The sequence below is a fragment of the Capnocytophaga cynodegmi genome (assembly GCF_002302475.1).
GTDB lineage: Bacteria > Bacteroidota > Bacteroidia > Flavobacteriales > Flavobacteriaceae > Capnocytophaga > Capnocytophaga cynodegmi.
The window spans coordinates 1,834,517-1,892,187 of sequence record NZ_CP022378.1; the positions used below are offsets into that span (position 1 = coordinate 1,834,517).

Annotated in this window: 52 protein-coding genes and 2 tRNA genes (1 of these 54 cut by a window edge); 32 read left to right on the forward strand and 22 right to left on the reverse strand. The window is 34.2% G+C overall.

Translation table 11 applies throughout. The features are described 5' to 3' along the window. The 5 genes in view from CGC48_RS08175 to CGC48_RS08195 are tightly spaced (at most 55 nt apart) and all read right to left on the reverse strand, a layout consistent with a single transcriptional unit that may run on beyond the window. Positions 1-589 carry the 5' portion of a 5'-methylthioadenosine/adenosylhomocysteine nucleosidase gene (locus CGC48_RS08175; protein ID WP_098029185.1) on the reverse strand. The gene continues 104 nt to the left of window position 1, outside the view, so the window shows 589 of its 693 coding nt (coding positions 1-589); it begins with the start codon at positions 587-589; its stop codon lies off the left edge, out of view. A gap of 23 nt (positions 590-612) precedes the next feature. Then, entirely contained in the window at positions 613-1,590 is a 978-nt protein-coding gene (locus CGC48_RS08180) for an FAD:protein FMN transferase (protein ID WP_394336572.1), read from the reverse strand. A 55-nt stretch (positions 1,591-1,645) separates the two neighbouring features. Then, positions 1,646-2,017 (reverse strand): Na(+)-translocating NADH-quinone reductase subunit F, encoded by a 372-nt coding sequence (locus CGC48_RS08185; RefSeq protein WP_098029187.1) that lies wholly within the window; start codon positions 2,015-2,017, stop codon positions 1,646-1,648. A gap of 3 nt (positions 2,018-2,020) precedes the next feature. After that, positions 2,021-2,896, reverse strand: a complete 876-nt coding sequence (locus CGC48_RS08190; protein ID WP_098029188.1) for a nucleoside phosphorylase — start codon at positions 2,894-2,896, stop codon at positions 2,021-2,023. A 29-nt stretch (positions 2,897-2,925) separates the two neighbouring features. Continuing rightward, complete coding sequence (locus CGC48_RS08195; protein ID WP_098029189.1) at positions 2,926-3,825, reverse strand: DUF1835 domain-containing protein; 900 nt, start codon at positions 3,823-3,825, stop codon at positions 2,926-2,928. A 314-nt stretch (positions 3,826-4,139) separates the two neighbouring features. On the opposite strand from CGC48_RS08195, the gene CGC48_RS08200 reads away from it, so the two are divergent. From CGC48_RS08200 to CGC48_RS08225, 6 genes are all read left to right on the forward strand, one after another. Beyond that, complete coding sequence (locus CGC48_RS08200; RefSeq protein WP_018279237.1) at positions 4,140-4,436, forward strand: thioredoxin family protein; 297 nt, start codon at positions 4,140-4,142, stop codon at positions 4,434-4,436. Positions 4,437-4,593: 157 nt separating this feature from the next. Beyond that, positions 4,594-5,547, forward strand: a complete 954-nt coding sequence (locus tag CGC48_RS08205) for a phosphoribosylaminoimidazolesuccinocarboxamide synthase (protein WP_098029190.1) — start codon at positions 4,594-4,596, stop codon at positions 5,545-5,547. 74 nt (positions 5,548-5,621) lie between these two features. Further along, the gene (locus CGC48_RS08210; protein WP_098029191.1) at positions 5,622-6,578 is read left to right on the forward strand and encodes an NAD(P)H-dependent flavin oxidoreductase; all 957 of its coding nucleotides are present in this window, start codon (positions 5,622-5,624) and stop codon (positions 6,576-6,578) included. Positions 6,579-6,683: 105 nt separating this feature from the next. Next, positions 6,684-8,360, forward strand: coding sequence for a formate--tetrahydrofolate ligase (locus CGC48_RS08215; RefSeq protein ID WP_098029192.1), 1,677 nt, complete (start codon positions 6,684-6,686; stop codon positions 8,358-8,360). 261 nt (positions 8,361-8,621) lie between these two features. Next, the gene (locus tag CGC48_RS08220) at positions 8,622-9,251 is read left to right on the forward strand and encodes a hypothetical protein (RefSeq protein ID WP_098029193.1); all 630 of its coding nucleotides are present in this window, start codon (positions 8,622-8,624) and stop codon (positions 9,249-9,251) included. A gap of 260 nt (positions 9,252-9,511) precedes the next feature. Continuing rightward, positions 9,512-9,820, forward strand: a complete 309-nt coding sequence (locus CGC48_RS08225; protein WP_018279230.1) for a coiled-coil domain-containing protein — start codon at positions 9,512-9,514, stop codon at positions 9,818-9,820. Between the two features lie 126 nt (positions 9,821-9,946). Here CGC48_RS08225 and CGC48_RS08230 read toward each other — a convergent pair whose 3' ends face one another. From CGC48_RS08230 to CGC48_RS08245, 4 genes are all read right to left on the reverse strand, one after another. Continuing rightward, positions 9,947-11,605, reverse strand: coding sequence for an MBOAT family O-acyltransferase (locus CGC48_RS08230; RefSeq protein ID WP_098029195.1), 1,659 nt, complete (start codon positions 11,603-11,605; stop codon positions 9,947-9,949). A gap of 2 nt (positions 11,606-11,607) precedes the next feature. Next, entirely contained in the window at positions 11,608-13,065 is a 1,458-nt protein-coding gene (locus tag CGC48_RS08235) for an SGNH/GDSL hydrolase family protein (RefSeq protein WP_098029196.1), read from the reverse strand. Between the two features lie 127 nt (positions 13,066-13,192). Further along, positions 13,193-15,079 carry an ABC-F family ATP-binding cassette domain-containing protein gene (locus CGC48_RS08240; RefSeq protein ID WP_098029197.1) on the reverse strand — a complete coding sequence of 629 codons (1,887 nt, stop codon included), beginning with the start codon at positions 15,077-15,079 and terminating at the stop codon, positions 13,193-13,195. Between the two features lie 91 nt (positions 15,080-15,170). Then, the gene (locus CGC48_RS08245) at positions 15,171-18,398 is read right to left on the reverse strand and encodes a UvrD-helicase domain-containing protein (RefSeq protein ID WP_098029198.1); all 3,228 of its coding nucleotides are present in this window, start codon (positions 18,396-18,398) and stop codon (positions 15,171-15,173) included. Positions 18,399-18,972: 574 nt separating this feature from the next. Here CGC48_RS08245 and CGC48_RS08250 point away from each other — a divergent pair. Beyond that, positions 18,973-19,701 (forward strand): DUF6261 family protein, encoded by a 729-nt coding sequence (locus CGC48_RS08250; protein ID WP_098029199.1) that lies wholly within the window; start codon positions 18,973-18,975, stop codon positions 19,699-19,701. 170 nt (positions 19,702-19,871) lie between these two features. On the opposite strand, the gene CGC48_RS08255 is transcribed toward CGC48_RS08250, so the two are convergent. The 5 genes from CGC48_RS08255 to CGC48_RS08275 form a co-directional block, all read right to left on the reverse strand. Further along, positions 19,872-21,269 carry a TlpA family protein disulfide reductase gene (locus CGC48_RS08255; protein WP_098029200.1) on the reverse strand — a complete coding sequence of 466 codons (1,398 nt, stop codon included), beginning with the start codon at positions 21,267-21,269 and terminating at the stop codon, positions 19,872-19,874. A gap of 522 nt (positions 21,270-21,791) precedes the next feature. Continuing rightward, positions 21,792-22,541: a uroporphyrinogen-III synthase gene (locus CGC48_RS08260; RefSeq protein WP_018279223.1), complete on the reverse strand. Its 750-nt coding sequence runs from the start codon at positions 22,539-22,541 to the stop codon at positions 21,792-21,794. A gap of 69 nt (positions 22,542-22,610) precedes the next feature. Further along, positions 22,611-23,270 carry a DUF4271 domain-containing protein gene (locus tag CGC48_RS08265; protein WP_098029201.1) on the reverse strand — a complete coding sequence of 220 codons (660 nt, stop codon included), beginning with the start codon at positions 23,268-23,270 and terminating at the stop codon, positions 22,611-22,613. A gap of 8 nt (positions 23,271-23,278) precedes the next feature. Next, positions 23,279-23,695, reverse strand: coding sequence for a DUF4296 domain-containing protein (locus CGC48_RS08270; protein WP_232780483.1), 417 nt, complete (start codon positions 23,693-23,695; stop codon positions 23,279-23,281). A gap of 5 nt (positions 23,696-23,700) precedes the next feature. Then, a complete protein-coding gene (locus CGC48_RS08275) occupies positions 23,701-25,038 on the reverse strand; it encodes a dihydroorotase (RefSeq protein ID WP_098029203.1) in 1,338 nt (445 codons plus the stop codon). A 281-nt stretch (positions 25,039-25,319) separates the two neighbouring features. Here CGC48_RS08275 and CGC48_RS08280 point away from each other — a divergent pair, with 281 nt between their 5' ends. Further along, a complete protein-coding gene (locus CGC48_RS08280; protein WP_098029204.1) occupies positions 25,320-25,865 on the forward strand; it encodes a hypothetical protein in 546 nt (181 codons plus the stop codon). 40 nt (positions 25,866-25,905) lie between these two features. On the opposite strand, the gene CGC48_RS08285 is transcribed toward CGC48_RS08280, so the two are convergent. Next, the gene (locus CGC48_RS08285; RefSeq protein WP_098029805.1) at positions 25,906-26,571 is read right to left on the reverse strand and encodes a uracil-DNA glycosylase; all 666 of its coding nucleotides are present in this window, start codon (positions 26,569-26,571) and stop codon (positions 25,906-25,908) included. Positions 26,572-26,657: 86 nt separating this feature from the next. Between CGC48_RS08285 and CGC48_RS08290 the strand changes: the two genes are divergently transcribed. The 3 genes from CGC48_RS08290 (at position 26,658) to CGC48_RS08300 (ending at position 29,946) form a co-directional block, all read left to right on the forward strand. Then, complete coding sequence (locus CGC48_RS08290) at positions 26,658-28,832, forward strand: endonuclease MutS2 (RefSeq protein ID WP_449384838.1); 2,175 nt, start codon at positions 26,658-26,660, stop codon at positions 28,830-28,832. Between the two features lie 441 nt (positions 28,833-29,273). Beyond that, a complete protein-coding gene (locus CGC48_RS08295; RefSeq protein ID WP_157909893.1) occupies positions 29,274-29,468 on the forward strand; it encodes a hypothetical protein in 195 nt (64 codons plus the stop codon). Positions 29,469-29,637: 169 nt separating this feature from the next. Beyond that, positions 29,638-29,946, forward strand: a complete 309-nt coding sequence (locus tag CGC48_RS08300; protein ID WP_157909894.1) for a hypothetical protein — start codon at positions 29,638-29,640, stop codon at positions 29,944-29,946. A 99-nt stretch (positions 29,947-30,045) separates the two neighbouring features. Here CGC48_RS08300 and CGC48_RS08305 read toward each other — a convergent pair whose 3' ends face one another. Both CGC48_RS08305 and CGC48_RS08310 read right to left on the reverse strand, forming a co-directional pair. After that, a complete protein-coding gene (locus tag CGC48_RS08305; RefSeq protein ID WP_098029207.1) occupies positions 30,046-32,268 on the reverse strand; it encodes an NADP-dependent isocitrate dehydrogenase in 2,223 nt (740 codons plus the stop codon). A gap of 82 nt (positions 32,269-32,350) precedes the next feature. Next, entirely contained in the window at positions 32,351-32,992 is a 642-nt protein-coding gene (locus tag CGC48_RS08310; protein ID WP_098029807.1) for an O-methyltransferase, read from the reverse strand. A 145-nt stretch (positions 32,993-33,137) separates the two neighbouring features. Here CGC48_RS08310 and CGC48_RS08315 point away from each other — a divergent pair, with 145 nt between their 5' ends. Then, a complete protein-coding gene (locus CGC48_RS08315) occupies positions 33,138-34,073 on the forward strand; it encodes a peptidylprolyl isomerase (protein ID WP_098029208.1) in 936 nt (311 codons plus the stop codon). A 93-nt stretch (positions 34,074-34,166) separates the two neighbouring features. Here the strand turns inward: CGC48_RS08315 and CGC48_RS08320 are convergent, their stop codons facing one another. From CGC48_RS08320 to CGC48_RS08330, 3 genes are all read right to left on the reverse strand, one after another. Beyond that, positions 34,167-35,264: a hypothetical protein gene (locus tag CGC48_RS08320; RefSeq protein ID WP_098029209.1), complete on the reverse strand. Its 1,098-nt coding sequence runs from the start codon at positions 35,262-35,264 to the stop codon at positions 34,167-34,169. Between the two features lie 131 nt (positions 35,265-35,395). Further along, a complete protein-coding gene (rsgA, locus tag CGC48_RS08325; protein WP_098029210.1) occupies positions 35,396-36,334 on the reverse strand; it encodes a ribosome small subunit-dependent GTPase A in 939 nt (312 codons plus the stop codon). Between the two features lie 5 nt (positions 36,335-36,339). Continuing rightward, positions 36,340-37,860 carry a GH3 auxin-responsive promoter family protein gene (locus tag CGC48_RS08330; RefSeq protein ID WP_098029211.1) on the reverse strand — a complete coding sequence of 507 codons (1,521 nt, stop codon included), beginning with the start codon at positions 37,858-37,860 and terminating at the stop codon, positions 36,340-36,342. A gap of 89 nt (positions 37,861-37,949) precedes the next feature. Here CGC48_RS08330 and CGC48_RS08335 point away from each other — a divergent pair, with 89 nt between their 5' ends. From CGC48_RS08335 to CGC48_RS08410, 16 genes are all read left to right on the forward strand, one after another. Further along, a complete protein-coding gene (locus CGC48_RS08335) occupies positions 37,950-38,741 on the forward strand; it encodes a DUF2797 domain-containing protein (protein ID WP_018279208.1) in 792 nt (263 codons plus the stop codon). A gap of 18 nt (positions 38,742-38,759) precedes the next feature. Further along, positions 38,760-39,803: a Gfo/Idh/MocA family oxidoreductase gene (locus CGC48_RS08340; RefSeq protein ID WP_098029212.1), complete on the forward strand. Its 1,044-nt coding sequence runs from the start codon at positions 38,760-38,762 to the stop codon at positions 39,801-39,803. A gap of 114 nt (positions 39,804-39,917) precedes the next feature. Then, positions 39,918-41,201: a citrate synthase gene (locus tag CGC48_RS08345; protein WP_098029213.1), complete on the forward strand. Its 1,284-nt coding sequence runs from the start codon at positions 39,918-39,920 to the stop codon at positions 41,199-41,201. Positions 41,202-41,617: 416 nt separating this feature from the next. Beyond that, positions 41,618-43,045, forward strand: coding sequence for a WG repeat-containing protein (locus CGC48_RS08350; RefSeq protein ID WP_098029214.1), 1,428 nt, complete (start codon positions 41,618-41,620; stop codon positions 43,043-43,045). Between the two features lie 77 nt (positions 43,046-43,122). Beyond that, positions 43,123-44,037: a dimethylarginine dimethylaminohydrolase family protein gene (locus CGC48_RS08355; RefSeq protein WP_098029215.1), complete on the forward strand. Its 915-nt coding sequence runs from the start codon at positions 43,123-43,125 to the stop codon at positions 44,035-44,037. Between the two features lie 198 nt (positions 44,038-44,235). Then, positions 44,236-45,165 (forward strand): citrulline utilization hydrolase CtlX, encoded by a 930-nt coding sequence (gene ctlX, locus CGC48_RS08360; protein WP_098029216.1) that lies wholly within the window; start codon positions 44,236-44,238, stop codon positions 45,163-45,165. 94 nt (positions 45,166-45,259) lie between these two features. Then, complete coding sequence (locus tag CGC48_RS08365; protein WP_098029217.1) at positions 45,260-47,752, forward strand: O-antigen ligase family protein; 2,493 nt, start codon at positions 45,260-45,262, stop codon at positions 47,750-47,752. 56 nt (positions 47,753-47,808) lie between these two features. Beyond that, on the forward strand, positions 47,809-48,366 hold the full coding sequence (pyrR, locus tag CGC48_RS08370) for a bifunctional pyr operon transcriptional regulator/uracil phosphoribosyltransferase PyrR (RefSeq protein ID WP_098029218.1): 558 nt from the start codon (positions 47,809-47,811) through the stop codon (positions 48,364-48,366). Between the two features lie 33 nt (positions 48,367-48,399). Continuing rightward, entirely contained in the window at positions 48,400-49,332 is a 933-nt protein-coding gene (locus CGC48_RS08375) for an aspartate carbamoyltransferase catalytic subunit (protein ID WP_041989753.1), read from the forward strand. Between the two features lie 14 nt (positions 49,333-49,346). Further along, the gene (locus CGC48_RS08380; RefSeq protein WP_098029219.1) at positions 49,347-49,673 is read left to right on the forward strand and encodes a ribonuclease Z; all 327 of its coding nucleotides are present in this window, start codon (positions 49,347-49,349) and stop codon (positions 49,671-49,673) included. 18 nt (positions 49,674-49,691) lie between these two features. Then, positions 49,692-50,405 carry an outer membrane beta-barrel protein gene (locus CGC48_RS08385; RefSeq protein ID WP_098029220.1) on the forward strand — a complete coding sequence of 238 codons (714 nt, stop codon included), beginning with the start codon at positions 49,692-49,694 and terminating at the stop codon, positions 50,403-50,405. 5 nt (positions 50,406-50,410) lie between these two features. Then, the gene (locus CGC48_RS08390; RefSeq protein ID WP_098029221.1) at positions 50,411-51,322 is read left to right on the forward strand and encodes a ribonuclease Z; all 912 of its coding nucleotides are present in this window, start codon (positions 50,411-50,413) and stop codon (positions 51,320-51,322) included. Between the two features lie 10 nt (positions 51,323-51,332). Beyond that, complete coding sequence (pdxH, locus tag CGC48_RS08395; protein ID WP_098029808.1) at positions 51,333-51,977, forward strand: pyridoxamine 5'-phosphate oxidase; 645 nt, start codon at positions 51,333-51,335, stop codon at positions 51,975-51,977. Positions 51,978-52,073: 96 nt separating this feature from the next. Next, a tRNA-Met gene (locus tag CGC48_RS08400) sits at positions 52,074-52,147 on the forward strand. Positions 52,148-52,256: 109 nt separating this feature from the next. Next, a complete protein-coding gene (locus CGC48_RS08405; RefSeq protein WP_098029222.1) occupies positions 52,257-53,102 on the forward strand; it encodes a GH25 family lysozyme in 846 nt (281 codons plus the stop codon). 7 nt (positions 53,103-53,109) lie between these two features. Further along, positions 53,110-53,673: a 5-formyltetrahydrofolate cyclo-ligase gene (locus CGC48_RS08410; RefSeq protein ID WP_018279196.1), complete on the forward strand. Its 564-nt coding sequence runs from the start codon at positions 53,110-53,112 to the stop codon at positions 53,671-53,673. A 14-nt stretch (positions 53,674-53,687) separates the two neighbouring features. On the opposite strand, the gene CGC48_RS08415 is transcribed toward CGC48_RS08410, so the two are convergent. Further along, on the reverse strand, positions 53,688-54,284 hold the full coding sequence (locus tag CGC48_RS08415; RefSeq protein WP_098029223.1) for a lipoprotein signal peptidase: 597 nt from the start codon (positions 54,282-54,284) through the stop codon (positions 53,688-53,690). Positions 54,285-54,413: 129 nt separating this feature from the next. Further along, positions 54,414-54,493: transfer RNA gene (locus CGC48_RS08420), tRNA-Leu, on the reverse strand. 144 nt (positions 54,494-54,637) lie between these two features. Here CGC48_RS08420 and CGC48_RS08425 point away from each other — a divergent pair. From CGC48_RS08425 to CGC48_RS08440, 4 genes are all read left to right on the forward strand, one after another. Beyond that, complete coding sequence (locus CGC48_RS08425; RefSeq protein WP_098029224.1) at positions 54,638-55,579, forward strand: ribose-phosphate pyrophosphokinase; 942 nt, start codon at positions 54,638-54,640, stop codon at positions 55,577-55,579. 125 nt (positions 55,580-55,704) lie between these two features. Further along, positions 55,705-56,307: a 50S ribosomal protein L25/general stress protein Ctc gene (locus tag CGC48_RS08430; protein ID WP_018279192.1), complete on the forward strand. Its 603-nt coding sequence runs from the start codon at positions 55,705-55,707 to the stop codon at positions 56,305-56,307. Positions 56,308-56,434: 127 nt separating this feature from the next. Beyond that, on the forward strand, positions 56,435-56,938 hold the full coding sequence (locus tag CGC48_RS08435; protein WP_098029225.1) for a DUF6452 family protein: 504 nt from the start codon (positions 56,435-56,437) through the stop codon (positions 56,936-56,938). Continuing rightward, entirely contained in the window at positions 56,904-57,647 is a 744-nt protein-coding gene (locus tag CGC48_RS08440) for a DUF6048 family protein (RefSeq protein ID WP_098029226.1), read from the forward strand. The genes CGC48_RS08435 and CGC48_RS08440 overlap by 35 nt, the downstream gene beginning before the upstream one ends. The last annotated feature ends 24 nt before the right edge of the window (positions 57,648-57,671 follow it).

Here is a 57,671-nt window from a genome sequence, read left to right on the forward strand (position 1 = left end):
TGTCCGAAATAGCACGAAGCATAATAAATGGCGTTTTGAGAAGATGACAAGTTTGTGCAATTGCTGCCGCTTCCATTTCAACGGCTAATGCTTGAGGGAAGAAAGCCTCAATCTGTTTCAATCGAGCAGGGTCGGAAATGAAAGCATCGCCACTGACAACCAATCCGCAATGTAACTGATTGCTATGCTTTCCTGCAACTTCTTTTGCTATGGAAAACCATTTAGTATCGGGCAAATAGGCAGGAGGCATCTGAGCTTGTTGCCCAATTTCGTACCCAAAAGCTGTAACGTCCACATCGTGATGACGTACTTCGGTGGCTAAAATAATATCGTGTACAGATGAAGTTCCTAATCCACCCGCTGTTCCCGTGTTGATGATAACATCAGGTTGAAAATGCTCAATAAGCAACGTAGTAGCCACAGCAGCACTTACTTTTCCTATCCCTGATAGCAAAACGACCACAGAAACATTGTTTATCAATCCCTCGTAAAATGAAAAGGAGCTAATTTGGGTTGTTTTTATGTTCGTTAATTCTTTTTTTAACGTATTTATTTCAAGCTCCATAGCCCCTATAATGCCTATCTTCATAGTATTAACTGAAAAAATGTGAATTAATTTTGTAAATCTTGAAATCCTTTTGTTGCAAAGGTCAGTACTTCGTTGTTTTCGTTATTGTAGATGAGTAATACGTTCAATTCAGGGTGATTTTCCAAAAACGCTTTACTTGCTTCTGTCCCTAAAACCATAAACATTGTAGCATATCCATCGGCATACATCGCTGAATCGGTAATTACGGTGGCACTTAGTAAATTGCTCTGTTTGGCTAATCCTGTTTTTGGATTGATAGAGTGGACGAATTTCTCACCCGTAAGGCTATCGGTTCTTATTTTGCGATAGTTTCCTGAAGTTGCCAATCCTTGATTCTCGAACTGAACTGTGGTCATTAGCTCTCGTTTGTCCGAAGGCAAGGTTGGGTCTTCAATCCCGATAGTCCATTTCTTGTCGTCAATAGTGTTTTTTCCACTCAAATATATTTCGCCTCCCACTTCTACAACAAAGTTTGTAATGCCTTTTGATTTGAGGAAGTCAGCAATTACATCAACTGTGTAACCTTGAGCAATGGCGTTGAAATCAAAGAAAATAGCTGGGTTCTCTTTTTCGATAAACTTCTCATCAGTAAGCTGAACTTTGTTAAACCCAACGAAGTTTTTCAAACTATCAATCTGTGTTTGTGTGAGATTGTTTTGGTTTTTGTTGGCTCCAAATCCCCAAGCGTTCACCAAAATCCCAACGGTAGGGTCAAACACTCCATCACTTTGTTTCCAAATGGTTTGAGATGCTTTAAAAACATTTTCGAAGTGATTGTCAATCTGTACACGTTCTCCTCGATTGATTTTTGAGATGATGGATTCAGGACGATAGGTGGACATTGATAAATCGATTACCTCCAGAATAGAATCAACCGATTGTTGTAAGTCTTTGTCGCTGTTTGAAATGTATTTAATTCCGTAAGTACTTCCCTGAGCTTCTCCTCTGATGATTTGTATTTTCTCGGTAGGAGAAACGCAGGAAGCAACTGCTATAAGCATAGCATATAATAGTATTTTTTTCATCTGAAGATAGATGGCGTAATTTATAAAAGGGTTAGAGGATTTCCAAAAGTCCTTTGAAATTTACTCGGTAGGGTTTGTTCTTGTAGATAGGATATTGCTCATTCTCAATATTAACCAGCCCCACCCCAGCAAAATAGGTTTTGGCACTATGTGTGTTGGCGTGTTTCTTTACGATTTGCATCAAAGCAGGGTCGTATTCATCAGGATCGTCTCCGTAAGGGACAGCTCTTACAATGATGAAATGCTTCTGTTTGTTCTTGTCGACACAAACAAATTGTGGGTCTTTCTTCAACTGGCTATTAACCAGCAGAAATTCCCAATGCAATTCGTCTCGCAGAGCTTCGCCCACGATATTCATAGCTAAGTTATGTAACTCCTGACCCGTTAGAGGAATAGCCGACATAGTTTATACGTTCTTTGCAATTTGGTTCAACCCGAAAACAATTAGTTTTTCAACCGCTTGTTTTGTGTCCTTAGTGAACGTACCATTGGCTCGGTTGGCAATGATTACATTGAGGGAAACTGCTTGATGCCCCAAGAGTTTTGATAATCCGTAGATGGCAGATGTTTCCATTTCCAAGTTCGTTACTCGCAAATCATTGTGGCCAAAGTTGTGTAATTTGTCATTCAAGTTTGTATCCTGAACAGCCAACCGGAGAACTCGCCCTTGCGGACCATAGAAACCTGGAGCTGTACCTGTAATTCCTTCAAATACTTCTTGGGAGAGTAATTTCTCTTTGAGTTCCTGTCCACAACTTACGATGTAAGGTCGCCCTTTGTTGGTATTCCATTGTGTGTGTTCGATGAAGGCATCTTCAAGTTCTTTTTCGCTTATCTTACTAAGGTCAAGGTAGGAATGCATCATATTGTCCATACCCAACCCAAACGATGATAGCACGAAACTATCTACAGGAATATCAGCTTGTAGGGAGCCAGAAGTTCCAAAACGAATGAAATTCAGGCTTGTGAGATGCTTTTTCGGTTGTCTTGTTTTCAAATCGATATTGAAAAGAGCATCTAATTCATTGATAACAATGTCAATATTATCAGGACCAATTCCAGTTGAAATAACACTGAGGCGTTTGCCTTTGTAAGTACCCGTATGCGTACAGAATTCGCGTTTCTGAACTTGGTGTTCTATCGTCTCGAAATGAGAACTGATACGTGCCACTCGGTTCTGGTCACCTACTAATATAATCGTGGTCGCCACTTGTTCGGGCTTGAGATTTAAATGATAAATACTGCCGTCTGGGTTTAGGATTAGCTCAGATTCTTGAATCATATCTTTCAAAATATTAGTGTTGATGATATCTATAATTTTAGAAGTTTGCCTGAAGTTTCGTAGTACAAAAAGTCATATTTTAAAGCTCCACCCAAATATTCATTTTCGTTTCTTAAAAGTGGATACATATTCATATCATTTTTTAAGACGTCGTTTCCTTGTAAGTTTATCTTCAACGGATTTAGAGAGGCGAATAAAGGTTTTAGTTTTTCAATGATTGCTTCGTATTGCAAGGTAGAATAACCTAAAGAAGGCTCCGTTTTAATTAAGTGATTAACAAATGCATCTTTGTTTCCTTTGAAAGAAGAAGCTTGGGTAAGAATATCATTTTCAACAAGGTTCAACCCATTTCTAACTGAGGGGAATCTCTTTAGGTGAATTTGGAGAATTGGGGCAAGGGCAGTAAGGTTCGTGTTTGTATTTCTGATGTGGTTTTCCAGTTGAATTGGGGATTCACTGCAATAAAGCTGCCATATGTAGTCGGCATATTCAACATCATCTTGATTGAAGAGAACTCGGTTTTGGTAACTTGTTCTCAATTCTTTCTGCGTTGGATTGTTTGTGATTTGGCTTATCCACGAAATTTGTATGTTCTCTCGATATTTTTTCAGCCAACTTATTACTGCAATCATATTTATCTGGCTTTGTAAATCCTCGCCAAACCATAAAACGGCCTCATCTTGTGTCTTTTGATTGCATAAATTTCTGTATTCTTTCAGTACACTTTCAATAAAAGAAGATTTCCCAGTATTGTACTCATTCTTGAAGAAATTATAACGATTTTTCCAAAAATTTTCACTTCCAACATCTATGGAGGTTTTTCCCTCGCAAAGCATTTCATTCCAAGTAATTACTTCTGAAGTAGTATCTATTTTTTTTAGCGTTTCAGAAGCATTTTTGTTCCCTATAACGTGTAGTACTTTTCGCATAATAATCATATTTTAGTTTTATACGCAAAGGCAAACCTACAAAAAAAATAATTATGTTGTTCAAAAAACGTGTTTTTAACACAATTACATTTTCTTTTTCTATGTCTATTTTGGTTGTTTAATTGTTTTATTTTCAGATTATTGTTTTTTGTTTTCAGATGGTTAAATTTAAGAATTGTTTGGATATTTTAAGTTTTAGATTTTTTTTACAAAAGAAAAGCTTTGGGGCGGAAAAATATAAAATTTTATTAAAAAATAATGTATGTTTCTCAGAATTTGTATATTTGTCCTGTTTTAACTGAGAGAAGAATTTTATGGAAAAATTTGGCAATGTAATTGATGTAAAAGTCCCTGTACTTATCTGCTTTTTTGCGGATTGGCACGAGGCTTCAATGCATATGAACGCTGTTTTGAGAGAAATACTTTCAATGATGGGAAATCGTGTGAAGGTTGTTAAAATAGACGTTGATAAAAATAAAGAACTTACTAAGGCTTTGAAAATTAATGGATTGCCTACTCTTGTTATTTACAATAATCGTGAACTTGTTTGGAGAGGTGAGGGCTTTCACGATAGCGATGTGATTTCTTTGGAATTAAGTAAGTATATCTAAAAACTATAATGATATTTGCAAATCATTTTACAGAAATTTGACAACCATTTAGGGTTGTTTTTTTTTATAAAAATGAATCGTGAAATTATATAGTTCTATCTCTGTTAAAACATCAAACTTTTAGTTTTAAAATAAAAAAATTGAATATCAGATAAATATGGCTAATACAATTACAACCACAAACTTTAAGTTTCCAAAACAGAAATCTGTTTATAAAGGGAAAGTAAGAGATGTCTATCATTTGGATAACGATTTATTGGTGATGATTGCTACTGACCGATTGTCGGCTTTTGATGTAGTAATGCCTAAAGGAATTCCGTATAAGGGGCAGATTTTAAATCAGATAGCTACTAAATTTATGCGACAAACGGAAGATATTGTTCCAAACTGGTTAACTGCAACTCCCGACCCCAATGTAGCGATAGGGCATTTGTGTGAACCTTTTAAAGTTGAAATGGTAATACGTGGTTATTTGGCTGGTCATTCGGCACGTGAATATAAAGCAGGGAAAAGAGTTTTATGTGGTGTGCCACTTCCTGAAGGGTTGAGAGAGAATGATATATTTCCTCAACACCCTATTATAACTCCTGCAACCAAAGCTGATAATGGTTTGCACGATGAGGATATATCCAAAGAAGAAATCATAAATAAAGGGATAGTAACTGCTGAGGATTATGCTCTTTTGGAAAAATACACGTATGCTCTTTTTGCAAGGGGAACAGAAATTGCAGCCAAACGAGGGCTCATTTTAGTAGATACTAAATATGAATTTGGGAAGACAAAAGATGGGAAAATAGTTCTGATTGATGAAATCCATACTCCTGACTCGTCTCGTTATTTTTATAAAGAAGGCTATGAAGAACGCCAAGAAAAAGGAGAGCCTCAAAAACAACTCTCCAAGGAGTTTGTTCGGCAGTGGCTTATATCGAATGGATTTCAAGGTAAAGAAGGGCAAAAAGTCCCAGAGATGACCGATGCTTATGTGGAATCTGTTTCTGAAAGATATATTGAACTTTATGAGAATATTATCGGAGAAAAATTCATTAAAGCAGATACTTCAAATATAGAAAAAAGAATTTACGAGAATGTTTTAAGTTACCTTGATAAATAATTTTAAAAATACAAAAACTCAAAACCAGAAGTTACAAAACTTTTAGTTTTGAGTTTTTTTCTTTACATATCATTATGAAAACAAGAATAACAGAACTTTTTGGTATAAAGTATCCTATCATTCAAGGAGGAATGGTTTGGGCAAGTGGTTGGCGATTAGTTTCGGCAGTTAGTAATGCTGGAGGATTAGGATTGCTCGGAGCGGGGTCAATGTATCCTGAAGTGCTTCGAGAACATATTCAGAAATGCAGAAAAGCAACTGATAAACCTTTTGGGGTCAATATTCCTATTATGTATCCAGATATTGATAAGTTAATGGAAATTATTATTGAGGAAGGAGTGAAAATCGTTTTTACTTCGGCGGGAAATCCTAATATCTGGACATCTATTTTGCAGAAAGAAAGCATAAAAGTTGCTCACGTGGTAAGTAGTTCCAAGTTCGCCCTAAAAGCACAAAATGCCGGAGTAGATGCTATTGTAGCAGAAGGATTTGAAGCTGGTGGGCATAATGGAAGAGAAGAAACAACAACTATGGCATTAATTCCTTCTGTAAAACAAAATGTTAGCATTCCTTTAATTGCTGCAGGAGGAATTGCCACAGGAAGAGGATTACTTGCCGCAATGGCATTGGGAGCAGAAGGTGTGCAGATAGGGAGTCGTTTTGTGGCAACTGAGGAGGCTTCTTCTCACATCAATTTCAAAAAACGTGTTTTAGAGACAAATGAAGGAGATACGATGCTTACTTTAAAAGAATTAGCTCCTGTACGTTTGCTTAAAAATCCATTTTACGAACAGGTTTTAGAACTTTATTACAAAGGAGAGGCTTCTCCGGAGAATCTTAAAACACTTTTGGGTAGAGGACGTACCAAAAAGGGAATGTTCGAAGGTGATTTGGTTGAGGGAGAACTTGAAATTGGGCAGATTGCTTCTGTGATTAACAAGATACAACCAGTTTCGGAAGTATTTCAGGAAATCATAGAGGAATACAATGTAGCTTTGTCAGAATTGAATAAAATAGGAAAGTTTAAATAGTAAAAACATTTTGTGTTTTAGATTGTTTCCTAAAAAAAATATCTGTACCTTTGGAACTCAAATTATAAGATTATTTAATTTAAAATCACTTAAAACATAAAACATATGAGTTTTCCAACCGATTTAGAAATCGCACAAAATGCGAAGATGCAAAACATTAAAGAGATTGCTAAAAAACTGAACATTAACGAAGACGATTTGGAGCAATATGGTAAATACAAAGCCAAATTGCCACTCACGCTCATCGACAAGGAGAAAATCAAGAAAAACAAACTGATTTTAGTTACTGCTATCACACCTACACCTGCTGGAGAGGGCAAAACGACCGTCAGTATTGGGCTTACCGAAGGTCTTAACAAAATCGGCAAACAAGCTGTGGCTGTTTTAAGAGAGCCTAGCTTAGGTCCTGTTTTCGGAATTAAGGGCGGAGCTGCTGGTGGAGGTTACTCGCAAGTGGTACCGATGGAGGACATCAATTTGCACTTCACTGGGGATTTTTCTGCTATCGAAAAAGCCAATAATTTACTTGCCGCAGTTATCGATAACAATATCCAAAGCAAAACTCATTCCATCGGAATTGACCCTCGTACTGTTGTTTGGAAACGTGTGATGGATATGAACGACCGAGCTCTTCGCCAAATTGTTATCGGGCTGGGCGGAAGTGCTAACGGTATTCCCCGAGAGGACGGATTCAACATTACACCCGCTTCCGAGATTATGGCAATCCTATGTTTGTCAGAAAACTTTTCGGATTTGAAACGCCGTATCGGAAACATTTACGTCGGAAAGAAATTCGATGGTTCTGCTGTTTTTGCACGTGATTTGAACGTTGTGGGAGCGATGGCTTTGCTTTTAAAAGAGGCTATCAAACCTAATTTGGTGCAAACTTTGGAGAATAATCCTGCTATTTTGCACGGAGGACCTTTCGCCAGTATCGCACAAGGAACGAACACAGTTCTGGCAACGAAGATGGGAATGTCGCTCAGTGAGTACACCGTTACGGAAGCTGGTTTTGGAGCTGATTTAGGAGCTGAAAAATTCTTGGACATCAAATGCGTTTCGGCGGGAATTTCTCCTGATGCTGCGGTGATTGTTGCTACAGTTCGTGCATTGCGTCATCACGGAGGAGCTTTGAAGGAAGAATACAATACACCAAGCCTCGAAAAAGTAAAAAAAGGTATCGGAAACTTAGAGAAACACATCGAGAACGTTCAGAAGTTTGGCTTGAAAGCCGTTGTGGCGATTAATAATTTCCCGAATGATAGCGAAGAAGAAATCAAGTACATTCAGGAAGTATGTCAGCAAAAAGGCGTTAAAGCTATTGTTTCCAAAGGATTTGCACAAGGTGGCGAGGGAACCAAAGAACTTGCCCAAGCAGTGGTAGAGATTGCCGAAAGTGGAGAAAGCAAATTCAAACCTTTGTACGACCACACTATTTCAATCGAAGAGAAAATCGAAACTATTGCCAAAGAAATTTATGGAGCAAGTAATGTGAACTACACTTCAAAAGCACGTACTCAATTGAAAAACATCAACAAACTTGGCTTTGATAAGATGCCTGTTTGTATGGTAAAAACACCTAAATCGTTGAGTGATGATGATAAGAAATTAGCTCGTCCTACTGGTTTTGAAGTTACTGTACGCGAATTCGAATTTGCTTCTGGAGCAGGTTTTGTTATTCCTATTTTAGGAGATACAATGCGTATGCCAGGTCTTCCGAGTGTTCCCGCAGCCGAAGGAATGGATATTGATGACAATGGTGTAATCACTGGGCTTTCTTAAAAGAAGTATTAGGAAATAGGCAAGAGTGATTGGAATTTAGTTGTTAGTGATTAGAGGGCTGGAAATATGCCTCTTGTACTGAAAAGGCTGACTTCTACTTTAATTATTGTAATCTATTTTATAGGATATATCAAAAAGACATTCGTTAATTAGTTAATTATAAGTTAATTGATTGGCGAATGTTTTTTCTATTTTATAAATTTGTGCAATGAGTAATCCTAATCTAAAAACCATTTTGGGTATAACAAATAACAGAACGCTATGACTACTAAAAAGTTTGCTAAATATTTGGAAAAGCAATGCAAAGAAATAATCAATTTTTCTTTAGAACCTATCTTTGAGGAATATATTGCCAGAGTAAATGGAAAACGTGTAGGAATAGTTTGCAAAGAGAAATTCTATGTGATATATGCTTCTACTTTTAATAGATTTAAAAAAATAATGCCTGATGCAATTCCCGTCAATCCGTTTGGTTGGGGATATTATAATCTTGTTGAGGTAGAAAATCTTGAAGATACACAAAAATTGAAAGAAATTGTATTAGCTGTGTATGATGATATGTATTTTAATGATGAATTTGTTGTAGATATTTCATCTTATTTTTATAGCTATAAAAACTATCCTGATGTGATTGAGAAAATTTACAACTTTCATATCACTTTTCTTAAATTCTGTTATGAGAAGGAATTATTAGAGATAAACTGGATTGATAAAAATGATAGAATATTAAAATTCTATTTTAAAAATGAGGATTTAACCGAAAAAGGGCATAAAATATTCAATGCTTTGTATATGAAATGGCTTACTTATAATGATAAAAATGATAACAGGTCTGAAATAAGAGCCAAAGATGTTAAAAAATTAGAAAAATATTATCAAGAATTGATATAAAAATCTATTTTTAATCTTGAATAAAATAAAAGTGAGATGGTTTATCCTTTGGGAAAGATTTCCCAAGTGTTGGGAAAGATAAATAATGCTTTGGGAAAGATAGATTTTGTTTTGGGAAATCTTTCCTAAAGAATAGGAAAGATAGAAAATTCTTTAGGAAAGATGAAAAATACTTTGGAAAAGATATTTTTAAAAGAAAATCATATTGAAAATATAAAAAGTAATATAAATTAATTGTTTAATCATTAAAATTAGTTATTATGCCAAAATCATATGCGGAAAAGATAGCACAAGTTAAAGTGTTAATCGATGGACTTAGAGAATCAAAAGATGCTCTACCAGCAGGAATTACAGAAGAAGCTATTGATGAGTTAGAAAACTTACGAAATGAAGTAGAAAAACTCAATAGTGAGCAAGAAAGCTTAAAAGCTGAACTGAAAAAGAAAACTGAAGAAGCTACCCAAAAGCAAAAACAGATGGAAGAACGTTCCTCAAAGATGAGAAAACGTATAAAAATTGATTATGAACAATCAATGTGGCGTAAATATGGGATAGAGGATAAGAGATAAAGGGTAGTTCAGGTAGAAACATTAAAAATCCAAGATTATGAATAAAGTTTAATCTTGGATTTTTTGTTTTTTGTAATATCTTAAAAGATAATAATTGTAAATGAATGCGTATTTCAGAATAAAAATCTAAAATTGGAAGTAGATGAAAGGATGTAAATCAGCTGAATAGGCTTGGTAACAAATGATAATAACAACAACAGCAATAGCACCTTTTACGGCAATGTGGCTTTCTGAAAAGATATGCTCTACAGCTTCTTTCCACTTCTGAGGAAGCCAATGGGTGATGTATCCGATAAGCATAATGAAGAATACATCTTGATAATGCGTCAGTACTTGCCAAGCGGAATCCCACCCCATATTGTTATTCACTTGGTCGAACCATTGGGAGATAGATTCCATATCTTTGCCACGAAAGAAAATTCTTGTAAAGGTAATAAAAGCAAATGTAAAGGTTATTTTCCAAGCAGTAGCAATCCAGTGCGTGGATTTTTCATAAGGACTTATCTTTCTCCAATACTTGTAAACAAGAATTCCTATCCCGTTTAATCCTCCCCAGATGACGTATTTCCACGAGGCACCGTGCCAAAGCCCTCCGATAAGCATCGTTAGCATTATGTTGATGTTAGTTACAACGTGGCGTTCAATGCTTCGGCTTATGTACATCATTCCCGAAACAACAACCAGTATGAGACCAACAAGAAGCGTAAAGTAAATCTCATTAATGGCAACGGTTACTCCTATGATGAAGATTAATGAAATGATAATCGTCCCGACGGAACTATTTCTATTCCCTCCCAAAGGAATATACAGATAATCCTTCAGCCAAGTGGAAAGAGAAATGTGCCAACGTTTCCAGAAATCACCGCAGTTAATAGCTTTGTAAGGAGAATTAAAGTTGATTGGCAGTTGGAAGCCCATAAGTAAAGCCAAGCCAATAGCAATATCGGTATAGCCCGAAAAGTCTCCGTAAATTTGTAGAGAATAACCAATCAAAGCCATAATGTTGGAGAATCCGGAGAACATTGTAGGGTTATCGAACACTTGGTCTAAGAAGTGCATCGCAATGAAATCGGCAAAAATCATCTTCTTTATGAGTCCTTTCAGAATCATAAACGTTCCTTTATTAAAGGAATCGGTTGTGACTTGAGTTTTGCTGATGATTTGAGGAACAAAATTCTCTGCACGAACTATCGGACCAGCAACTAATTGAGGAAAAAAGCTCACGTAAAATCCAAAATCAAGAATGGATTTAAGCGGAGCTGTTTTTCTTCTATAAATATCGACTGTGTAACTTATCGTTTGGAATGTGTAAAATGAAATACCTACTGGGAGAATAATTGTATCCGCACGGAAATATCCCTGCGAGTTAAATCCATTTCCCCAATATGCCAGATAATTAAAAACTTGATGATTTGTATTGAAAAGAGCGTTGTAAGTATCTGTAAAAAAGTATGCGTATTTAAAATAGGCCAAAACACTTAAATTAATAATAACGCTGACAACTACCGCAATCTTTCGCTTTTGTTGCTGTGTTTGTCGGTAAATAAAATTACCTAAATAGAAATCAGTAATGGTGCTAAAGAGAAGTAGAAAAACGAATAATCCACTTGCTTTATAGTAAAAATAGATACTTGCAAAGAGTAGGAAAAGATTCCTAAGGCGTATTCTTCGATAAATAAAAGAAAAGATAGTATATACAATGGCAAAGAATATCCAAAAATCAATTCGGACAAAGTTCAGAGGACTTTTTTCATCAAAAGAAAAGAAGTTTGTAATAAAATCCATATCTATTTAATTGCCAAAATATCGTTATGCAAGTGTTGGAAGAATAATTCCGAAATGATTTGAGTTCCTTTTGGTTTTAAATGCACATAGTCAGAGGCTGCCATACCTTTTTCTACCCAAGCCACCATTGAGTTTTCTCCTCCCATTGCTTCGTAAATGCTCCAGAAGGCAATATTATTATTAACACATTGGTTTTTCATCTCCTCATTGAGCTTAATAAGGAAGGGATAGGTAATCATCTTGCCGTTTTCGGAAGTGGACATATCTCCCGGTCCGATAACAATCACGGAAGCCTTTGGGTTGCTTCGTTTTACCCATTTGATGTTCTGTATCAGCGAACGGACGTAATCGGTAATTTGTTTTTCTTGCTCAATGTAAGGAATAGTATTTCCTCCGAACTGAAAAATAAAGATGTCAGGCTTTCTTTCGGCAGACATTTGTTGGAAATTCTCGTGATTAAGCCTTGTGAAAATCCTTCCTGCTTCGCCTCGCATCGCTACGTTGTCCATACGTACACCTTTTGCCTCATCGAGTGTGATGCCGTAAAAGTCGGGACTTGTGACGCCTTCCAATTCCACTTTGATTTCCTGTGGAGTTTCATCAAAATCCAATCTGAAGTTGTGATATTTTCCGTCTGCCTTTAAGAAATCTTCTTTGAGAAGTTTGCCATTCTGATAAACGATTATTTTAGTAGGGTGGGAGCAATTCCCGTAATGTAATCCAAATTTCGTGAACTTTCGCAAACGATTATAAGCCGTTGAGGAAGGTTTAATAGTGAAAGAGGCTTTTTTAACAGAAATGGTATCAGCTGGATTATAGTCCGAGAAACGAGAAAGAGTCGCATAAAGACCATATTTTTGGTGTGGGACTTTCTTTCTTTTAAATCGGTCAAATGACGCAAACCGAAGCCAATTAGCACTTGCCTGAATGTTTACACTATTTTGAGTATATGCAATTTTAATAGGAATAAAACCAGGTCCGCCACCTCCAAAAAGAGCTTGAAAACGATTGCGGACATATACCGTAATGCGGTCGCCTTCTATCTGTGAATCTCCGTAATGAATAATATGGCAATTAGGTTGTTGCAGTTTTTCTTTTAATTGTGAAATGAACTCCGTAGCATTCTCCGGATAGTAAATCTTGCCTTCTGTATTGCTTACTAACTTTGAATTTTCTTTTTCATAGGACGTTGCAACTGAATCCTTTTTTACTGAAGGAGTGGTTTTTTTCTCTTCTTTGGCTTTTGTAACCTCTTCAATGATTTGAGTTGCTTTTGAGTTTTTGGGAGAGTTGTCTTTTAATAAAATATTAGATGTTGGGTACTTAATCATTGTGTTACCTAATACAATTCCTTCTTTCACAGAGCCTTGTGAGGTTTTGTACTGCCCACTGATGAAAGTAATTGCAAAAAGTGCCAATAATACACCAATAAAGAATATTGCTATTTTTCTGGGGTTCATTCTTTTTTCTAACGTTTTAAACTGCGAAGGTACATTTTTTTAATGGTTTACAAAATTTTTGATGAAAAAGAGATAAAGCGTTACTCCTCAAGATATCGTACAGCATACCTTGATGAAAAGCCTTGATTTATCCCATTAATTCTTCCCATTCTTGCATTAATTTTTCAAGTTCTTTTTTCTTTAAATCGTACTTTTTATAGAAATCATCACTTTGAACTTCTTGTCCCATCTGGAAATTCATCTGCTCTAATTCTTTTTCAATGTCAGTAATCAAATTTTCGATTTTATTAATCTTGTTTTGTATTGTTTTCTGTTGTTTTTGTTGCTCGAAGGATAGTTTTTCTTTTTTTTCTACGTTTTTTGCCTCCGAAACGACTTCTTTGTTTTGTTCAATCTCTCGGAAATTTTCGACAGCTCGTTGTTCCAAATAAAAATCAATATCCCCTAAGTATTCTTTGATGTTTTTATTTTTAAATTCGTAAACCTTATCGGTTAATCCTTGTAGAAAATCACGGTCGTGCGAAACGATGATGAGTGTTCCCTCAAAGTTTTGCAATGCTTTTTTTAATACATTTTTTGATTTGATATCCAAATGGTTCGTAGGCTCGTCCATTACCAGAACGTTAAAGTCGGAAAGTAGCATTTTCGCTAAAGCCAAACGATTGCGTTCTCCTCCTGAAAGAACTTTTACCTTTTTTTCGACATCATCGCCTCGGAAAAGGAAAGAACCTAAAATATCTCTGATATTCATTCGGTTACTATCGTTGGCTGCGTGAAACATCGTATCGACTACACTCACTTCTCCGTCCAGATATGCTGCCTGATTTTGAGCAAAGTAACCTAATTGAACGTTGTGACCCAACCTGATACTTCCTTCAAACGGAATTTCATCAACAATCATTTTGGCTAAAGTAGTTTTTCCTTGTCCATTTTGCCCCACAAAAGCAATTTTACTTCCTCTTTCAATCAGTAAATCAATATTTTGTAAAACTTCTTTTTCGCCATAATTTTTTGAAGCATTTTGGATTTCCAAAACTACTTTACCTGGAGTTATCGAAACAGGAAAACGAACATTCATCACAGCATTGTCCTCCTCATCAACTTCAATGCGTTCGATTTTGTCCAACTTTTTCATAAGTGATTGAGCCATTGAAGCTTTTGTGGCTTTTGCTCGGAACTTTTCAATAAGTTTTTCTGTTTGCTGAATTTTCTTTTCCTGATTTTTCTGCGAAGCTAATTGTTGCTCACGAATTTCCTGACGAAGTTCTAAAAATTTGGAGTAAGGTTTGGGATAATCGTAAATTTTTCCGACAGAAATTTCAATAGTTCGGTTCGTTACGTTATCCAAAAACATTTTGTCGTGTGAGACAATGACTACCGCTCCAGCATAAGTTGTCAAAAATTGTTCCAGCCAAATGATGGATTCAATATCCAAATGGTTCGTAGGCTCGTCAAGTAATAAAATATCATTGTTTTGCAGGAGCAATTTAGCAAGTTCAATTCGCATTCGCCAACCTCCTGAAAATGTATCCGTCTGTTTTTGAAAATCAGAACGTTGAAAACCAAGTCCGAGCAATACTTTTTCTGTATTTCCTTTGTATTGATAGCCTCCGATGATTTCATAACGATGTGTTATCTCGCTCAGTGTGTCCATCAAGTTATGATAGGATTCGCTTTCGTAATCTGTGCGGAGTTCCATTTCGCTATGGATTTGGTCTATTTTGTCTTCCAAACGTTTTATTTCCTGAAAAGCTTGGTAAGCTTCCTCCAGAATCGTTCTTCCGTTTTCAAAATCAATATCTTGTTTTAAAAAACCGATGTTCATCTCCTTGTCTGTAGCAATAGTTCCCGAATCGGGTTTGAGTTCCTTTGCCAGAAGTTTCAACATTGTAGATTTTCCAGCTCCATTTTTTCCGATAAGCCCTACGCGGTCACCTGCATTGAGCATAAAAGCAACATTTTCAAATAAATATTCCCCCTGAAATGAAACGGATAAATCGTGTACGTTCAGCATAAATTAATTTTAATATGAAAAATTTAGCGGGTGCAAAGATATGTATTAAACTCAAATAAAAGAAAAGTGATTAGAAAAAAATATCTCATTTTTAACTCTTTACTATCTTTTCCTCGTCCAAATAGATTAAATATTTTCCGATGACTTTCCAGCCCAAATCAGATAGAATGTGAGCATAGTTTCGCATTTGTAAATGATGCTTGTCGTTGGGCTTTCCGGTTTTATAATCGATGATTACAGCTTGTTTGCTCTTCGGGTTGAATGCAATTCGGTCGGGGCGAAAGAATTTTCCTGATTTATCGATAAACTCTCTTTCGATGAAATAGGTATAATTTTCAGAAAAGAACTCACTGATTTTTTCATCTTGGATTAATTTTAAAAGCTGTTCCAAAACAATTTTGTACTGCTCATCGGTTAGCATACCTTCTGCCAAAGTATTTTTCAAGACGGATTCCAAATCAGAATGATAAACCACTTTTGAAAGAAGCTCGTGCATTAAGTTTCCTTTCTCAATAGATTCTTTTCTGGCAGTATCCCATAGCAGAGAAGCTCCCGTAGCTATTTTGTAATTAGGTGTTGTCCAACCTTTTTGAAAATCAATTAATCCTTCTGTGGTTGAGGTTTGTTTTTTCTCTTTAATAGGAAAAATAGGATTTCCGAATTCGTATCTTAAGAAATCATCATTCCATTGTCCTTTCATCTCGATAAAACTTTTAAAAAGAGAACCATAGGTTTCTGTTTTTGTATCGGACTTGATGTTCTTCTTCGTGGCAGCTTTTGGCAAAGATGTGATTACATACAGAAAAGATTCTGGGCGTGTCATTGCAACGTAAAGCACATTAATCTGGTCTAATAAATGTTGCTCGTGATGCTGACGAATAATTTCCTCTGTTTGGGGCTCAAAATTTATAAGAGATTTGTTAGTTTCTACTAAAAGAGTATCAAATCCACTAAAATCTTTGTTTGAAACAGGATACCAAATCGTTTGGTTACGCGATTCGATGAGTTTACTATCTGCAAAGGCATAAATAATAACAGGAGCCGACAAACCTTTACTTTTATGAACGGTCATTACAGTAATAGCGTTCAATCCTTCTGGGAGACTAATACTTAACTTTTCTTTTTCTTCCTCCCAAAATGTTAAAAACTCTGCTAGTCCGCCCTTATGTGTATTTTTAAAATCGAATATCAAATCCAGAAAATGCGTGAGGTAAGCGTCCGATTTCCTTGATAAATCAAAACAATTTATAATCAAAGTAATTCCTTCGTACAAAGAATGCGAATGAAATTTGCTCACAGAAAAGTTGTGGTCATTGAAAAAAGTTTCGATAGGCTCCTCTATATATTTTGTAATGAATTGATGTACCTGCTCGATGCCTTTAAGTCCTGCAAACTCAAAAAGCATCTTAACTTTAAGTTCCTGACTATTTTTATTATACAATAAATGCAACAACGAGATTAAAAATTGTATAGAAGCAATGTTCTTAAGCAATAACGAATCAGGAGAAATAACATTTCTTCCTTTTGAAGACAAGAAAGAAGCAACAGCAGCTCCTTCTTTGTTTGTGCGAACCAAAATGGTAATATCTTTGTCTTCTGCTCCTGATTGATTCGCGTGATTGATTGCTTCAAAGATAGCGTTGCAGTATGTGATTTCTCTTTCTGTGAAAATATCAAAAAGACTACTTTCCTCTGAAGGGATTTCTTCAAAATCTTCTGATGAATCGGTTGTATCCAAGTTTACAAACTGAATGCTTAAATATCCTTCAGGTAAAAACTTATTTCGTTTGCTTTCAGGATAATTCTGCATAGCATTTAAGTACAATGCTTTGTATTTTTCTGATTCAAACTTGTCGGCAATAAAACTAAAGAAATGATTATTGAAATTGATGATGGTTTCAAGGCTTCGATAATTATCTTCCAAATTTATGGTTTGCCCTTTGATGAAAAAAGGATTTTCTTCGTTGGAGTACAAACTCATAAATTGTTCTGCTTTACCTCCACGCCATCGGTAGATGGATTGCTTAGCATCTCCTACCAATAACAAACTGCCTTTTTGTTTGGTAATGTTTTCACTCTGTACAGCATTTAAAATAAGTGGAATAAGATTTTTCCATTGCAAAACGGAAGTATCCTGAAATTCGTCAATAAAATAATGCCTGTAACGTTCCCCGATGCGTTCATATATAAACGGAGCTGGCTGAGAAGAAATTTCGATGGAAATAACACCATTAAATTCCCAAATTGGTAAAATATTCTCTTCATCTTTTATAAGCTCTATTTCGTTCTGGATACGATTAAGCAAAGCCAAAGGCACAACAAACTGAAGTGCATTTTTTGAGAAATTAAACAATCCAAAAGCCTCTTTAATAACTGAAAAGTAAGAGAAAATTTGTGACTGAAGGCTATCTATTAAATCTGTGTTTAAGTTTTTTACATTGGTTTTCGCGTACAAAGGCTCGGAGGCTAAATTTTCTTGCCAAGCAGCTCCCCAAGCAGGTTCTTTTTCAGGATTTTCATTGAGATTTTCAAAAAAATTATATGCATACCCTCCTTTAAAAGCAGATTTATCCAAATTATTTTCATCTAACAGATTTAAAAATGCAACGGCTGTTTCTTTTATTATTGAAATTGATTCATTTTTTTTCTTGAATAAATTTCTTTTCAGGGCTTTAAAATCTTCTAAATCTTTCTTCTTTAAAGTATCGAGTTGCCAGTAATGATTTTCATTAGTTAGCATATTAGCTACTCGGAAAAGCTCATTGCTGATATCCCAATTTTTATCTTCTTTTATCTTATCATTTGAAAATTCTGTAAGCAAATTTGTTAATTCATCATCAGTTCCTGCCAGATTTAATAAGTTATCAACAGCACGTTGTAATAATGTCTTTGCATCTAACTGAACTTCAAAAAATTGGTTTAGTCGCAAATCAAAAGCAAAGCTACGAATAAGCTGGTGATTAAAACCATCAATGGTACTGATATTAAAAGAAGCGTAATTATGCAAAATGTGTTTGAGAATATCTTCCGAACGCATTTTTAGCTCCATTGGTGCAAGTTTTAGCTCCTTACAAAGTTCATCGAACATTGCATCAGGCTCAGAAAGGCTCTTTTCATCTGAAAATAACGTGAGATATTCTATAATTCTGTTTTTCATCTCAAAAACAGCCTTATTGGTAAAGGTTATTGCCAGTAAACTTCTGAATAACTCAGGATTTTTGCTCGATAAGATAATTTTTAAGTAGGATTTGGCAAGACTATACGTTTTCCCAGAACCTGCAGAAGCGTTATAAATGGTATAAGAAGATGAAGATTGCATACTAAAATTTTGGTGCTAAAATAAGAAAAAAGCATAAACAATAAAAATTCTTTCCATTACTTTAAATTTTTACAAAGATGTATCATATTTTTTGATGTAAAATCGTATTTATTTCTGTCAGAATTATAAAATTAGAAGTTAATATACTTGTATGCTCATCATTTTATTTATGAATTGTGTTGTTTTTTATAAAAGCAAGGTTATTTATATCTTTTTTATTATGATTTAATTTTAAATGCATTAGAAAAATATTTTTTTAGATAAGATGATGAGCAATCTTCTGTAAATAAAAAATTTTAAAGGAAGATTGTATACAATCTTGCATAAAAAAAACTTTTTCAGATAAGATTGTATATAATCTTATTCCAAAAACTTTTTTTAAGATGAGATGTTCTGCAATCTAAGCTCAAAAATATTTTTTCTAAAAGAATTAAAAACATTCCTGATTCATATTTCATAAAATTATGTTTTGAAAAAGAGAGAAAGTATTAAAATATTGTGAATTAACAAAATAACATACAAAACGGCTTGTTTTTTGTGGTGTATGAATTAAATAATTGTAAATTTAATCAAAATGGAAAAATTGGTAAAAATTAAAAACATTTATTTAACAAGGTTAAATAATGCTCAGTATTTGCACTTTATGATTGAAGTGGAAAAGTTGGTTCGTACTGCTACGCTGGAAAAACTCCAAATCAGTGAAAAGTTATTCCAAAAGTTTCAGGAAAACATCAAAACTTTAACTGAAAAGGCGTACGAAAATCGTTCCGAACAGCAAACCAAAGAATTAATGAAGCTGGATAAGGAACGAGATAATATCGTTAGATATTTGTTGGCAAGTATTCGTAATGAGCGTAAGTCGCACATTGTTAAGCGTAAAGAAGCGTCCGAAAGTTTGTATGAAGCAACTAAGAATTACAAAAATGTACCTACAATGGAGTACAATGAAGAGTCGGTTGCTATTCGTGCATTGTTAAGCGACCTTGCATCGGACAAAAATGCGAAAGACGTTGCTACACTGGGGCTTACAGCAACGTTAGAACACCTAAAAACGCTAAACGAAGACTTTGAAAAACAAATGGGTGACCGAACTTTTGTGCAATCTTCCAAAGAAACAGGAAGCACGAAAAAGGTTCGTAAGGAAACCAATCTGATTTATGATGAAATTGCCTTGAGAGCTCAATCGCAAAGCATTGCTATTCCGTCGGTAGAGGCGAGTACTTTTGTTGCGGTATTAAACAAACTTATTGATGATTCTTTAATTTTAAGTCGTTCCAAACAAAAGCCTGACGCTTCGGAATAAACAAGCAACAACCTCAAGCAAAATGAATTACTTAAAAAAACAAAATCAAGCTAAGTAAACCACTTTATGTGAATGTTACTTAACTTGATTTTTTATGTAAACAAGAAAATTATCCAATTTTTTGTTTTACAAACGTCGAGTTTTGTTTTTTTGAAAAAACATTGTTTGAATTATAACCCTAATTGAGTGAAAAGCTCAACGATTTCTTTATCGGAAGGTCTTGGAGCATCTGCACTAACGATTTTTCCTTCGGTATCAATCAGAATAAAACGTGGAATACCAGTAATAAGATAGTTTTTCACAAAATCAGATTTCCAGTCGCTATCTGCAATAAGTTGCGTACCTACCAAACCTTGGTCAGTAACAAATTGTTTCCATTTTTCGTAGTTTTTCTTCTCATCAACCGAGATGCTCACGAATTCTACATTTTTTCCGTGATATTGCTTTTCGAGTTCTTTTAAATGAGGTATTTCACCAATGCAAGGACCGCACCACGTAGCCCAAACATCAACATACACTACTTTTCCTTTCAAATCCTCTAGCGAAGTGTTTCCGCCTTTGTGATTTTCAAAGTTGAAAGAAGGCGATGGCTTACCAGCTTCTAAGGCTTTGATTTTCTCGTAACGTTCGTTGATATTTTTTTTCAGGCTCTCATTTGCAATATTATTAGTTAAATCCTCATAGAAGAAATTGAGAACTTTTGCACTTGGAAGCCCCGCATTCATTATTTGAGACGAAGCGATGCTGTTTTTGATGTTTCTACTTTTTATTTTCTTAAAATTCTCGATAACAATGTCATCATAGATATTATTAGTTTCTTTTTCGTTAGCTTCTCCTTCGGCAATTCCTTCGATTTTCTTTTTCAAATCTGCGTTTACATTTTCTCTGAATTTTAACATTGAAAGATCTACATATCTTGGTGAAAAATCAAAGTCGGTAGCGTTGTCAAAGTCAGATGTTGTTACTTTAGGGAAGTTTTCCGAAACTTTAAAGTCGTTATTTTTGATAAAATATCCGTGGTAGAATTCGTAGTTTGTAAGCCAAAGATCTTTTCCGTATTCAATACTTCTTAGCTCATTTTCTTTAAAATCAGCTACAGAAGGCGTGATTTTGTTGAGTGTTTCTTTTTGTTTGTTTGTCAGCTCGTTAACTTTGTTTACAAACTCGGTCTCTTCAAGCGAATAGATGTGTTTTCCTAAGGCTTTTAAATCCTCACGAATTGTTGCTTCTTTCTGAGCTAAGTAATTGTTCTCTACAGCCAAATCGCCAGTGTATGTGATGGGATCCATCGTCTCATTTTCTGCTTCGAACGATAAGTTTTTACCTTTGTGCAGATACACATATTGGCGTCCTATTCTGTATGAGCCATTGTGTGTAATGTGCAGTGTGTCAGAGAACGACCCATCGGCATTAATGCTAATTTCTTTTTCAAAGTCGTGGCTTCTTACGGTAATTTTTTCTTCTTGCGGACTTGTGAATTTTCCTGAAAGAACTACATATTCAGGTGCTTTTTTTTCACACGACTGAAGCAAAATAATAGCCAAAAGTGCAGTGATACTTCTTTTCATTTCAATAAGTTTTGTGAATTATAATGCCACAAAATTACAAATTGTTATTGAATAAAAAAATGTTTTTTATATTATCTGGTAACAGAAATATGAAGATTTATGTTGTTTTTGTAATTTCTTAATTTTGTTTGTGGTACTTTGTTTTATTTTTTCTAATTCTGAAGTTTATTTCTGAACGAAAACTCATAGTTCTACCATTGTTAAAAGTAAAATGATGTTATAAAGTTTTGTTTGATTGTATTTAACAAAAATATGATGTGCTAATAATTGATTGTATGAGTTTTGTAATTGATATATCTGGAAATAAATGTTTCAAAATGATTTTTTCTTCCAAATTATTCAACAAAAAGAAGGGTAGGAGAATATAAAATTTTTAATTGATTACCAATGTTTTTTGGTTTAGTTTTGTTTAGCGTTTAACCTGCTTATAATTTTGGCAAATAGATATAAAAATAAATCCCAGATGCATAACTTCTTGGGTGTATGTATCTGGGAGTAATTGATTGTATGCGAAGTTTTAAGCTATTTTTTTCCGTTTACCTTACTGATATATTGTTCCAAAGCCATTGTCATTGACGGAGTTTCAGGCGAAGGTGCTTTTATATCGATAACGAGCCCAGCTTCTTGTGCTGCTTTCAGTGTAGAGTCGCCATACACAGCAATTCGCGTCTTTTTTTGGCTGAAATCAGGAAAATTTTTAAATAAAGATTCAATACCTGCAGGGCTAAAAAAAGCTAGAATATCATATTTGAAATCTTTTATTCCTGACAAATCACAATGAACAGTTTTGTAGAAAATAGCTCTTTCCCATTTGATTTTCAAGTCGTTCAGTGATTTTGTGATGTCCGCTTTGTGCACATCTGAACACGGGAATAGGAAATTTTCATCTTTGTATTTCTTCAGGATAGGTAACAAGTCCGAAAATTCTTTTTTACCCACGTATATTTTTCTTTTTCTGTAAGTTATGTACTTTTGTAAGTAAAAGGCAATCGTTTCGGATTGGCAAAAATATTTCATTGTGTCAGGAACTTTGAAACGCATTTCCTCTGCAATTCTGAAATAATGGTCTACTGATTTTCTGCTGGTTAAGATAATGGCAGAGAATTTTGTTAGGTCAATTTTCTGCATCCGAATGTCTTTGGCAGTCATTCCTTCAACTTTGATGAAAGGAATAAAATCTATTTTTACTTTTTGGTTTTCAATAATTTGAGCATAAGGAGAAGTCTCCATCTTAGGTTCTGGTTGTGAAACTAAAATTGTCTTTACTTTCATAAATTTGTTCTATTGTTCATCTAAGCTAAATCATATTCTATAAAAGATATGAATAAAGCAAATTAATTTCTATAAAATATTACTTTTACAGATTAAAAACACATAGGGTGCTATTTCAAAGGTGCAAAGATACAAAATAAAATAAATAATGTATGGTTTTATTGCTTTTTGATGTATTTTAATTATGTTAATCCATCCTAAAATATTGATAATTAATAGTGTAGTTAGAAGTATATAAAAGTAAATTTCACGCAAAGAAGTTGAGAACATCAAGAAAAACAAAAAAGTAATTATAAAGATGGATGCATAACTTGAGTAGGCAATTCGGCTAAAAATATAAGTTTTGCTAAATCCTTTCAAATCAAATAAATAGCTTATACCTTTCTGAATGAATAATTTTAAAATCAGAAAACATAGAATAACGAAGGCTATATCTAAAAAAAGAAAGCCCGTGCTGGGAGAAAGATTTATTTTAAAAAATTGCCCCCAAATGTAGAAAAATAAACTCAATGAAAACCACTGCAAAAAGAAAGAAACCACTGTGAAAAGTTGTACTTTGCGTTCTTTTTTTTCGTAAATGATGATGTATTTATTGTTAAAAGGAAGTTTCAGGTATTCTGAAAAATGATGTGGATAAGTAGCTTTCAGAAGGGCTATTATCACAAAAATGAAAAGAAAAAGTGGAAATGTCCAAGATAAAAAGGCTTCTTGTAGTAATTTGGATTCCAATGTTTTAACTATTTTAAAGGTTCGTTGTTCTCCAATGAATCAGTAGTTGGGATTGTTTCTTCTGAAAGGAGTTTTTCCGTTTCATTTGGCTTTTCTGAAAATTTATCGCGTTCCTTTTGTAGTAATGTATCTACGTTTTTGATTATTTTATCATACTTTTTAGGGAAAGAAGCATAATAAATCATATTTTCAGCAAAAGAAAGGCTATCAATTCCGTATTTTTTATAAATAATTTCATTAACATTGAAGCTTATTGTGTCCATTAATTGATAATCTACACTTTTTATGGCGTCAAAAACAGCTAAATCATACATTAAGCTCTCCATTTCTTTCTCTGAAAGTAATTTTTCTGGTTTTGAAACGATATTTCGTCCACAAGAAACAAAAAAAAGTACAAATATGATGTAAAAAAACTTTGATTTCATAAAACTCATCGATTGAAAGTAACACGCATTCCCTGTGGAATTGGATTTACTTTTCCGTTTTCATAAACTAAATTTCCGCCGACAAAGGTAGCAATTATTTTTGAATGAAATGTGTTGCCTTCAAAAGGAGACCAGCCACACTTGTACAATATGTTTTCTTTGCTTACTTGCCAAGGATTGTTCAAATCAACCAAAACTAAATCAGCATAATAACCCTCACGAATAAATCCTCGTTCTTTGATTTCGAATAAAATAGCTGGATTGTGACACATTTTTTCTACAATTTTCTCAATAGAGATTTTCCCTTTTCGAGCATTTTCAAGCATTGCTACGAGAGAATGTTGTACTAATGGTCCTCCTGACGGGATTTTTGAATATATTGTGTTTTTCTTCTCGTCGAGGGTGTGTGGAGCGTGGTCTGTTGCGATTACGTCTAATCGATCATCAAGCAGTGCTTTCCACAAATGTTCTCGGTCGTTGGAAGTTTTTACAGCAGGATTCCATTTAATGAAGCTCCCTTTGTTTTTGTAATCTTCATCGGAAAACCACAGATGATGAACACATACTTCTGCGGTTATTTTTTTGTCTTTCAGAGGAATGTCATTTCTGAAAAGTTCTGTTTCTTGAGCTGTAGAAAGGTGAAAAACGTGTAATCTTGCTCCTGTTTTTTCTGCCAAACGGATGGCTTTTGATGAGGATAAAAAACAAGCCTCACTGCTTCGGATAAGTGGATGTTTCTCTATTGGGATATGTTCGCCATAACGCTGGGTGTATAATTCTGTATTTCGGCGAATGGTTTGTTCGTCCTCACAATGTGCGGCAATAACCAAGTCAATATTTGAGAAAATGGTTTCGATGGTTTTTTCGTCATCCACCAACATATTTCCTGTTGAAGAACCTAAAAAGAGTTTTATGCCCACGCAAGCATTTCGGTCTAATTGTTTGAGCTGTTCTAAGTTATCGTTGGTTCCACCGAGAAAGAAAGAATAATTGGCAAAAGACATTTTGGAAGCGATGGCAAATTTTTCTTCTAAAAGTTCTATGTTTGTAGTTTGTGGAGATGTGTTAGGTTGCTCGAAGAATGTTGTTACTCCTCCTGCTACGGCGGCAGCACTTTCTGTTGCAATATTGGCTTTATGAGTTAGTCCAGGTTCACGAAAATGGACTTGATCGTCAATCACTCCTGGTAGTAAATACTTTCCGTTGGCGTCAATAATTTTATAATTATTTTCGACAGAAATTTCAGAAGCGACCTTCTCAATACGATTTCCGTCGATTAACAAATCACCTTTAAAAGTCTGATTTTCATTTACAATATTTGCATTTTTGATGAGTGTTTTCATAAGTTTAAAAAGTGGATAAACTACGCCAAAGGTAGTATATTATTCTTTAGTATACAAGTTATTGTAAAAGATAAATAATCAAATTGTTAAATAAATAAAAAAGTGAAAATGTTTTATTTATGGATACGTTGAATCTAACTTTTTGTAAATGAGTAATTCGAGAAGAATTAATTGCATCTTTTTATTGATTTGTTGATAATGAAATTCTTAAAGTTTTGTGATATTATAATTCGGTTTGTTTTATTTTCTATATTTGTGCCGTATAATTTAAATATAGGTAGATGAAAATGAAATTTTACACATTTATTATTGGATTGTTTTTAGTACAAATATCTTTTGCTCAGGAAAATACAACTCCAAAGGATACACTGATAACAGCATTACCTGTTACCAAAACTGAAGCTGAGTTGAAGGCCGAAAAAGAAATGCTGAAAGCTGAACAAAAGGCTCAGAAACAGAAGGAGAAAGCACTGAAAGCTGAAGAAAAAGCCAGAAAAGCTGAAGAGAAGGCTAAAAAAGACGCAGAAAAAGCAGAACAAAAAGCTAAAAAAGAAGCTCAGAAAGCAGAAAAAGAAGCTCAAAAAAACAAACAAAATTTAGCAAAAGCTAATCAGGAGGTTTTGAAAATACAAACTCAAATCAAAAAGAAAGAGAATGAGTTGGCTCGAGAAGAAAATAAGTACAATGTGAAGAAAGCCAAAGGGAACCTTTCACCTAATGATGAGGCTAAGTACAAAGGAAAAATTCTTAAAAAGCAACAAGATATCAATAATTTGAATCTTAAGTTGATAAAAGCACAAGGGAAAGTAAACAAATATTCTAAGTAGTAAAAAATAATAAAAGCTGACTTTTAAGTCAGCTTTTTTATTACCACGAAATGCTTTTCTTTCCTATTGACTCTAAAAATGCATTTGTTTTACTAAAGTGTTTATTACCAAACCAATATCCTCTATTGGCACTCAAAGGTGATGGATGTCCAGAAGTTAATATGTAATGCTTTGAAGCGTCAATTAATGCTGATTTTTTCTTGGCATATCCGCCCCAAAGCAAGAACACAACTTGATTACTTTTTTCTGAAACTACACGAATAACTGAGTCAGTAAACGTTTCCCAACCTTGATTTTGGTGGCTTCCAGCCTGATTAGCACGAACCGTTAATGTAGCATTTAGGAGTAAAACTCCCTGCGAAGCCCATCTTTCTAAGTTGCCACTTGCTGGGTAAGGAATGCCCAAATCTTGTTCAATTTCCTTGAAAATATTTACAAGAGAAGGAGGATGTTCTATTCCATCTTGTACGGAAAAACATAGTCCATTAGCTTGATTTGCACCGTGATATGGGTCTTGTCCTATGATGACAACTTTCACATTTTCAAATGGGCAATGTTCAAAAGCTGAAAATATTTGACTTCCTTTGGGATAGCAAATTCCCCTTGAATATTCATTTTTTACAAAAGCGACTAAGTTTTTAAAATAATCTTTCTCAAATTCGTTTGCTAAATGAGGTTTCCAGCTTGAATGAATGTTTACTTCCATTTTTTTAATACTTTTGCCAATTAATTCACCTCCAAAGGTAAAAAATAATTTGGAATTATAAAACAATTCAATATACAACAACATAAATGATTCATTCAAAAACACTTGAAGATTTAGAATTTAGCACAGTATTACACCAAGTTTCCGAAATATGCCAAACCGAATTAGGTAAGAAATACGCCTTGCGAATCAAACCTTTTCAGGATAAAGAAACATTGCTTTTTGCGTTGCAACAAACAAATGAATATTTGTCGTCTTTCCAGAATAATAATGTGATTCCTGCTCATAGTTGTGAAAAAGTTAGTCACGAAATTAAACTTCTTCAAATTGAGAATACTACACTCGAAATTGCGGGTATTCGAAGGCTTTACATATTGTCGCAAACGGTAAATACACACATTCTTTTTTTCAGAAAGTTCAAAGAATTATATCCTATATTGCATCAAACTTCGGAGAGCATTGAGTACACTACCGAAATTGTAGAAGCTGTTGAAAAAATCATTGATAAATTTGGTGAAATCAAAAATGAAGCATCACCTGTTTTAGCTAATATTCGTAAGGAAATCAGTCAGTTAAAAGGTAAAATTAACGAAAGTTTCAATCGAGCACTGGCTGAATACAATGCTTCTGATTATTTAGATGATATTCGCGAAACGGTGGTGGAAAATCGTCGTGTACTTGCTGTTAAAGCGATGTATCGAAGAAAAATTCAGGGAACTGTTTTAGGAAGCTCAAAAACAGGTAGTATCGTGTACGTCGAGCCACGCCAAACTGAGATGTATTCACGCGAACTTACCAATTTGCTCTATGACGAAAAGGAAGAAATACAACGAATTTTAAAGCAACTCACTACATTTTTAAGTGAATTCGTATCACTTTTTAGGGATTACCAAAGTTATATCACAGCGATTGATATTATCTATGGAAAGGCAAAATATGCTTTGAGTATGAATGCTTTACTTCCTGAAATTACTGACGAACGTATTTTGGATTTGAAAGAAGCCTATCATCCTTTGTTGTATTTGAATAACTTGAAAAAAGGAAGTGTTACTTATCCACAAAACATTCAACTTTCCGACGAATCACGCATAATTGTTATTTCTGGTCCTAATGCAGGAGGAAAAAGTATCACCTTGAAAACCATAGGGTTATTACAGTTAATGCTACAAAGAGCAATGCTTATTCCTGTTCATCATCGTTCAAAGATGTGTTTGTTTGAGCGGATACTAACTGATATTGGAGATAATCAATCTATTGAAAATCATTTGAGTACATATAGCTATCGACTTAAAAATATGAATTATTTTTTAAGGAAATGTAATGCGAATACGCTATTTTTGATTGATGAATTTGGAACGGGAAGTGACCCTGAATTAGGTGGAGCTTTGGCAGAAGTTTTTCTTGAGGAATTTTATCATAGAAAGGCTTTTGGAGTAATTACAACGCATTATGCCAATTTGAAGATTCTTGCCAATGAGCTTCCAAATGCTACCAATGCTAATATGTTGTTCAATGACAATACGTTAGAACCTATTTACAAGCTCATTGTAGGTGAGGCGGGTAGCTCATTTACCTTTGAAGTAGCACAGAAAAATGGAATTCCGTTTGGACTTATAAATCGAGCAAAGAAAAAAATCGAAAAGGGAAAGGTGCGTTTTGATGCCACCATCGCTAAGTTGCAGAAAGAACGTAGCAAAATGGAAAAAACTACTGAAAATCTGAAAGATGAAGAGATAAAAGCCAGAGAAGAAGCTAAACGTTTGGAGGAATTGAATGAAAAAATAAAATCTAAATTAGTAAATTATCAGGAATTGTACGACCAAAATCAAAAGATGATTTACTTAGGAAATAAAGTTGATGAGATTGCCGAGCGTTACTTTTATGATGGTAAAAAACGAGCTTTAGTTTCTGATATTCTGAGGATTATAGAGAGTGAGAACGCCAAACGGAAGCAACTTTCCAAGCTAGAAAAGGCTAAACAAAAGCAGCAGAAAAAAGAAACTGAATCTGAAGTTCAAAAAGAAGTGGAGGTTATTCGCATTCAGAAGAAAACAGAGAAAAAAGAAAAAATAAAACAAGAAAAGGTTGCCAAAGAAAAAATGCAACGAGCCTTGAAAGTGAATGATAGAGTACGGATTAAAGACAGCCGAAGCGTGGGAAGTATTGATAAGATTGAAAAAGATAAAGCTGTTGTTAATTACGGAATGTTTACCACTTTAGTCGCTCTTTCTGAATTGGAATTGGTAGAGAAAAAAAGCTAAAAAACTTATTTTGTAATTATATGATTTTCAAATTTTTACATTGTTTTGTAAATTAGATTTAGTTAACAAAAGGTTAAAGTTGTTGTGTGTTTTCTGATATTGCAGTACTTTAGTGGTCGCTAGTTTGATGGGACGGGAGTTCCACAATCTAAGTTTTTTTCATGCTATATTAGATTTTAATTAAATTATTAGAGAATAGGCTGTCGGGGTGATAGCCTTTCTTTTTTTTCTGAAAGTTCAAAAATACACATTTAATGTGTGTAAAAATTATATGCTTTTTGTATAAATTACACATTTTTTCTTCAGTGTGTAAAGCCGTTTTAAATTTTTGTTTCTTCTTTTTTATTCTGATAAACAGGTTTTTATGAAATTATTTTTCGGCTAATGCCGATTTGGTATGCTTTTTTCAATATACATAATGCAAACAAAAACTCACGTATTATGACAACAGAAAACATAACATCACCAAGATTAGGTAAGCTGTCAGATATGAATCCAATTATGATTTATGATGGTATAATGGAAATGATTTTTCAGGAGGAGGGTAAATCTTCTGAAAGAGTTGTAAAACAGAGAAGTATGTTTGCAATGTTATCAGAGATTTATAAGAAGATTGGAAAACTTTTGAAAAAGTAGCATAAGATTGGTATAAATAAAATTAGTACAAAACAAAAAATTAGAAAAAAATTACTCATTTGCAGTCAATTGATTGTTGTTAAAACAAAAAATTAGAAAAAACTAAATTACAAATTAAAATCTTTACTAAGCAGAAAAAAACAATTACTTAAATTAAAAATTAGAACTTATGAAAAAAACTTTGTTTTTAAGCGTATTGGCGTTAGGGAGTATGACAGCCTTCGCACAGGAGAAAAATGTAGAAATTGAAAAATTGGCGGTTGCTGCTATTCAAGAGGAGGAGTATACTGAAATCGTGAAAGATAAGCTCCCTGCAGCTGTGGTTGAAGCTTTTGAGAAAACCTATGAAGGTGCAAGTATCAAAAAAGCGTATGTAAATGCAAAAGAAGAGTACAAAATTGAGGCTGCAGATAGCAATTCACAAGATTTTGTTGCTTATTTTGACAAAGACGGAAACTTGTTGAAAAAAGATAATTAGGAGTTAGTAGTAGTATTTATATGCATTGTGAGAAAAGGACTTTCTGTTGATAGAAAGTCCTTTTTTTATGAAAAATTTTTCTAAAAAAATGTTTCAAGTTTATGAAAAAAGAATTCTGCTAAAAGTACCGCTTGGTTGCATTGCAGCATATGTTTTTTGTTCGTCAGGCGAATAGTAACCCTCTATGCTGATGCTTTTTCCTTGAACTTCGGCAAGTTCTGCAACGATGCGTTCTTCGTTGTCACTCAATTGCTTAGCTATTGGAGCGAATTCTTTTGCTAAGTCGGTATCTTTAACTTGTGATGCTAAGGCTTCTGCCCAGTAAAGTGCTAAGTAAAAGTGACTTCCGCGATTGTCCAATTGTCCTAATTTTCGTTGTGGAGATTTGTTGTTTTCCAAAACTTTTTCGGTAGCTTCTCCCAACGTATTTGCTAAGATAAGAGCTTTCGGATTATTGAATGTGTTTGCCAAATGTTCAAGTGAAACTTCCAGAGCCAAAAACTCTCCAAGTGAATCCCAACGCAAATAATTTTCTTCCAAGAATTGTTCCACGTGTTTTGGAGCAGAGCCACCAGCACCTGTTTCAAACAATCCGCCTCCATTCATCAAAGGTACAATGGAAAGCATTTTGGCACTTGTTCCAAGTTCCAGAATCGGGAACAAATCAGTCAAGTAATCACGCAGAACATTTCCTGTAACTGAAATGGTGTCTTCGCCCTTAACCAAACGTTTTAGTGTGAAAAGAGTAGCCTCTTCTGGTGAAAGAATCTTGATTTCCAGTCCATTTGTGTCGTGATTAGCTAAATATTTTGTTACTTTTTTGATGAGTTCAGCATCGTGGGCACGTTTTTCATCTAACCAAAAAATAGCAGGTGTTTGTGTGGCTTTTGCTCTTGAAACAGCTAATTTAACCCAATCTTGAATAGGAGCATCTTTCACTTGACACATACGCCAAATATCTCCAACTTCCACATTTTGTGATAGATATATAGTTCCGTCTTCGCCAATAACATTTACCACACCATTTTGTGAAATTTCGAAAGTTTTGTCGTGCGAACCATATTCTTCTGCTTTTTGAGCCATCAGACCAACGTTTGGAACCGTTCCCATCGTGGTAGGGTCAAAAGCTCCATTTTCTTTACAAAAAGCGATAACTTCTTTATAAATACCCGCGTAACTGCTATCGGGAATTACAGCTAAAGTGTCTTGTGTTTCTCCTTTTGCGTTCCACATTTTTCCTGAATTGCGAATCATTGCAGGCATTGAAGCGTCAATGATTACATCGCTGGGAACGTGTAAGTTAGTAATTCCTTTGTCGGAATTTACCATTGCCAAATCAGGAGCATTTTCTAACGCAATTTGAATATCTTTTTCTATTTTTTCTTTTTCAGAAACTTCTAAATTTGCAATTTTAGCAATCACATCACCAAATCCGTTATTGGCATCAACTCCTATTTTTTTGAATGTATCAGCGTGTTTTTCAAAAACATCGGCAAAGAAAGTACGCACTGCGTGTCCGAAAATAATTGGGTCAGAAACTTTCATCATTGTGGCTTTCATATGCAATGAAAACAAAATGCCTTCATTTTTAGCCAGTTGTACTTGTTCTTTCAAAAATGCAAGTAGTGCTTTTTTACGCATTACTGCAGCATCAATGATTTCGCCTTTTTGCAGGGTGGTTTTTTCTTTTAAAACGATTTTTTCGCCCGAAGTTGTCGTTAATTCAATTTTAACATTATCAGGCTTTTCCATCGTAATGGATTTTTCACTATGATAGAAATCGCCTTCGGACATTGTTGCTACTCTCGTCAGTGAATCTTTTGACCAAGCACCCATACTATGCGGATGTTTTTTAGCGTAATTTTTTACAGCTTTTGGAGCTCTTCGGTCTGAATTTCCCTCACGAAGCACGGGGTTCACGGCACTTCCTTTAATTTTGTCGTAACGAGTTTTGATGAGTTTTTCGGCTTCTGTTTTGGGTTCTTCAGGATAGTTGGGAAGGTCATAACCTTTTGATTGTAATTCTTTTATAGCTGCAACCAATTGAGGAACGGAAGCACTAATATTAGGAAGTTTGATGATATTTGCTTCGGGCCCAGTTGCCAATTTTCCTAACTCGGTTAAGGCATCTTCCACTTGTTGTTCTTTTTTCAGAAAATCAGGGAAGTTTGCTAAAATACGCCCTGCAAGTGAAATATCTTTCAACTGAAAATCAATGCCAGAAGATTTTGTAAAACGCTTAACGATAGGCAATAAAGAATGTGTTGCTAAAAAAGGAGCTTCGTCTGTTTTCGTATAAATAATAGTTGCTTTTTTTGACATATTTATGTTATTTTATTTCATAAGTAACAAATGTATGGAAAATAATTTTAATAAAGTAATCTTTTTGGAATAAAAGTTCCAGTTAAATTACTCTTGATATGGTTAGTCCGTCGCGAATAGGCAAGAGTACAGTTTCCACACGCGAATCCTCTTTTAATTTTTGATTGTAAGCCAATAGTGCTTTAGTCTGCTTATCATTTGATTTGATTTCCTCTACAACTTTTCCGCTCCAAAGTACATTGTCAGAGAGAATTATTCCGCCAGAATTCATTTTGTTGATGACTAAATCGAAATAATTAGCATAATTTTGTTTGTCAGCATCAATGAAAACTAAATCAAAAGTAGTTTCTAATTTTGGAATAATATCAATCGCTTGTCCTAAATGTTGAATAATTTGGTTTCCTTTACCACTTTTGTCAAAAAATTCCCTTTGTAAATCTTGTAATTCTTCTTTTATGTCGATTGTGTGTAAAATTCCTTCTCTTTGCAAACCTTCCGCTAAGCAAAGGGTAGCATATCCCGTATACGTTCCGATTTCTAAAATGGTCTTCGGCTGAATCATTTTCGAAAGTAAGCTTAACACACGTCCCTGAAAATGACCACTTAACATTCTGGGTTGTAATACATTCAGATGTGTACGACGTGATAGCTCTTGCAGAAGTTTAGGTTCTTCTTCGGAGTGTTGTGTTGCGTAATTTTCTATTTTTTGAGGTAAAAAGTGCATTTTTTGTAATTTATTTAAGTATAAAATTATTTTTAAGACAAAGATATAAAACATTTTAGCTAAAAGATTATTGTAAAGCAGAATTTATTTGCTCCTTTTTTAAATCTTCGCTATTTTTGCGGAGATATTTTTAAAAATAAAAGAAATGCAGAACGGAATTTATGCAAAATTTAAGACAACCAAAGGAGAAATTTTGGTTGAGCTAACGTATGACAAAACCCCTGGTACAGTGGGCAATTTTGTTGCATTGGCGGAAGGAAAACAAAAAAATACAAGCAAGTCTCTTGGAGAACCTTACTATAACGGGTTGAAATTTCATCGGGTAATCCCTGATTTTATGATTCAAGGAGGTTGTCCGTTGGGAACAGGAACAGGAAATCCTGGTTATCAGTTTGATGATGAGTTCATTCCGGAGCTAAAACACGACAAACCAGGCGTTTTGTCAATGGCTAATGCGGGGCCAGGTACTAACGGAAGTCAATTTTTTATCACACACGTTCCAACTCCTTGGTTAGATGGTAAACACACTGTTTTTGGTCAAGTGATTGAGGGGCAAAATATTGTGGATAGTATTGTTCAAGGTGATAAAATTGAAGAAATCAGTATTGTTCGAGTAGGTGAAGAAGCTGAAAACTGGGATGCAGTAAAGGCTTTTGAAACTTTTAATGCTGGAAAAGAAAAACGAATAGCTGAAGAACGCAAGAAAATAGAACAAGCATTAGCTTCTGAAACTGAAGGTTTTGAGAAAACAGAAAGTGGGTTGTTTTACAAGATAACTAATCAAGGGAATGGAAAGAAGGCCAAAGCAGGAGATGAAGTTGCGGTTCATTATACGGGAATGCTACTCGATAAAACAGTTTTTGATTCCTCTCATCGTAGAAATCAGCCATTAACTTTTACTGTGGGTGTGGGACGTGTAATTGAAGGTTGGGACGAAGGTATATTATTGCTTCGTGAAGGAGATAAGGCTCGTTTTGTAATTCCACCTGATTTAGCTTACGGTAGTCAGGGAGCTGGAGGTATAATCCCACCAAACGCACCTCTTATTTTTGATGTAGAACTAGTTAGGATCGTTGATTAACAAATAAAAACAATTTTCCTCAAGTAGAAGAGTTATAAAATAAAAAAAGCTGACTTTTAAAAGTCAGCTTTTTTATTTTTTCGGAAAACAATATTATTTTTCTAAACCAAATACTACTCTGAAAACGTGTTTTACTTTTTTAGAGAAGTAAGAGAAATAAGACTCAGCTTTGTTTGTTGTCCCATCAAGGAAAACTACATCTGGATCATATTTTCCATTGTTATCTTCGTTGTATCTTAAATTAGCAACTTTTTTGCCAGAGCTTATAACATCAACATTTACAAACTTATTTATATCTTCAATAGAATAGACATTTTTGTTTAAAGATTTAAGTCCTGCGATGTCAGCTTTTGCTTTAAGTTCTAAATCCTCGAAGTTAACACTAAATTCTAAATCTTTGAAGTTTTCAAATGCAATTGTTTTCAAATCTACATTATCAGTAGATATATTAGAATTATTTGTTAAATTAATAACTCCTTTTACAGTTGTTGTGCATCCATCAGGTGCAGAAGTATTTGAAGTTAGATTGTAGGCAAAACCATTTTTTTCTAACTTAACAACTGTTGTGAAAGGAGCTCCATAAATTGTGATATCAGCACTATTTATGAGTGTAGGAATAAGTCCATACTCAATTTTGCGCATATCAACTTCAATAATCTTTTTGTTGTTAACAGTTATCGTAGCTTTACCTTTTGTTGGTAAGCTGTTCTTTCCAATGTTCAAACTTGTGTAGTTTTCAAGAACTAACATTGCATTGTTAGAAGAAGTAGCGTTGTTTTCAGGGAAATGAAGAGTAACGTTTGTGCTGTTAGCCGTTTTATTCCACATTTTTGTGGAGTTATTCCAAGTGTAAGTCCCTAAAAGAGTTTCATAAACAAAACTTCCTCTAACATATTGCTCTCTAAATTTACCATCTAAATACTGATACCAAGTTTTGTTCTCAGTTGTTGCAGAAGGTAAAAAGAAGTTGTCATAGAAAAAGTCTGAAAAACCACTGTATTTCAGTTTTTTTAGGCAATCATAAAAGTTAGCCACTGTCGTCTCAATAGATTGCTGTTCAGCACTTCGTGCTGTTATTTTTGAAGTTTCTTGTACTTGTTCAGTTTCGTTTTCGTTTTTCGAACAACTCACAAATAGGACTACTCCTAACAAAGCAATCATTAGTTTTTTTGTTAAATTTTTCTGTCTCATTGTAGTGCGTGTATGAAATTATTAAAGGGCAAATGTATAACTTTTTTTTGGGTGGATAAAATATATTTTAATAAAAAACACTTTATTTAGAATTGTGTTTTTTATTTTGTTTTAAATCAGGTTGTTATGTTTTATTTTTGTTTTTCCCCAATTCGGTAATTTTCATCTTCTCCTCTCAGAATTTGTAAGTAACTTTTATAACGAGACCAAGCAATTTCATCTTTTTCTAAGGCTCCTTTCACAGCACAATCTGGTTCGTCGATATGAAGGCAATTGTTGAACTTACATTCTGATTTTAGGGAAAAAAATTCAGGAAAGAAATCACTTAGTTCTTCATTTTGAATCTCCACAATACCGAAACCTTTTATACCTGGAGTATCGATTATTTTTGCTCCAAAATCAAGGTCAAACATTTCTGCAAAAGTTGTAGTGTGCTGACCTTGTTGATGTTGTTCTGAGATTTCTTTGGTTTTTAGGTTCAGATTTGGGGCTATGGCATTTATTAAAGTTGTTTTTCCAACGCCGGAATGTCCAGAAATGACACAAGTTTTGTTTTTCATTAAATCAATTACTTTGTCAATATTTTTGCCACTAATAGCTGAAATTCCTAAACATTCATAACCAATTTTACGATATATCGAAGCTAAATACTTTATTTCGAACAATTCTTCTTCGTCATAGGAGTCAATTTTATTGAATAGAAGAACCACAGGAATGTGATAAGCTTCGGCGGTAACTAAAAAACGATCAATGAATGTTGTAAAGGTTGGAGGATTGTTCAGTGTGATAACCAAAAAAGCTACATCAATGTTTGAAGCAATGATATGTGTTTGCTTTGAAAGATTTACTGACTTTCGAATAATGTAATTTTTACGCTCGTGAATTTCTTGGATTACACCATTTCCTGATTCTTCAAGTTCAAAACTGACATAATCACCAACAGCTACAGGATTGGTGTTTTTGATGCCTTTAATTCGAAATTTTCCTTTTATCCTACATTGGTAGAATACTCCTTCTGAGGATTTTACGGTGTACCAACTTCCAGTAGATTTGTAAACAATTCCATTCATAATTGCTAACTTATTGACTGAAGATGAAGTAGTTCTTCAACATACTGGCGATTATTTGATAATCTTGGAACTTTGTTTTGTCCGCCAAGCTTGTCTTTATTTTTTAGCCAGTCGTGAAATAAGTTTTCTCGAGCGATATGAATTTTTGGCATATTCAAAGTCATATTATTGTAGCGTTTTGCTTCGTAATCCGAGTTTAGTTTTTTTAATTCTTCATCTAAAATTTCTGTAAACTTCTCAATATCGCTTGGTCTTCTGCTAAATTCAATAATCCATTCGTGGCCACCTTTTAGTTTGTCTTGCATAAAAATAGGAGCTACTGTGTAATCAATTATCTCACTATTAGTTGCTTTGCAAGCTTTTTCTAATCCTTTTTCTGCATTCTCAATGATAAGTTCTTCGCCAAAAACGTTGATAAAGTGCTTTGTTCGTCCTGTAATTTTGATACGATATGGTGAGATAGAAGTGAAACGAATAGTATCACCAATAATATAACGCCAAAGTCCTGCGTTTGTTGTGATTACCATTGCATAATTTTTTTCAAGTTCAACTTCAGATAGAGGAATTACTTTTTGCTGATTTGTTCCAAAAGTTTCCATTGGAATAAATTCGTAAAAAATTCCATAATCAAGCATCAAAAGTAGTTCGTCTGAGTTATTCCGGTCTTGAATTCCGAAGAAACCTTCAGAGGCATTGTATATTTCGTAATATCTAAAACTTTCTGAAGGAATGATTTTTTTATATTGGTCTCTATAAGGGATAAAACTCACTCCTCCGTGAAAATAAACTTCTAAGTTTTTCCAGATTTCTAGTAAATTTTCCTTCTTTGTTTCTTCCAAGATACGATTTAGCAAAACTAACATCCATGAGGGAACTCCTGCCATACTGGTAACGTTCTCACTTCGAGCTTCTTTTACAATTGCGTTTAGCTTACTTTCCCATTCGCTCATTAGTGATACTTTGTTGCTTGGAGTGCAACTGAACTCTGCCCAAAAAGGTAAATTTTCTATCAAAATTGCTGATAAATCGCCAAAAAATGTTCCATTTTCTTCGTAAAGTTCTTTACTTCCACCAAGTCTTAAACTCTTTCCTTTGAATAAATTAGAGTTTTCATTGTTGTTCAGGTATAGGCAAAGCATATCTTTTCCTGATTTGTAATGACAATTCTGTAATGCCTCTTCACTTACAGGAATGAATTTGCTTTTGGCATTGGTGGTTCCGCTACTTTTTGCAAACCATTTGATAGGAGTATTCCAAAAAATATTACGTTCACCCTTTCTTGCCCTCTCAATGAAAGGCTCAAAATCTTCATAAGTGACTAAAGGAGTATTTCTTGCGAATTGAGTATAGTTTTTTATGTCTGAAAATCCGTACTTTTTTCCAATTTCGGTATCTTTTGCAGTATTTAATAATTCCAACAAAACACGTTCTTGAGTTTGATGGGGATTCTTCGTAAATTGCTCAATTTGGTTGATACGCCGTTTTAAAAACCACGAAGTTATAGAATTGAATAGTGTTAATGGCATTTTTTTATTACTTTTGAAAAAAATCTGTCATTTGTATCACAGAGGTCGAATTTTATTAAAATCGGGTAAAGTTAAAAAAAAAATTAAATATGTTTCAAGGTGTATTACAAAAAATGCTTACTGAGATAGGTAATCCAGTTCGTTATTACTTACAACTTCAGAATGATTTTTTGGTTGTTAATGAGTTGATTAATAGAAAAATCAAATTGTCTTTCTCACACTTTCAATGCTTGAATTGTGGAAGTGAGCAGCCTATTTTCCGTCAAGGATTTTGTAAAAAATGTTTTTTCGAAGTCCCTCAGGCAGCCGATTGGATTATGCATCCAGAATTGAGTAAAGCACACTTAAATATCGAAGAACGCGATTTAGATTACGAAAAACGTATGCAATTGCAACCACATTATGTTTATTTGGCAAATTCAAGTAGTGTAAAAGTCGGGGTAACTCGAAAATCACAAACCCCCACACGATGGATAGACCAAGGTGCACACGAGGCTTTGGTTATTGCAGAGTTACCAAATCGGTATCTGGCAGGAGTTACAGAAGTGGCTTTAAAACAACATATTTCGGATAAAACCAATTGGAGAAAAATGCTTACAAATTCCATTGAAAACATTAATTTAAAGAAAGTTAAATTAGATTTGTTGCCTTTTATTCCAAAGGAAATAGAACCATATCTTATTCAAACAGAAGAAATACACATACATTTTCCTGTAGAAAAATATCCAAAACAGATAAAAACACTAAATTTATTAAATACACCTACATACGAAGGAACATTAACAGGAATTAAAGGTCAATATCTTATTTTTGAAGACGATACAGTTTTTAATGTTCGTTCAAACGAAGGTTTGGTTGTGAGATTAACCATTGTTAATTAATACTTTAAGAAGAATTTAATGAGAAAAATAATCAATGTAGGACTGGCTTCTTTTGGAATGAGTGGGAGAGTGTTTCACGCTCCTTTCGTGTCAAATAATCCAGATTTTAGGCTAACCGCTATCGTAGAACGACATAAGAGCGATTCAAGAGAAAAATATTCAGATTCTAAATTATATCGTTCTTATAATGAGTTACTTAATGATTCAGAAATTGACTTAATTGTAGTTAATACGCCTGTGCAAACACATTTTGATTATGTGAAAAAGGCACTAGAGTTAGGTAAAAATGTTTTGGTGGAAAAGCCATTGACTGTAAATGCGTTACAAGCGGAAGAGCTTCGTAAGTTGGCAAAGATAAATAATTGTTTCATAAGTGTTTATCAGAACAGAAGGTACGATGGAGATTTTCTAAAAGTAAAAGAAATTATAGGAAGTAAAGTGTTAGGAAATTTAAAAGAAGTCGAGATTCGCTTTGACCGATTTCGTACGCAAATCAGTGAGAAAACACATAAAGAAATATCAGAAGGCTCAGGAGCTTTGCACGATTTGGGAGCTCATTTAATTGACCAAGCTCTTCAGTTATTTGGTAAACCAAAATCGGTTTTTGCTGACTTGGGCTTTTTTCGAGAGAAAACACAAACGAACGATTATTTTGAGCTGATTTTGTTCTACGAAAATGAACTTCGAGTGCGATTAAAATCATCTACAATGGCAAAAGAAAAACAATGGGAATATGTTTTGCACGGAGATAAAGGTAGTTTTTTACAGCAAAGATTTGATAGTCAGGAATATGAGTTGGTTAAGGGAGCGGAACCTACAAAAGGTAAATGGCTTCCTGAAATAATTAATCCTAATGGTGTTCTACATACATTTGATTTTCGGGAGGAAACAACAGCCCAAAATGGAAATTATATGAATTTTTACGATGATTTGTATGAGTTTATGATTTATGGGAAATCTAACCCTGCACCGATTGAACAAGTTGTAAATGTTATGAGAGTTATTGATAAAGCTTTCGATAGTTTTGAAAGTAGAAGTGTTGTTTCTTTTGATAATCAATAAATTAAATAGATTTTGATTTTCTAATTTTGAAAAAACTTTAAAAAAGAGTTGATTTTTGAAAAAAAAACTATATATTAGCAACGTTTAAAACATTTCTAATTAAACTATAACACTATGTCGGAAACAGTAAAATTATTATTTGAAGGAAAAGAATATGAATTCCCAATCGTTGTGGGAACCGAAAATGAAAAAGGAATAGATATTGATAAATTAAGAGCTTTAACAGGTCTAATTACTTTGGATTCAGGGTATAAAAATACAGGGGCTTGTAAGAGTTCGATTACATTCTTGGACGGAGAAAAAGGAATTCTAAGATACAGAGGTTATAATATTGAGGAGTTAGCTGAAAAAGCTGAGTTTTTGGAAGTAGCTTACTTATTGGTTTTCGGTGAGTTACCAACCAAAGCAGAATATGACAAGTTCATCAAAACTATCCACAAATACACTTTGGTTCACGAGGAAATGAAAGGTATTTTGGATGGGTTCCCGAAAACAGCACACCCAATGGGGATTTTATCTTCACTTACCAGTGCTTTGACGGCATTCAACCCAAAATCGGTTGACGTTTCTTGTGAAAAAGATGTATATGAGGCTGTTTGTAAGGCTATTGCGAAAATACCTGTCTTGTCTTCTTGGGTGTATCGTAAGCGTGAGGGACTTCCGCTTAATTACTATAATAACGAATTAGGCTACATTGAGAATATTTTACAGATGACTTTCTCAATTCCTACGGAAAAATACGTGATGAATCCGAAAGTGGTGAGTGCTTTAAACAAATTGCTTATTTTGCACGGCGACCACGAGCAAAACTGCTCTACATCAACGGTTCGTTTGGTAGGTTCATCACACGCGGGGCTTTTTGCAACCATTTCATCAGGAGTTTCGGCACTTTGGGGTCCGTTACACGGAGGTGCAAATCAGGCAGTTGTGGAGATGTTAGAGGATATCAAAGCCGATGGAGGCGATGTAGAAAAATACATTAACAAAGCAAAAGATAAAGACGACCCATTCCGACTTATGGGCTTCGGGCATCGTGTTTACAAGAATTTTGACCCACGTGCCAAAATCATCAAAAAAGCTGCGGATGAAGTTTTACATTCTTTAGGCATTGACGACCCAATTTTTGACATCGCTAAGCATTTAGAGAAAGTAGCTTTGGAAGATGACTACTTCAAATCAAGAAATTTGTACCCGAATGTTGATTTCTATTCAGGAATTATTTATCGTGCGCTAGGAATGCACGTGGAAATGTTCACAGTACTATTTGCTATTGGGCGTTTACCAGGTTGGATTGCTCAATGGAAAGAAATGCGACAAGGTAATGAACCTATCGGGAGACCGAGACAGATTTATGTTGGGCAAACACAACGAAAATTTGTCGATATCAGTAAAAGATAACAACAAATTCCTATTAAAAAGCCTCGTTTTGTTCGGGGCTTTTTTCTTTTTGAATGAAAAAATAGGTCTATCAAACTAAAAATGTAATCTATAATGACAAAAAAACTATCTATTAATTGAAATAAATAAAGTTTTTCGATATAAAAGTATAGTTTAAGTCAAAATATATAGAAAACTTCAAAAAAATAAGATAAAAACTAAACAAAAAAATATAGTAAGACAAAAAATAAGTATAGAAATACGAAAAATAATATAAGTGTTAAGTAAAAAGTGTAAGGAAAACATAAAAAAAGTATCGTATTAAAGAAAAATAAGAAAGGAAATTACAAAATAATATAAGAGCAGAAGAAAATAATATGCGAAAACTAAAAATAAGTATAGTAATTAAGTAAATTAATTTATAAGGTGTTTGTTGTATGAAGAAGATAACTCAAAAATATATCAGTATTGTACTGTTATTGTTATGTTTTATTCCTTTCTTGTCGTATGGTCAGTTTAATAAATATGATTATGTGTCACATCATTTGAGTAATAATCGAAAAATAGCCAAGCTTAACGGAAAATGGGGATATGTTAATAAAAGAATGAAAACAGTTATCCCATTTGAGTTTGATGAAGTCAAAACTTTTACAGGAAAAGTAGCTTGGGTTAGAAAGAATAACAAATGGGGATTGATAAATAAAAGAGGTAAGATGAGAACTGCTTTTATTTATGATAGATTTGAAGACTTTACTGACGGGTTAGCTCTAATTAAACGTGATAATAAGTATGGTTATATTAATATTAAAGGAAAAGAGATTATCATTCCTCAATATACTTCAGCAAAAAGCTTTAAAAATGGAGGTGGTAAAGTATCTATAGAGAAAAAAATGGGAATTATCGATAGAACAGGAAAAGAAATCATACCAATTGCTTATGATAGAGTAGGTGATTTCTATGAAGGAATGGTATGGGTTGAAAATGAAGAAGTAGGTGTTATGGATAAGTCAGGAAATATGATAGTTCCTTTACGATATGATATAATTAGTGACTTTTCTGAAGGGTTTGCACGAGTAACATCAAAAGGTAAAACAGGTTTTATCGATAAAAAGGGGCGTGAAGTTATTCCTTTGAAATTCAGATTTGCTTATTCGTTTAGTGATGGAATGGCTGTTATAAAAAGTGGAGATGAAGATGGAGCGATTGACACTTCTGGGAAGGTTATTGTTCCAACCATTTATGAGTTTGTAGATACTTTCAGCGAAGGACTTTCCTACGTGAAGATGAATGGAAAATACGGATACGTAAATAAGCAAGGTAAATTAGTAATCCCGATGATTTATGACAGAGCTTATCCTTTCAATAATGGGACTGCAAGAGTGATGAAAGGTAATGTGACTTATTTGATTGATAGTGCAGGAAAGGAGTTACATATTATAGGAGATGAAAATACAAAAAGGCTAAATAAGAAATTAACAGCGATAAAAAAAGACGGAAAGTGGGGGATTTTTAAAAGAAAAAGATTGATTGTGCCATATAAATATGATGATATAGGAAGTTTAAGCTCTGATGGATTAGTAGCAGTCATTCAAAATGGTAAAAAAGGATTTATAAATAAAAGAGGAAAAGAAATAATTCCGTTAGTGTATGATAATATATCAGGAAACTTTCTTGGAGGTATCGCAAAGGTAGGTATAAATGGCAAACAAGGGTATATAAATACAAAAGGAGAGGAAATTATCCCAATACAATACGATTGGGTAGATGATTATTTTAATGATAAAACAGGGACTTTAACTGTAGAACGCGATGGAAAGCGATTTGAGGTTAATATGCGAAATGAATGTGAAGTAAACTGTCCTTAATCTATCCAACTATCCTAAATAAGTTAAGAGTATTAGAATCTAAAATTGCTATATAACAAAGAAAAATCATATTTATTATGTTAAAGGTAAATATTAAAAACGAAACGAACCGACTAAAAGCAGTTATCCTCGGTACTGCTCAAAGTAATGGAGCTACTCCAACAGCTGAGGAGGCGTATGACCCAAAATCATTAGAGCATATCAAAGCAGGGACATATCCTATCGAAAAAGATATGGTAGCTGAAATGGAAGCCTTCAGGAGTGTGCTGGAAAAGTATGGAGTTACGGTATATCGACCTGAAATCATCGAGAATTGTAACCAAATCTTCACTCGTGATATTGGTTTTGTGATAGATGATATCTTCATCAAAGCAAATATATTGCCTGATAGAGAAAATGAGTATCAGGCTATTGAGTATATTGTGAACAAAATCGAAAAATCGAAAGTAGTTATTCCACCAGATGAAGTACATATCGAAGGTGGGGACGTGATGCCTTGGAATGAACACATCTTCATAGGAACTTATAAAGGTAGTGACTATAAAAATTACATCACTGCTCGAACTAATATGCAAGGTGTGGAATTCATTAAGGAATTATTCCCAAATAAAATCGTAAAAGAGTTTGATTTGGTAAAATCTAACTTAGAAGCGAGGGATAATGCGTTACATTTGGATTGTTGTTTTCAACCTGTGGGCAGAAATAAAGGAATTATCTACAAAAATGGTTTCCGTGAAGAGGCTGATTATGTATATTTGTTAGAACTTTTCGGAAAAGAGAATCTATTTCACATCACAAGAGACGAAATGTATCATATGTATAGCAATATCTTCTCAATTGCTCCTGATGTGGTGGTTTCGGAACGGAAATTCACACGTTTAAATAACTGGTTGCGAGATAATGGCTTCGTGGTGGAGGAAATCCCATACTATGAAATCTCAAAACAAGAGGGACTGCTCCGATGCTCTACCTTACCGCTTATCAGAGAGTAGGAGAGTGAGGAAAATCAGGAAGATAAGGAGAAAGAAAAATAGGAGGTAAGTTGATTAAATTGAAATAATTTGTCTCTATAATTCCCCCTTTCAAAGAGGGTAGGGGGATGTATAAAAAATGTATTATATTTTTAGAAAGCAAAGAAATCATCATAACAAAAAATAAAAATCTATTATAAAAAATAATAAAAATATCCAATGAATAAACAGATAACAGATACTATATTGATGGTTCGTCCGGTAGCATTTCGGATGAATGAAGAAACGGCAGTGAACAACTATTTTCAAGAGCAGATTGACTTGAAAAATGAAGAAATCAATAAAAAAGCACAGCAGGAGTTTGACGAATTTGCTCAGAAGTTGCGAAATATTGGTGTGAATGTTATCGTAGTTGATGATATCAAGGAACAAGATACGCCGGACTCGATATTTCCGAATAACTGGATAAGTTTTCATCAAACGGGGAATATTGCATTGTATCCGATGTTCGCTGAAAATAGGAGGAGAGAGCGTAGAGAAGATGTGTTGGACTTACTCGAAGAAAAGGGGTATATTATTGAAAACGTGTACGATTACACAGAAGCTGAGAATGACGATATTTTCTTAGAGGGAACGGGTTCAATGATATTAGACCGCGTAAACCGAAAGGCGTATTGTGCGTTATCGCCTCGTGCTGATGAGGAATTGTTTATCGAGTTCTGTGAAGATTTTGAGTACACGCCCGTAATTTTCAAGGCATATCAAAAAGTGGACGGAGTTTCAAAACTTATTTATCATACCAACGTGATGATGTCCGTTGCTGAAACGTTTGCTATCATTTGCTTGGATACTATTGAAGATAAGAAAGAACAAAAGAACGTAATTGCTCATTTAAAAGAAGATGGTAAAGAAATTATTGCCATTACCGAAGCACAAATGCATCAATTTGCAGGAAATATGTTACAGGTGCAAGGAAAAGACGGAGCGTACCTCGTGATGAGTGGTGCAGCATATCGAAGTTTAAATCTAGAGCAGATAAAAAAAATAGAGAAGCACTGCAAAATATTACATTCTGATTTAGAAACTATTGAGACTTGCGGCGGCGGAAGTGCACGTTGTATGATGGCAGAAGTTTTTCTTCAGAAATAAAAAGCGAACAAAAAAGTATTAATTTTGTAGGGTTTAAATTATATACACAAAACGTATATTTTTGTTAGGTTTATTAAACTTTTAATTAAGAAGTATGAAGTCAAAGAATAAAAAGAGCAATACAGAGAAGGAGAGTAAAGCAACTATTTCGGGTATTTCATCTCCAAAGCAAAATACTTCGATGAATTTGTTAATGACCATTCTATTAATAGCGTATGGTTATGTTACTGTTCTTACTCCTAACTGGTTAGCATTCGATTCCAATGCACCTAAGTTCTATACTTTCGCTATTTTGAATCTGATTACAGCAGTTTTGTTGTTTTTTATTAAAGATTTCAGAGAAAAATCACAAATACTATTCGGTTTTTTTACTAATAAGATAGGAATTGCATATAGTGTAATTATTTTATTTTCAGTGTTGTCTTTCACCAAAGTGATTAATGTAGAAGAAGCAATTTTGCATTTTTTTAAAGTTTTTACGGCTTTTTCTGCTGCGTGGATGGTTTCAGCATTGGTAATTTATAATCCCAAAGCGGTTACTTCACTGGCAGTTGCAATGACAATTTTGCTTTTCTACGATTCATTGAAAACTTTTGAAGGTGTATCAAAAATAATAAAAGGCACAGGAACTGATGGTGATATAAAATCTTCATACTCAAATAAAAATATACTTTCTTCGGCTATATTTATTAAAATTCCGTTTGCGATTTGGCTATTTTATTTCAAGAAAAATACTTTACGAATTTTAGGAGGAACTGGAATTGTAATTGGCACACTTTCAGTATTTTTTATGAGTACACGTGCTTTTTACATAGCCACTTTTATTGTTCTTTTTGTTTTAGTAGTTTATGCCTTACTGAATTATTTTTTGTTAAAAAGAAAACGAACAGCGACCAATGTTGGAACACACGCTCTCTTTGTAGCGTTGGCTTTTGGGGTGTTTTCATTCGTTCAAGGGGTTATGTATCCGAAAGCAGTTCGGGAAAATACCAGCTTTACAGCTCGTTTGGCAACAATTGCAGATGAAGAAAATATAAGTAATAACCTCAGAAAAACAGCTTGGACAACGACCATTACTGAAATGATTCCGAATGACCCTATTTTGGGAGTAGGAATAGGCAATTGGAAGGTGCGGTATCTTGAATATGAAAATTCACATAGTCCACATTACATCTATATGTACAAGGTTCATAATGATTTTCTTGAACTTACTTCAGAAACTGGAATTATCTCAGGATTAGCTTTTTTGAGTATATTTCTGTTAATGGCGTATTATTTTTTGAGAGCAACATATAAGAACAAAAATGAAGAGCAGGAGAAGTGGCTGTTTTTGCCTCTTTTAGGATTATTTTCATATTCGTTTGATGCTTTTTTTAACTTTCCGCAAGACCGACCTGAAATACAATCACTTTTTGCAATATATGTAGGTTTGGGAGTTGCTTTCGCTGTTATTTATTTTAGCAGAAATGGAGTTAGGGAGTTTAGAAAAATTAGTTTGCCCGTTATTGGAATCGTAGCTGTTGCGGCAATTATGGTGAATCTGGCAAATGTTTTGGTTGAAAAAATGTATTTCGACTCTTCAAAAATCCAACGAATGGTGAAGGAAGAGCAACAAGGTATCAGAAAAGCGAAATCACCATCAACATATTTGGTACAAAACTATCCTAAAATACCGAACTTAACAGCAGTTGCTGAGCCTGTAGATGTTGAAAAAGCTCGTTATTTGATTGATGAAAAGAAATTTGCAGAAGCACGTGAAATTCTTTCTTCTATAAATTATCATCCTTGGGACGGACGCAAAGAGTATTTTATAGCCGTTTCTTATTTTATGGAGGAAAACAAAAAATTTGATAGTATTTACAAGTATGCAAACAAAGCCAGAAAAATAAAGCCTAACTTCTTCGGAAACACAAATTTAGAAGCCTATGCTTTGAACAATATGGGAAGGGAAAAGGAATCTATTGAATTGTGGAAAGAGTTTTTAAACTTAAATACCTCCCATAAAGAGCAGCCTAAATGGAAGCAAATCTTGAAGGAATCGTTGCACGTAGATGTTGATATAGATAGCCAAAGAGCTAGGAGAAAAGAAGCTCAGGCTTGGAATGCATTGGCGTATTTGCAAGAAAAAAACAACTTAATAGAGGAAGCAAAGGCAACATTAGACACAGCTTTCATATATTTGCCTAATGATAAAACAATTGCAGATAACCGAAGTAAGATAACATCAAGATTTAATATTCAGGAATTTACACCAATTTTTAATAGTGCAATTCAGTTCTACCAGCAAAAAGATTATGTAAAGGCAATCACTGAATTTACAAATTTTCTGGATAAGGTTCCTGCACATAATGAAGCACTTAGGCTGAGAGGAATCAGTTATTATTACACTCAACAATATCAAAATGCAATTAAAGACTTTTCCCGAATGGAAGAATTGGGAACACCTGCAAATGCCTTGATAAATAATTTTCAAGCTTCGTGTTATTATATGTTGGGGGATAAATTAAAGGCAAAGGAGCTTTTTCAAAAAGCTGCAAATGAAGGTAATACAGATGCACAAAAGAACTTACAAAATCTGACTTTTTAATCATTAAAAAGTAGAAAATGAAGATGGTAATTATTGTTGTTTTATAAAAATGAATGATGAGTACAGAAAATACATATAAAAAACAATTGCTTTCTGATGCAGAAATCAACGTAATTCTGAATCGGTTGGCGTGTGAATTGATTGAAAATCACGGAGATTTTTCAAATACAGCCTTTGTTGGGATACAACCAAGAGGTGCTTTTTTGGCAAAACGTTTGGTGGCACTACTTGAAGAGAAATACAAAATTGAAAATATTTCCTTGGGTTTGTTGGATATCACCTTTTTCCGTGATGATTTCCGCAGAGGGGCCAAGCCTCTGGAAGCGAATTCTACCAAAATTGATTTCATTGTCGAGAACAAACGAGTGGTTTTCATTGATGATGTGCTTCACACAGGAAGAAGCATTCGTGCAGCACTCACAGCGATTCAGTCCTTTGGGCGTCCGTCCGAAATTGAACTTTTGGTACTTATCGACAGGCGTTTCAGTCGGCATTTACCCATTCAACCTGATTATAAAGGAAGACAAGTAGATGCGATTAATGAAGAACGCGTCGTGGTAAAATGGAAAGAAAACGATGGCGAAGATGCTATTTATATTATTAATAAAGGATAAAAATAAAGATTTTCCGTTCAATATATAATGAATATGAGTCAGTTAAGTGTAAATCATTTATTGGGAATTAAATATCTGACAGAGAAAGACATACAATTAATCTTCGAAACCGCCGACCATTTCAAGGAGGTTATCAACAGACCAATAAAAAAAGTTCCTTCACTGCGTGATATTACGATTGCAAACTTATTTTTTGAAAACAGCACACGAACCAAACTTTCGTTTGAGTTGGCTGAAAAGCGTTTGTCAGCAGATATTATCAATTTTTCGGCATCGCAATCCTCTGTGGCTAAGGGAGAAACGCTGATAGATACGGTGAATAACATTCTTGCAATGAAAGTGGATATGGTAGTTATGCGACATCCTAACCCAGGGGCTGGAGTTTTTCTGTCAAAACACGTAAAGGCTTCCATCATAAATGCAGGAGACGGAGCTCACGAACATCCTACGCAAGCCCTATTGGACTCGTATTCTATTCGAGAAAAATTGGGAGATGTAGCGGGTAAAAAGGTTGTAATTGTGGGAGATATATTGCATTCACGAGTGGCATTGTCTAATATTTTTGCATTGCAATTGCAAGGTGCTCAAGTGAAAGTTTGCGGACCAAAAACACTCATTCCTAAATATATACACGAGCTCGGCGTTGGAGTTGAAACTGATTTGCGTAAGGCTTTGGAATGGTGCGATGTGGCGAATATGCTTCGGATACAAAATGAACGTTTGGATATCAGCTATTTCCCTTCCACACGTGAGTATGTTCAGCAATACGGACTTACCAAAGAAATATTGAATTCTTTACCTAAAGAAATTGTTGTAATGCACCCAGGACCGATTAATCGTGGGGTAGAAATTACCAGTGAAGTTGCTGATTCTAAGCAATCTGTAATCCTTCAGCAAGTGGAAAATGGAGTCGCAATCCGAATGGCAGTAATTTATCTGTTGGCTTCAAAAATAAATCAATCATAACCAAGTTTTTCAATATGACTAAAGAAAAGGATATAAAAGTTTTAAAGATTTCAAAATCAGATTTTTTGGATTTTATTTCAAATTTTAAAAATGATGAAAATTTAAAATCATTTCATTTGATATTAGATTTATTGTCTGTTAAAGATTTGGAAAATAAGGATTTAAAGCCTTTTGTTGAAATTTCAAAATTTCATAATAAAACGAATAAAAGGTCAATTGTTATTGTAAATGATGAGATTACGTACGGAAATATTCCTAATGAAGTAAATGTAACTCCCACATTACAAGAGGCTTATGATATTATTGAAATGGAAGAAATTCAACGAGATTTAGGTATTTAAATATAATCATACGATTTTATGAAAAAGTTATTGTGTTTGTTCAGTTTTTTTATGTTTGCTTACACTTTTTCACAAAGTATAACTCCTCGATTTGGACTGAATGTTGATCAGGCTTCTTATAGTAGCAAGGAGATTAATTATCCTGGTTTTACATACAATCATAGATGGATTTTTCCTAATCATTATTTTGAATTTGAGCGTCTTGATTATGGTAATGGGAAAAGTTACAAAATGGGTTATCATATTGGAGCAAATGTTGAATTTCCAATTTTTCGTTTTTTAGGTGTGGAGTCAGGAGTATTTTACACCACACGAGGTGAGAGTATTAAGGGAAATGCTAAGGAATCAAATTCTGAAATTATAAGAGGAACTTACACCGACCGTACAAATATCCATACAATTTATACACCACTGAATTTAAAATTTAACTTTAGAGTTTACAATGAATTATATTTCAATATTTTATTGGGATGTTATATGGATATTTTTTTGTCAGGAAAACGAAAATTCACTATAAGGTCTTATTCAGAGGAGGCAAAGATTCCTTTTGGAAATGATGGTTATAAACGTTATGGTTTTTCTCCTACATTAGGTGCAGGGATTACTTACAAATCTTTTGTATTTCGTTTTACTTTTGATGGTTGGACAAATTACGCCAGTGAAGCAAAAACAATCTCAACATCAAGTTTTACTTTTTCGTTAGGATATAAATTTGATTTTAAAAAGAAATAAATTTGATGGAAATCACTATTTTAGGTTGTCATAGTGCTACGCCTCGGACAAATGCTCGTCCGTCTTCGCAAGTTTTGGAAATGCGAGGGCATTTGTTTTTGATTGATTGCGGAGAAGGTTCGCAAATGGCACTGCGTAATGCTAATGTTAAGTTTTCACGCATCAAACATATTTTTATTTCGCACCTGCACGGCGACCACTTTTTTGGCTTACCAGGGCTGATTTCCACCTTTCAACTTTTGGGAAGAGAAACCGAATTACATATTTACGGACCAAAAGGCATCAAAGAAGCTATATTACTTCTGTTGAAATTAGGCGGAGCTTGGTCGTCTTTTTACATACATTTCCACGAATTGGAATCAGAGGTTTCCGAAATATTGCTTGATGATGAAAAAGTACAGGTACGGACTATTCCTTTGAAACATCGTGTTTATACTAACGGATTTCTATTTCAGGAAAAACAAACCGAACGTCGTTTGAATATAGATGCTATTCAAAATTATGGGATACAAATTTGTGATTATCAGAATATAAAAAACGGAAAAGATATTGAGTTAGAAAATGGAGAAGTGGTTCCAAATGAGCTTTTAAGTTTTGACCCAATTCTTCCGCAAAGTTATGCCTATTGTAGTGATACACTGTATTTTGAAGCACTGGCTGATGCGATTCAAGGGGTGAGGGTGATTTATCACGAATCTACATTTCTAAAACAACATAATGATTTGGCAACCAAAACGATGCATTCCACAGCCTTTCAAGCGGGATTGACTGCCAAAAAAGCCAGAGCGGAAACGCTTATTTTGGGACATTATTCATCGAGATATTCCGATAAAAAATTGTTTTTAAATGAAGCAAAAGAAGTTTTTCCTGACGTTCAATTGAGTGAAGACGGAAAGAAATTTGTTTTTCACAATTAACGAAATGATGATGCAAGAAGATTTAAGTAAATATCGAAAAAGTTACGAAAAGTGGGAATTGTTAGAAGTAAATGTCCCTGACAATCCCATACAATTGTTTCAAACTTGGTTTTATGAAGTGGAGGAAAATGGTGGGGTTGAGGAAACTAATGCAATGTCCGTTTCCACTATTGGACTTGATGGATTTCCGAAAACACGAGTCGTTCTCTTGAAAAAATATACTTATGAAGGGTTTATTTTTTATACGAATTATCTGAGTGAGAAGGGCAAAGCGATAGCTCAAAATCCGAATGTTTGTTTGTCGTTTTTTTGGGCAAGTATGGAACGACAGGTGATTATCAAGGGTGTAGCAGAGAAATTGGCTGAAAATCTCTCCGATGGATACTTTGAATCACGTCCCTTAGGAAGTAAGCTCGGAGCAGTGGTTTCTCCGCAAAGTGAGGTCATTCCGTCGAGAAAATTTCTGGAAGAGAAGTTAAAAAAATTGGAAGAAACATACACCGATGAAGTGCCTCGTCCAGAGTACTGGGGCGGATTTTTAGTACGTCCACAATCCATTGAATTTTGGCAGGGTCGTCCCAACCGATTGCACGACCGCATCAGATACACGCTAACTGATGATTACGATTGGAAGATAGAACGTTTGGCACCTTAAAATTTTGTACGTTGAGGAAAATAAAAGTAGTTTGAAAATTTTGTAAAATAAAAAAAAATATTATCTTTGCACCCGCAAACCAATAAGGTGTGTTATGGCGAGGTAGCTCAGGTGGTTAGAGCGTTGGATTCATAACTCAAAGGTCACGGGTTCAAATCCCGTCCTCGCTACAAAAAATAAAATAGAAGGAAAAGAGGTTAATTATTTAACCTCTTTTCTTTTTTTGTTTTTATTTATATATTTGCGAGGTTTACTCAGCAAAATTTTAATATAAACTCAATGAAAAAGCGAAGAAAAATATCTACCCAACGGAAAAAGAAAAGTTCCTTGAGGAATGTTTTTCTGTTACTTTTTTTATTGCTGCTCGGAGCTACGGTGGGAGGTGTTTTGTATGTTAGGCATCATTATCCTGCGCATTATCAGAAAATTATAAACAAGATATCTTCAAAAAAGAAAAATACGATATATGAAAAGCAGCGAATTGAGCAAATAATAAATAAACATAATGACAAAGTTTTTGGAATAGATTTATCTCATTATCAGGAGAGAGATGATATTGTTTGGGACAGCCTTCATTTGAGTAAAGGAACAATTAGGTTGGAATTTGCTATATTTCGGGCTACGATGGGAAATAATACAACGGATAAAAATTTCTCTTATTTTTGGAAAAAGGCAAAAAAGCATAAATTAATACGTGGTGCTTATCATTATTATCGCCCCGATGAGGATCCTGTTCTTCAGGCAAATTCCTATGTAAAAACTGTAAGCCTTGAAAAGGGAGACTTTCTTCCAATTTTAGATGTGGAAAAACTTCCCAAACATAAAACCAAAAAGCAGTATTTAGAGGATATTCAAGTGTGGTTAGATATTGTTGAAAAAGAATATGGAGTAAAGCCAATTATTTATACTTATATCAGTTTTTATGAGGATTATTTACACAGAAACTTTAAAGAATACCCTCTTTGGATAGCTAATTACAATAATGTTCCTGTACCTACATATCTTCATACTTGGAAAATGTGGCAATTTACTGAAAATGGAATTACACCAGGCTCAAAAGTCAAGATAGATTTGAATATATACAATGGGAATCGAGAAAAAATTAAAGAAATTCTAATCTTTTAGCTTAAAAATGAAAAAAAAAGAGCTTCGAACTTATTATATGCAGTTACGTTCTGGAATTTCTCAAGCAGAAATTGAAGAAAAAAGTCTGCAAATAGCAAATCAATTGTTAAAAATGCCTATTTGGGATTTAAAAACCTATCATATCTTTCTTCCAATAGAAAAAATGTACGAAATAAATACGGAATATATCTTAAATATTCTCTATGGAAAAGATAAGGATATAATTTTGCCTAAAATGAATAAACAAGATAAGTCTTTAAGTCATTTTTTGCTGACAGAACAAACTATTTTAAAGAAGAATAGTTGGGGTGTAGTAGAGCCACAAAATGGATTTGAAATTTCACCTTCAAAAATAGATTTAATTTTCGTTCCGTTACTTGCTTACGACAAAAAAGGGAATAGAATAGGCTATGGAGGCGGATATTATGACCGATTTCTTTCAGAATGCCGTTCCGATGCAATTAAAGTAGGCTTGTCTTTCTTTCCTCCCGAAGAAGAGATAAAAGATGTCTTAGAGTTTGATGTTCCGTTAGATTATTGTGTTACTCCGTTTGAAATTTTCAAATTTTGAATAAATAAAAGTATTTATTTTTTTGGGAATGCTTTTTTGTGGAATACAATTAGTAGTCCCACTGCAACAGAAATAGCTGCATCAGCCACATTAAAAACAGGTTCAAAAAATCGAAATCTTTCTCCTCCCCAAAAAGGAATCCAATTTGGTAATTGTGTGTCTATCAGAGGGAAATAAAACATATCAACAACTTTTCCGTGTAATAATGTTCCATAAGGATTATCAGAAAAGATAGTTGCAATGTTTCCGTAACTATGGTCAAAAATAACTCCATAAAAAACAGAATCAATAATATTGCCTAAAGCTCCAGCTAAGATTAAAGCAATTGAAACAATCAGAATGTTAGGTTGTTTCTTTTTTATTGAATCTACAAGCCAATATCCAATTCCGAAAACGGCTACAATCCTGAAAAGTGTCAGAAAAAGTTTTCCGTACTCTCCAGGTATTTTTGTTCCCCACGCAGCTCCTTCATTTTCAATGAATAATATCTGAAACCAACTAAAAACTTCCACCTTTTCATTCAGCATAAAGTTTGTTTTGATGTAAATTTTACTCCATTGGTCAATAATCAGGATTATTAATATGATGAAAAATGCGTGTTTTAATTTCATAAATGCTTTGATTTTATGTGAGGTACAAAAGTATATTTTTTGTTTGAGATCTCAAAATCTTAATCAATAAAGGAAAACAACAAAATAAGAATCCCTTAATAATCATTGATTATCAAGGGATTTTGCTTGTACCTGAGGAGGGAATCGAACCCTCACTCCGAAGAACACGAGTTTGAGTCGTGCGCGTCTACCAATTCCGCCACTCAGGCATCTCCTTCTTTATTTCGGGTGCAAAGATACATAAGTTTTTTTTATATGCAAAAAAAGTTGACAAAAACGTAAAAAATAATTTTTTAATTCATAAATTTGCACCCGCAAAGCAGATATAAATCAATCATACACCAAAATATATTATGGCATATATAGTACCAGAATCGAAAATTTTTGCTTGTACACAGAGTGTTGAGTTGGCAAAAAAGATTGCAGAGAAGTATGGGACTCATTTGGGAGAAGTGAAAATTTCACGTTTTAGTGATGGAGAGTTTCAACCCTCTTTTGAAGAGTCGGTGCGTGGTGCAAGGGTTTTCATTATTGGTTCAACTAATCCAAGTTGTGAAAATTTGATGGAGATGTTATTAATGTTAGATGCTGCCAAAAGAGCTTCTGCACGTCACATCACAGCGGTAATGCCTTATTTTGGTTGGGCTCGTCAGGACAGAAAGGATAAACCGAGGGTTCCGATTGCAGCAAAGTTAGTAGCGAATCTTCTGGAGTCGGCAGGGGCTACTCGTATTATCACAATGGATTTACACGCAGACCAAATTCAAGGTTTTTTTGAACGCCCAGTGGATCATTTGTATGCCTCAACTATTTTCTTACCTTATCTCCAGAGTTTAGGTCTTGAGAAGTTGTGTATGGCTTCGCCAGATATGGGAGGCTCAAAGAGAGCTTATGCGTATTCTAAGTATCTGAATAGTGAAGTTGTTGTTTGCTATAAACAACGTAAACAAGCCAATGTTATTGATACTATGGAATTGATAGGTGAGGTAGAAGGAAGGAATGTGGTTTTGGTTGATGATATGGTTGATACAGCGGGTACTTTGGTGAAAGCTGCCGAGCTAATGAAGGAACGAGGAGCCTTGAGTGTCAGAGCTGTAACAACCCACGCAATCTTAAGTGGAGGGGCTTATGAGCGTATTGAAAATTCACAATTGGAAGAACTAATTGTTACGGATTCAATTCCTTTGAAAAGAGAATCTAAGAAAATAAAAGTGCTTAGTTGTTCCGATTTGTTTGCGGAAGTTATGCACAGAGTACACGAAAACACGTCGATAAGTTCAAAATTTATAATGTAAAAAATATAAAGGTTTCATAAATCTGATTTTTTGAAATTTTTGTAGTATAATTTTTTTTAAAAAAAAGTGTAGTTTTGTTTGATAGCTACAAGATGAATAAAGTAAATAATTAAATAATTTTTTATATGCAATCAATTACAATCAAAGGATCTCAAAGAGAAAGCGTGGGTAAAGCGGCAAGCAAAGCCTTACGTAATGCTGGACAGGTACCTTGCGTGTTATACGGAGGAGACAGTGTTCTGCATTTTTCAGCACCAGAAGCAGCTTTCAAAAGCATTGTTTACACTCCAAATGTGTACACTGCTGCGATTGAATTAGGTGGAAAATCATATGCTGCTATTTTGCAAGATATTCAGTTTGACCCAGTTTCTGACAAAATTATTCACGTTGATTTCTACCAATTGCACGATGATAAAGAAATCACAATTGAAGTGCCAATCAAAATCACTGGAACTTCTCCAGGGGTTATGGCTGGAGGAATTTTGCGTATTGTTAATCGTAAATTGAAAGTGAAAGCTCTTCCAGCAAAATTGCCTGATTTTGTTGAGGTTAATATTTCAGGAATGGAAATGGGTAATAAGTTATATGTTACAAAATTACCACAAGAAGATTACAAAATTATGCATCCAGACAATACTGTTGTATGCCAAGTGAGAATTTCACGTGCTGCGATGAAAGCTGCACAAGAGGCTGCAAAAGCAGAAAAAGGAGCAAAAAAGAAAAAATAACATTTCTTCATTTTGATAATTTTGGCCGTTTCTTTTTTAAGAAGCGGCTTTTTTGTGTTTGTGTCTGAAATAAGTTTTTTCTTTTTGTTAATTAATTCTTACCTTTACCGCCTCAAAATAAGAAGGAATGAGATTTTTTGAACGATTTATTTATTTTACAATTATATCAGTATTTTTGGGAGCGTGTGAATCAGATGATTTATGCGACCGCCCAGTAAATACACCACGTTTGGTAGTTCGTTTTCACGATGTGGATGCTACTTCCACTAAAAAACCTGTAAATAATATGATTATTTACGGGAAAGATAATAATCTGATTTTAACTAATGCAACAACTGACTCTGTCGCTTTGCCTTTAAAAATAGAAACCTTGAGTACTACTTTTGTGATGGTCAGTGACGCTGTTTATGACACGGCATCAAGTACTATTACTTCCGGAAATGTTGCTACTGTGACTTTTACTTATGGTATTGAAGAAGAGTTTGTTAGTAAAGCTTGTGGCTTTAGAGTCGTCTACAACACACTTAAGGCTTCTGTAGAATCTTCTGATAATTCTTGGATAAAGTCCGTTAATGTCAAAAATACAAATGTAAAAAATGAATCAAGTGCTCAAGTACATATTTATCATTAATTTCTTGTTCGTACATTCTATTTTATCTCAGTCAGTTACAAAAGATAAAGAAGAGGAAAAATCTGTTTATAAGCAGCGTTATGGATTGCGCGTGGGAGTGGATATTAGCAAACCAATTCGTTCTTTTCTTGATGAGAATTACTATGGAATTGAATTTGTAGGAGATTATCGCATCAATTACAAATATTATATTGGAGCAGAGTTAGGAATGGAGCAAAAAAGCACTCAGGAAGATTATTTTTCATACAAAACTAAGGGACAATTTATTCGTTTTGGAGTGGATTATAATACTTACGGAAATTGGTATGGAATGGAAAATATGATTTATGTTGGAGGAAGATATGGTTTTTCTTTATTCTCTCAAGAGCTTGATTCTTACACAATTCATAAAGATAATCAGTATTGGAAAGAAAGTGTTGTTGGAAAAAATTCTAATTGGTTAAGAACTTATGACGGACGAACCGCTCATTGGTTGGAACTTGTCTTGGGAATGAAGGTAGAACTTTTGAAGAATTTGTTTGCAGGAGCAAGTGTTCATTTGGGTTTCTTGGTTGTGAATGTACAGGGTGATTTTCCAAATTACTGGATTCCAGGGTTTAATCGTGTTAGAGAAGGAAGCAGGTTTGGAGCCACATACAACTATAGTTTATCTTATTTAATACCTTTGTACAGAAAAGAAAAGAAAAAGGAAAAGCCTGAAAACGAATAAAAATATATTTGTCAAATTTTCAAA

Coding starts and splice junctions, on each gene's coding strand:
- CGC48_RS08180 (WP_394336572.1), bottom strand. CDS start 1,590: ATGCTTATAGCAGTTGCTTCCTGCGTTTCTCCTACCGAGAAAATACAA.
- CGC48_RS08185 (WP_098029187.1), bottom strand. CDS start 2,017: ATGTCGGCTATTCCTCTAACGGGTCAGGAGTTACATAACTTAGCTATG.
- CGC48_RS08190 (WP_098029188.1), bottom strand. CDS start 2,896: ATGATTCAAGAATCTGAGCTAATCCTAAACCCAGACGGCAGTATTTAT.
- CGC48_RS08195 (WP_098029189.1), bottom strand. CDS start 3,825: ATGCGAAAAGTACTACACGTTATAGGGAACAAAAATGCTTCTGAAACG.
- CGC48_RS08200 (WP_018279237.1), top strand. CDS start 4,140: ATGGAAAAATTTGGCAATGTAATTGATGTAAAAGTCCCTGTACTTATC.
- CGC48_RS08205 (WP_098029190.1), top strand. CDS start 4,594: ATGGCTAATACAATTACAACCACAAACTTTAAGTTTCCAAAACAGAAA.
- CGC48_RS08210 (WP_098029191.1), top strand. CDS start 5,622: ATGAAAACAAGAATAACAGAACTTTTTGGTATAAAGTATCCTATCATT.
- CGC48_RS08215 (WP_098029192.1), top strand. CDS start 6,684: ATGAGTTTTCCAACCGATTTAGAAATCGCACAAAATGCGAAGATGCAA.
- CGC48_RS08220 (WP_098029193.1), top strand. CDS start 8,622: ATGACTACTAAAAAGTTTGCTAAATATTTGGAAAAGCAATGCAAAGAA.
- CGC48_RS08225 (WP_018279230.1), top strand. CDS start 9,512: ATGCCAAAATCATATGCGGAAAAGATAGCACAAGTTAAAGTGTTAATC.
- CGC48_RS08230 (WP_098029195.1), bottom strand. CDS start 11,605: ATGGATTTTATTACAAACTTCTTTTCTTTTGATGAAAAAAGTCCTCTG.
- CGC48_RS08235 (WP_098029196.1), bottom strand. CDS start 13,065: ATGAACCCCAGAAAAATAGCAATATTCTTTATTGGTGTATTATTGGCA.
- CGC48_RS08240 (WP_098029197.1), bottom strand. CDS start 15,079: ATGCTGAACGTACACGATTTATCCGTTTCATTTCAGGGGGAATATTTA.
- CGC48_RS08245 (WP_098029198.1), bottom strand. CDS start 18,398: ATGCAATCTTCATCTTCTTATACCATTTATAACGCTTCTGCAGGTTCT.
- CGC48_RS08250 (WP_098029199.1), top strand. CDS start 18,973: ATGGAAAAATTGGTAAAAATTAAAAACATTTATTTAACAAGGTTAAAT.
- CGC48_RS08255 (WP_098029200.1), bottom strand. CDS start 21,269: ATGAAAAGAAGTATCACTGCACTTTTGGCTATTATTTTGCTTCAGTCG.
- CGC48_RS08260 (WP_018279223.1), bottom strand. CDS start 22,541: ATGAAAGTAAAGACAATTTTAGTTTCACAACCAGAACCTAAGATGGAG.
- CGC48_RS08270 (WP_232780483.1), bottom strand. CDS start 23,695: ATGAAATCAAAGTTTTTTTACATCATATTTGTACTTTTTTTTGTTTCT.
- CGC48_RS08275 (WP_098029203.1), bottom strand. CDS start 25,038: ATGAAAACACTCATCAAAAATGCAAATATTGTAAATGAAAATCAGACT.
- CGC48_RS08280 (WP_098029204.1), top strand. CDS start 25,320: ATGAAAATGAAATTTTACACATTTATTATTGGATTGTTTTTAGTACAA.
- CGC48_RS08285 (WP_098029805.1), bottom strand. CDS start 26,571: ATGGAAGTAAACATTCATTCAAGCTGGAAACCTCATTTAGCAAACGAA.
- CGC48_RS08290 (WP_449384838.1), top strand. CDS start 26,658: ATGATTCATTCAAAAACACTTGAAGATTTAGAATTTAGCACAGTATTA.
- CGC48_RS08295 (WP_157909893.1), top strand. CDS start 29,274: ATGACAACAGAAAACATAACATCACCAAGATTAGGTAAGCTGTCAGAT.
- CGC48_RS08300 (WP_157909894.1), top strand. CDS start 29,638: ATGAAAAAAACTTTGTTTTTAAGCGTATTGGCGTTAGGGAGTATGACA.
- CGC48_RS08305 (WP_098029207.1), bottom strand. CDS start 32,268: ATGTCAAAAAAAGCAACTATTATTTATACGAAAACAGACGAAGCTCCT.
- CGC48_RS08310 (WP_098029807.1), bottom strand. CDS start 32,992: ATGCACTTTTTACCTCAAAAAATAGAAAATTACGCAACACAACACTCC.
- CGC48_RS08315 (WP_098029208.1), top strand. CDS start 33,138: ATGCAGAACGGAATTTATGCAAAATTTAAGACAACCAAAGGAGAAATT.
- CGC48_RS08320 (WP_098029209.1), bottom strand. CDS start 35,264: ATGAGACAGAAAAATTTAACAAAAAAACTAATGATTGCTTTGTTAGGA.
- rsgA (WP_098029210.1), bottom strand. CDS start 36,334: ATGAATGGAATTGTTTACAAATCTACTGGAAGTTGGTACACCGTAAAA.
- CGC48_RS08330 (WP_098029211.1), bottom strand. CDS start 37,860: ATGCCATTAACACTATTCAATTCTATAACTTCGTGGTTTTTAAAACGG.
- CGC48_RS08335 (WP_018279208.1), top strand. CDS start 37,950: ATGTTTCAAGGTGTATTACAAAAAATGCTTACTGAGATAGGTAATCCA.
- CGC48_RS08340 (WP_098029212.1), top strand. CDS start 38,760: ATGAGAAAAATAATCAATGTAGGACTGGCTTCTTTTGGAATGAGTGGG.
- CGC48_RS08345 (WP_098029213.1), top strand. CDS start 39,918: ATGTCGGAAACAGTAAAATTATTATTTGAAGGAAAAGAATATGAATTC.
- CGC48_RS08350 (WP_098029214.1), top strand. CDS start 41,618: ATGAAGAAGATAACTCAAAAATATATCAGTATTGTACTGTTATTGTTA.
- CGC48_RS08355 (WP_098029215.1), top strand. CDS start 43,123: ATGTTAAAGGTAAATATTAAAAACGAAACGAACCGACTAAAAGCAGTT.
- ctlX (WP_098029216.1), top strand. CDS start 44,236: ATGAATAAACAGATAACAGATACTATATTGATGGTTCGTCCGGTAGCA.
- CGC48_RS08365 (WP_098029217.1), top strand. CDS start 45,260: ATGAAGTCAAAGAATAAAAAGAGCAATACAGAGAAGGAGAGTAAAGCA.
- pyrR (WP_098029218.1), top strand. CDS start 47,809: ATGAGTACAGAAAATACATATAAAAAACAATTGCTTTCTGATGCAGAA.
- CGC48_RS08375 (WP_041989753.1), top strand. CDS start 48,400: ATGAGTCAGTTAAGTGTAAATCATTTATTGGGAATTAAATATCTGACA.
- CGC48_RS08380 (WP_098029219.1), top strand. CDS start 49,347: ATGACTAAAGAAAAGGATATAAAAGTTTTAAAGATTTCAAAATCAGAT.
- CGC48_RS08385 (WP_098029220.1), top strand. CDS start 49,692: ATGAAAAAGTTATTGTGTTTGTTCAGTTTTTTTATGTTTGCTTACACT.
- CGC48_RS08390 (WP_098029221.1), top strand. CDS start 50,411: ATGGAAATCACTATTTTAGGTTGTCATAGTGCTACGCCTCGGACAAAT.
- pdxH (WP_098029808.1), top strand. CDS start 51,333: ATGCAAGAAGATTTAAGTAAATATCGAAAAAGTTACGAAAAGTGGGAA.
- CGC48_RS08405 (WP_098029222.1), top strand. CDS start 52,257: ATGAAAAAGCGAAGAAAAATATCTACCCAACGGAAAAAGAAAAGTTCC.
- CGC48_RS08410 (WP_018279196.1), top strand. CDS start 53,110: ATGAAAAAAAAAGAGCTTCGAACTTATTATATGCAGTTACGTTCTGGA.
- CGC48_RS08415 (WP_098029223.1), bottom strand. CDS start 54,284: ATGAAATTAAAACACGCATTTTTCATCATATTAATAATCCTGATTATT.
- CGC48_RS08425 (WP_098029224.1), top strand. CDS start 54,638: ATGGCATATATAGTACCAGAATCGAAAATTTTTGCTTGTACACAGAGT.
- CGC48_RS08430 (WP_018279192.1), top strand. CDS start 55,705: ATGCAATCAATTACAATCAAAGGATCTCAAAGAGAAAGCGTGGGTAAA.
- CGC48_RS08435 (WP_098029225.1), top strand. CDS start 56,435: ATGAGATTTTTTGAACGATTTATTTATTTTACAATTATATCAGTATTT.
- CGC48_RS08440 (WP_098029226.1), top strand. CDS start 56,904: ATGAATCAAGTGCTCAAGTACATATTTATCATTAATTTCTTGTTCGTA.